The following is a 54289-nucleotide window of genomic DNA, read 5'->3' as shown; positions in this document are numbered from 1 at the left end:
GCCTGCTTCTCTTCGGCGATCTGCATCGCCTTGACCGAGAAGGTCGGCTTCTTGGAACGATCGAAGCCCGTTACCATCGCATCGAACTTCTGCCCGACCTGGAAACGCTCTGGACGCTGCTCATCGCGATCGCGGCCGAGATCGGTCCGCTTGATGAAGCCTGCGGCGCCATCGTCACCCGCCTGCACTTCGAGACCCGCATCGCGAACCTCGAGGACGGTAACGGTGACGACCTGGCTCTTGCCCAGACGGTCGCCCGCAGCCGCAACACCACCGGCCGACGGCCCGCCACGCTCGAGCTGCTTCATGCCGAGCGAGATACGCTCCTTTTCGGCATCGATGTCGAGAACGATGGCCTGCACCGTCTCACCCTTGCGGTGCAGGTTAAGAGCATCCTCACCCGACACGCCCCAGGCGATGTCCGACATGTGGACCATGCCATCGACGTCGTTGTCCAGGCCGATGAATAGACCGAACTCGGTGGCGTTCTTGACTTCGCCTTCGACGGTCGAGCCGATCGGATGGGCGGCGGCGAATGCCTCCCACGGATTGGCCTGTGCCTGCTTTAGGCCCAACGAGATGCGACGCTTGTCCTGGTCGACTTCCAGCACGACGACATCGACTTCCTGCGAGGTCGAGACGATCTTGCCCGGATGGACGTTCTTCTTGGTCCAAGACATTTCCGAGACGTGGACAAGGCCCTCGATCCCAGCTTCCAGCTCGACGAACGCACCATATTCGGTGATGTTCGTGACCCGGCCTGACAGCTTGGCGCCGACCGGATACTTGGCGCTGGCACCATCCCACGGATCAGACTCAAGTTGCTTCATGCCCAGCGAGATACGCTGCGTGTCCTTGTTGATGCGGATGATCTGCACCTTCACCGTGTCGCCGATGTTGATCATCTCGGAGGGGTGATTGACGCGCTTGTAGCTCAGGTCGGTGACGTGAAGCAGGCCATCGATGCCGCCCAAGTCGACGAACGCACCGTAATCGGTGATGTTCTTAACGACGCCGTCAATGATCTGACCCTCGGCCAAGCTCTGGATCAGGCCCGAACGCTGCTCGGCGCGGGTTTCTTCCAGCACGGCGCGGCGCGATACCACGATGTTGCCGCGCTTGCGGTCCATCTTCAGAATCTGGAACGGCTGGGGAATGTCCATCAACGGCGTGACGTCGCGAACGGGACGGATATCGACCTGCGAACCCGGCAGGAACGCCACGGCACCCGACAGGTCGACGGTGAAGCCGCCCTTGACGCGACCGAAGATCGTGCCCTCGACGCGGGCAGACTTGGAGAATTCGAGTTCGAGCTTGTCCCATGCGGCTTCGCGGCGGGCGCGGTCGCGGCTGAGCATCGCTTCGCCATGCATGTTCTCGACGCGGTCGACATAGACCTCAACTTCATCACCGACCTTCAACTCGGCCTTCTGGCCGGGGGCGGGTGCGAATTCGCGCAAGGGCACGCGGCCTTCGGACTTCAGGCCGACGTCGATGACGGCCATGTCGTTTTCAATCGCGGTAACGGTGCCGTGCACCACGCGCCCCTCGAAGCTGTCGGCGCCGCCGAACATATCATCGAGCATCGCCGCAAAGTCGTCGCGGGTGGGCTGAACCTGGGTAGCCATAAAGAGCAGTATTCCTCGGTCGTTGTTTCCGGCCAATCGGTTGGATCCGATGGTCTTGGCCAAAACGCCGCGTCGGCCCCGTGCCGGTCGCAGCATCCCTCAGAAAGGCGGGTGGAAGGACAAGACGCGTATGCGCAAAGGGCGCGTGGAGGATTGCCCTCCCGCGCCTTACCTCCACGGGCGCCTGCCCGTCGGATGGTTCCTCATAGCAACAAAGCCGGCACGCCGCAATTGGGCGCACCGGCTTCGTATGGCGCAATCGTTGGCGCCTGCCGATCGGATTCGTCAGGCGATAATGGCGGTCGTCGAACGACGCCGATAGCGCGCAGCGGCGCCGACCATGGCGAAACCGACGAACATCATGGCCCAGGTCGCCGGCTCCGGCACAGCCGCTACCGCCGTCGTGACGGTAAGGCCGGCCAGCTTGAAGCCATCGGTGATGCCGTCGGCGTTCAATTGCGACGCGCCGATCATCCACAGATTACCCTGCTTGCCGGACAGGTTAAGGGTACGGATGCCACTGGTACCGTTGCCAAGTGATTCCTGCGAACCGGCAAACAGCGCGTTCAGCCCATTGCTGTCCAGGCCGGTCGGATTGATCGGCCCCGCCTTCATGCCCCAGGCGATCAGTGCATCGCTGTCCCTACCGGTACCATCGAGCGCATAGGCATTGAGGTTGATGCTGCCGAGCGTCACCGCCTCGCTGAATTCGAGCAGAAGGAAATCGTCATTGATCTGATTGTCGATCGTATGGGTAGCGTTATCCGTGCTTTCGCCCGCGCCCAGATCACCCAGTCCCACTGTGTAGGCCGCCAGGGTGGTCGCCTTCACCGCGCTTGGCGTGACCACCGTGTAGGTATTGAAGGGATAGAATATATTCCAATAGGATTTCGATGTCTCGGGCGTCAGCGTCCAAGCAGATACCTTCATGGTTAATGCAGCGTTAGTGGTCGCGGTATAGGTTCGCGTACCACCGATACCACTGCCCGACGAACTGGATGGCGTACCGCTGGTATTAAACGCGAAAGTGTTGCTTGGTACGGTGACAGCCGCACTTACAGGAGCGGTGGAAAGAAGCGCGCCGGCAATCGCGGTGCTACGGAGAAATGTCTTGGTCAAGGTTCGTACCCCAGAATGATGCTGAGACCCTTTCCCAACATCGGGGTGTCAGATCAATCAAGGATTTGCGATAATATTCCCGCATTGAAACAAATGAAATCAACAAGTAATCGTTAACCAATATAAGTAACTCTTCGCTGTTCGACCAGTTCGATCGCCCGCTGAACAGAGGCGTCGACGGACAGAAAGCTGGTATCGAGGATGACTGCGTCGGCGGCCTGCACCAGCGGCGCGGCGGACCGACCGGCATCGCGCAGATCGCGGGCGCGGATGTCGGCCAGCACCCTGTCGAAGCTGAGCATCGATCCCCGCGCCTGCAATTCGGCATGGCGACGACGCGCACGGATTTGCGGGGTAGCCCGGACGAACAGCTTGGCTTCGGCATCAGGCGCGATCACCGTGCCGATATCGCGTCCATCCAGAATAGCACCTCCGGGTTGCGCCGCAAAACGCCTCTGTCGCTGGAGCAGCGAAGCCCGGACCAGCGGATGGGCCGACACGATCGAGGCCAACTGCCCGATATCATCCTCCCGCAGCAGGGGATCGGTCAACATATCCTGGTCGAAGTCACAGGCGGCCACCGCATCGGCCTCGATCGTCGGGTCCAGTGCCAACCGCTGCACCGTCGCGGCCACGGCGCGGTAAAGCAGTCCCGTATCCATATTCGGCAAACCATAATGCCGCGCCAGCGCACGTGCGATCGTTCCCTTCCCACTCGCCGCAGGACCATCGACGGCAATGATCACGCATCCGCTCCCGTGATTCCGGCCAGTCGATCAAGCGACATAAAGAATCGGGGATAGCTGGTGGCCACCGGGGCTGCGTCATCGATCGTAACGGCGCGAGCAGCGTGCAGACCGGCAACGACCATGCTCATCGCGATTCGATGATCCAGCTTGGACGCGATCGTCGCTCCGCCCGGTATCGCGTCGCCGCCGGAACCGTCGATCGACAGCCCGTCTTCATGTTCCGTCACCGCGACGCCGCACGCCGACAGCGCTGCGGCCATCGTCGCAATACGATCCGATTCTTTGACGCGCAGTTCGTGGGCACCACGTGCGATCGTCCGGCCCGTCGCAAATGCAGCCGCCACGAAAAGCACCGGATATTCGTCGATCATGCTCGGCGCCAGATCGGGCGGGACCTCGATCGCGGTCAGGGGCGCGTGCCGGACGCGCAGATCGGCCACCGGCTCGCCGCCAACGGTGCGGCCATCCAGTTCGACGATATCGGCACCCATCATCCGCAATGCGGCGATTACGCCGGTACGCGTCGGATTGAGCCCGACGTTGCGCACGATCATGTCCGATCCCGGTACGATCGACGCCGCCACCAGCCAGAAGGCCGCGGACGACGGATCACCGGGAACGGTGATCGCCTGCGGCTTTAATTCCGCTTCGCCATGGATGCTGATGATGCGACCGGCCGGCGAGGATTCGACCGTCAGCGTCGCCCCGAAGCCCGCCAGCATCCGTTCCGAATGATCGCGGGTGGGTATTGGCTCGATCACCCGGGTAATGCCCGGCGTGTTGAGTCCCGCGAGCAGGATTGCGGACTTCACCTGCGCGGAGGCGATCGGCAGCGTATACTCGATGGGAACGGCCGGGGTGATACCGCGCAGCATTAGCGGCAATCGGCCACCGGGCGATGCGGTGATAGCAGCCCCCATCCGTTCCAGCGGTTCGATCACCCGCCCCATCGGCCGGCCCGACAGGGATGCGTCGCCGATGAAGGTCGCGGTGATCAGGTGACTGGCAACAAGGCCCATCAGCAAGCGGGTAGATGTGCCCGAATTGCCCATATCGAGCGCTGTGGCGGGTTGCAGCAGGCCACCCACCCCTACGCCGTCAACCTGCCAGCTGCCATCCGCCTGCCGTTCGATCCGTGCGCCCATCGCGCGCATCGCCGCTGCGGTGGCCAGCACGTCCTCTCCTTCCAGCAGACCGTCAATCCGGCTGGTGCCGACCGCCAAAGCGGACAACATCAACGAACGATGGCTGATCGATTTATCGCCGGGCACCGTGATCGTGCCGGTCAGCGGGCCACGGGCAGTGACCCGATACGGTTGGGATGGAGCATGGGACATGGGAGGCGCGCTTTGACACCGCCCCCCTGCTATGGCAAGGCGCAGCCACGTCACGGACGAGGGGCCACCTTCGGCCGCGTCTACCAATTCCGAAAGGCACGAACGGCATGATTAAGCCGGAATGGGGCACGAAGCGTACGTGTCCGAAATGCGCAACGCGCTTCTACGATCTCGCCAAGGACGATCCCGTCACCTGCATCAATTGCGGGTATGCGTGGGAGCCCGAACCAATTCTGAAATCCAAGCAGCCCCTGCCCTTTGAGCAGGCGAAGCCCGATCAGGCCAAGCCCGACGCGGACTTGGAAGGTGATGACGAGGATATCGAAGCGATCACCGGCGAGGACGAAGAGCCCTCGGCCGACGACGAGGTCGATCTGGGCGGTGACGACGATCTTGGTGTAGAAGCGCCCACCGAAGACGACGATCATTGATCTGAGAAAATAAAAAAGCTGGCAGGCGGTGGAAACGCCGCTTGCCAAGCACTCGGAGGCCCGCTAGTTGGGCCGCCTTCCCGAGACGGATGGGGCCGTAGCTCAGCTGGGAGAGCGCTGCAATGGCATTGCAGAGGTCAGGGGTTCGATCCCCCTCGGCTCCACCATTCGGTTCCGCATAAGTCGTTGTAAACGCTGCGGAATATCGTGTTGGCGATATTGTGTGTCCCACACGGTGTCCCTCACCTTTCCTTACACGTCAGTGTACCTCGGTGATCGTCAGTGATCCGAGGGATAGGTCGTAGGTTTATTTTTACGCCTTCACGGGCATGGCATCCGCTCACGATGCTGTGCTGGGAATCTGCGTGACTGCCTTCCGACCGATCTCGCCCCACGCGGCGATTCAAATCCTTGATGCTGCCGACATAGGCGCTGATCTGCATCGTCTTCTTGCCAACCTCGCCATGGCAGGTCTGGTGAAGGGATATGCACGCCTGATCGAGGGCGAGACCGCCGGTCAGCCACGAACAGAGGTCCGGGACAGTCGAATCGATCGCGGCATCTGGCGACGGATCGTCGCAGAGGACCGAATCGCGGCCGTATATGAAGAGGCTTCGGTCCACCTCGACGATGATGGCGATGGGAATCGTGTTAGCGTCATCGGTATCCGCTTCGATGCCACCTCGGTGAACCGGGCGGCCGCAGAGCATGGCGCGGTGCCGGCAGCAGCACCGGCGCCTATCGTGACGCATATCGTCCCGCCTGCAAAGAAGTCTCGACCGGCCCCCTCCCCGGCCTACGATCAATCTGTGCCGTTCACTGTCGTCGACGCACCGGTTGTCTCGGCCGGGCGCCAGCGTGCGGTACTTGATCCCGGCACGGTCGCCTTATCGATCCAAGAGACCGCCGACGTCCTTGGCGTCTCCAAGGGGACGGTTAACAATCTCATCAACCAAGGGAAACTGACCAGCAAGAAGATCGGTCGGCGCACCTTGGTGCAAGCCGATAGCGTCCGGGCCTTCCTCGCCTAACTATCACTATGCCGCCGATCACCACGCGGGCAATCGCATTGCTGGTAGGATGGAGCTGGCTTAAGTTGCGGCATGGCTGCCTTCGACGATTCCATCGATCCTGAACTTGGCGCAGCGTGCAACCGCCTCGCCGCCTGGGTCGAGCCCCTGCCCGCTGGTGCGGTGATCGACGACCGGAGTGGGCTTACCGAGCGGGATTTGGCGCTAATCCTTCGCCATCTCCATGCGACGCGACAGGACGGCGCGAACCACACATCAGACGCCGGGGATTCTTCGAGATCACCCGGCCGGCCCTCCGTCCCTATCACCGCGCGGGATTGAGCACCGTCAGCGGCCCTCTTCGTGCTATCACGGATAAATCACACTGTTTCAGGCGCGCCGCAGTCACTAGCGATTGGTGGCGCACTCTGGCCATCTGCTGGCCAGGGCATTGCGGACCGCAATCGCAGCGGATTCTTTCCGCATGAGGGGATTAGCCTGAAGCCAAGCGACAACGACCTGTTGCACCTCGCCCTGATTGACCGTCATCGGCACACAAATCGGCCGGTTGCGGCCGGTCCTTGATGCTCGGTACATATCCGTCACGCCGATGATGTAGGCTCGGCACACGGCACCGTTGGGCGACTGCGGCGGCGATGAGCAATGATACTCCAGAAGGTTGTCCCCGGTGTAGAACGACGGAGTAGGGGTCATGACGACCATCGGCGCACTAGCCTGCGTCGCCATCAAAATCACCGATGCCATCCAGCTCGAAATCACGTCGCCTGCTCCCATCAAATCGCCAATAATTCATCTGAGCGGCAAAGTAGTTCACCCACAATTGTTAATGCAAGCGCAACTATCTCGAACGTTCTGACGTAGCTCAGGATGCCGATGATCCCGCAAATTGCGGCTGATCGGCGGGGAGCAAATATGAAAAAGATTGCGCTTGGCATCATGGCACTCGCTGTCGTCGCTTCCGCCCCAGCATCAGCGGCGGTATTCAATTTTACATTCGATACGACGAGTACGCTATTCGGCGGCCCCAATCAGACGATCAGGGGCACCTTCACAACGACAGACACGGCCGTAGATCGTTTTGGATTCACAGGTCTCGCCATCACCGGCATCTCTGGCACTATCAATGGCACTGCAATCAGCGGCCTATTCGATGCGCCCGGTAATCCAACCTATTACTATCTCACGTCAGGGCCTACGTTCCTCGACGGTAGCGGCGTTCGTTTCAACGCGGGCGATGCAACGAACATTGCATTCTTTCATCAGGATGGCGTCGCCTCGGACACGTACCGCGTGAATGGGAACGGCACCATTTCTGCGTTCGGACCAGCCACCTCAAGCCCGGCCGCGGTCGCGGTCGTGCCCGAACCCGCCACTTGGGCGATGATGCTGGTGGGCTTCGGTATGATCGGCGCAACCGCTCGCTATCGTCGTCGGGCCGCTAAGATCGCTTACGCCTGATTCTCCCATGTCCCAGGCGTGAGTGAGGGGGTCGTTGATCGAAAGGTCAGCGGCCCTTTTCGTACCGCCTCACCCGGCTCGCACTGTCGGCACCTCGTTAATGCTGGTCGTCTACGCTGGCGGCCGCATCTCAGACCGCAACTTCCACTCCCGCTTGAACCCCTGCGAGGCGGTTACCGCGGTCCACTTGCCGAACCGCCCGTTGATGTCGTCGAGCGCGTCCATGAGCCGCGCCCGCATCCTGGTATCGTTTCAACGCGGATCAGGCGGCGTAGGCGAGCTTGGCGGGCAGCAATTGCTGAATGGCGGCAATTTCGACCGGGCGGCTGAACAGATAGCCCTGGATATTGTCGCAGCCTTCTCCGCGCAGGCAGGCGAGCTGGGAATCGTCTTCAACCCCTTCCGCGGTGATCTCCATGTGCAGCGCGGCGGCAAGGTCGACGATCGCGCGGACGATCGCCGCGCTGCTGGGATCGGCGGCGACCCCAGTGATGAAGGACCGGTCGATCTTGATCTTGTCGAACGGGAAACTGCGCAGATAGCTCAGCGAGGAATAACCGGTGCCGAAATCGTCGAGCGCCACGCGCACGCCCATCGCCCGCAACTGATGCAGCATATTCAGCACATTATCCTCGCCATCAAGGAACACCGATTCGGTGATCTCGATCTCCAGCCGTGCAGGCGGCAGGCCGCTGCGCGACAGGGCCTGCAACACGATCGCCAGGAACCCTGGACTGCGGAACTGGATCGGCGACACGTTGATCGCGATGCGGACATGATCAGGCCAACCGGCCGCGACGCGGCACGCCTCGTGGAACACCCATTCGCCAATGCCCATGATGAGCCCGGTCTCCTCCGCGACCGGAATGAACTGCACTGGCGACACCTCGCCCCGGATTGGATGATTCCAGCGGAGCAGCGCCTCGAACCCGCCGACGCGGTCTGCCTTGAGGTTGTAGATCGGCTGGAAGTTGAGCCGGAACTGCCCGGTCATCAATGCTTCGCGCAGGTCCAGTTCCAGCTGCCGCCGCTGCCGCGCGGCGATATCGAGCGCTTCCTCGAAGAAACGGAACACGCCGCGGCCGTCGCGCTTGGCGCGGTACAGCGCCAGATCGGCGTTCTTGAGCAACTGGTCGGCCTCGCCCTGGGTGGCGTGCGACTGCGCGATGCCGATACTGAAGCCGGTAGCGATCTGGTGGCCAGCCGCCTCGACCGGCCGGCCAGTGGCGTCCAGCACCGCCTGCGCCAGCTCGCGGGGGCGATCGGGATTGTACTGACCGGCCAGGATGATCGCGAACTCATCGCCGCCCAGCCGAGATACCAGACCGTCTGGCGCGAGGCGCAGCAACAGCTCGCCGAGCGCACAGAGCAGCGCATCACCGACCGGATGGCCGAGCGTGTCGTTAACGCCCTTGAACCCGTCGAGGTCGAGGCACAGCACCGCCAGTTGCTCGCCCGTGCGGCTGGTGCGTGCCAGCCCCTGATCCAGCGCCTCCCGGAACGACGCCCGGTTAGGCAAGCCGGTGAGCGTGTCGTGAAAGGCGAGGTGAGTGATCTGGTTTTCGCGGTCGATGATTCCCTGCGACATGCGGTTGAAGCTGTGTGCCAGCCGCCCGATTTCATCGTCGCCAGTGACCGCCACTTCGGTCCGCGCGCCCTCCTCCAGATGGCGCGCCGCCGCATCGAGCGCGTGCAGGGGCTGGGTGATCGTGCGCGCGAGGCGCAGGCTGCCGAACACCATCAGCGCGATCCCGATCAGCCCCGCCACGCCCAGGCCAATCTGGAGCGGACGATAGGGAGCCAGTGCCGCCCGCAACGGATAACGGATCAACAGCGCCGCGGCGGCCTGGCCGCCCGGCCCCGCCAGCGGCTTCGCGATCGCGAAGGCGTGGCCATCGGGCAGGTTCAGCGTCGCGAGCGGCCGCCCGGTTCGGGATGCCTCGACCAGCTCGCCCAGTTGGCGGCCGGGCGGGATCGATCCGTCCGCGGCGGCCCAAGTCCCCCGATCGCCGCGATAGAGCATCGTTGCGGTAAGCGGAATGGCGGACAGCCGCTCCAGACCGCGCATCTCCGGATCGTCCAGCGGAAGCGCCAGCACCACCGATCCGATCTGCATCGGCGCCATCACCGGCGACACGACGACGCGGTAGATGCGGTTTTGTGACACCAGCACCGCATCGCGACTCCGCCCCTGCATCTGATCGGGCAAGTGCGCGATCGCATCGGCGAGCGGCCCCACTGCGCCGATCACGCGGCCATCCGCCTCAATCAGCATGGCATGGTCGACGCCGGCCCGGTCCCGCAGCGTGGCAAGTGCCGACTCGATTGTTGCCCGGTCGCCGGTGCCGACCGCGGTGCGAAAGCCGAAGTCGTGCGCCAACACGTCGACCGTGCCGGTCAGCGTCTTCGCGCGCAGCGCCCACAGACCGTCGTACACGCTACCGCTGGCGACAAGCTCGGCCGACACCGAGGATTGCGCGTGGGCGCGGATCATGACTTGCGCGGTCACCGCCAGCACCAGCAGCGCGGCGGCGAACATGCCGGTGTAGAGGACCGCCAGCCGCCCCCTCAGCGTCCGGAACCGAATGGCGCCAAGCCGCATCATCGCTGGATCGTCAGTGTCGTGGCATAGCCGGCGGGAGGCACCACCGCCGGTTTCGACAAGGTGTTGCCGCTATTGCGGATCGAGGGCGACCAGAGCCGCAGCGTCACGTTACCAGCCGGCACGTCGGGGATCGACACCCGGCCCTGCGCGTCGGTCTTCGCATAGAGCGGCGTCGCGGTGATGATGACGAAGCCGCTCATCGAATCATGGATATTGCAGCCGAGCGCGACGACGCCGGCGGTGTCGAAGGTGATGCTACGATGATCCTCGCGGCCGTACAGTTTCAGGTCGAACCGCTTGGCCTTGGAGAAGGAATAGACGTGGTGGCGCACCGTATCTCGGTTGGGGAAGGTGACCTGTGCGCCGACCGGCACGACCAGGACGTGCGGCTGGAACGCGATCTGCTTCTGCTCGATCGCGTAGGGGCCATGCGGCACCGCGCGGGGGGCGGCGGCGCTTTCGATCATCACGACGCCGTCGGTCAGCGGGGCGCCATCGGGCTGACGGACGGTGACCGTCACCGTCGCCGCATGGGCAGCGGCGGGAAGCGCCAGCGGGAGGATCGACAGGACGGCGAACAGGGGAAGGGCGCGCATGGATCACCTGATAGGAGACAGGTGCTTGTGAATTGATAAAGGCGGCGATCATCAGGTCTTTACCGCTGGTCGGGCATAATGCCGGGAGATGAGCGATCCCCTACCCTCAAGCCGTTTGACGTGCCACGCTACCCTTGGCCTGATCGCCGCCACGCTGACGATCGCCATACCCGCACACGCGGCGGAGCGCCGGGGCGGCGGCAAGCTGTTGCTGACCAATGGCGTATCATCGATCGACGGCGCGGCTGGCGGCGGGTTGGCGAGCTGGGCGGTGATCGCGGGCAACGAGACCGAGGATGGCATCGGCGGCACCGCGCACGTCACCTATATCACGCTGCCCGACTTCACCGTCAGGAGCGCCGGTGCGGCAATCGGGATATCTGACCGGATTGAACTGTCCTTCGCCGATCAGCGCTTCGGTACCGGCAAGGTGGGGGCCGCGCTGGGGCTCGGGCGTGGGTTCACCTTCGGCCAGCAGATCTGGGGCGCCAAGCTCAGGCTGGCAGGGGATGCGGTGTGGGCGCAGGACACGATCGTCCCCCAGATCGCGGCGGGGGTGCAGTACAAGCAGGCCCGGCGCGCGCCGGTGCTGAATGCGGTCGGCGCGGCGCGGGCGAAGAATCTCGATCTCTATCTGGCCGCTACCAAGCTCTATCTGGCGCAAGGGCTGCTGGTAAACGCGACGGTGCGGCTGACGCGCGCCAATCAACTAGGTCTGCTGGGCTTCGGCGGCCCCCGCCAGAACGGGCGCAGCGCGCAGTTCGAGGGATCGATCGGTAAAATGCTGTCCCGCAGGCTGGTCATCGGGGCGGAGTATCGCACGAAGCCCGACAATCTCGCCTTTGCGCAGGAGGATGACGCATACGACGTTTTCTTTGCTTGGGCCGTGCAACGAAACGTGTCGCTGACCGTCGCCTATGTCGATCTCGGCGATATCGCGACTAGGCGCAACCAGCGCGGTCTGTTCGTCTCCCTGCAAGGGGGCTTCTGATCTTGCAGTTTGAATCAAGGACGACAGGATGATCGCCTTCCTCATGGCCGCATTGCTCCAGATCGCGCCATCGCCCGGCGAGGAGCCGGTGGCACCCTATGTGCAGTCGGACGCCAATGCCGGGGCAACCCCCTTCGGCGACAGGACGACGTGGCAGGCCTTTCACGAAGAGGCGGGTGTTGCACGGATTGTCGATGGACTTGTTACCCGCAACGTCGCCGATCCACGGATCAGCGACATCTTCAAGGGGCAGGATCTGGTTCGTCTTCGCCGGACGCTCAAGGAGCAGTTCTGCTACATTTTGGCAGGAGGGTGCCATTACAGCGGCCGCGACATGCGCAGTGCACACGCCGATATGGGCGTGCAGGATGCCGACATGGCAGCGCTCGTCGAGAACCTTCAGGCCGCGATGCGGGAGGAAGGGGTGAACTTCGCAGCGCAGAACCGCCTGCTTGCCAAGCTCGCGCCGATGCGCCGCGACGTCGTTAAGATACGGAGTAGCCAGGGCATTCGATAGCCGGGCACGTCATGGGACACCCGGTCTCGGTTAACGAAGCTGGCGAGATCGAGGAAGATCTCGTCGATCGAGTAGATCTCGACATCACGAGCGAACGCCTCACAGGCGGCCAGCACCCGGCGCTGCATGTCGCCATAGAGGGTGTAATTCGACGACAGGACGCGGATGCCATGCGCCCGCACCTTGTCGCGCAGGTGGTGGATGGGATCACCCATCTTGATCCCCAGCGCCTTCGCCTCCTGGCTGCGGGCGATCGCGCAGCCATCGTTGTTTGACAGGACGATCACCGGCACGCCAACGAGGCTGGCGTCGAAGGCGCGCTCGCAGCTGACATAGTAGTTGTTGCAGTCGATCAGCGCGATCGGCGCGATCATGCCATCTTGCGGGCGACGCCTACCACCACACCCCAAATCTGGACGTGCTCGTCGACGAGAATATCAGCAAAGCCCTCCGCCTCCGGAACCAGCCAATGCCGGCCATCGACATAGCGGAGCCGCTTCAGGGTGCGGTCACCGTGGACCAGCGCCACCACGATCATCCCCGCCCGCGGCTCCTTGGCCCGGTTGACGACGATCAGGTCACCGTCATTGATCCCCACCCCCGACATCGACCGGCCTTCGACCCGCATGATGTAGCTGGCCGCGGGATGCTCGACGAGCCAGGCACCGAGATCGATCGGCTCCTGCATGTCGTCCTGCGCGGGCGATGGAAAGCCGGCCGGCGTGTCGCACAGGAAAAACGGCACCTCGCGCGGCACCAGTTCGAACGGTACGTCGTGGAGGGTCAGCGCGGACACAGCGCGGCGTGAAGAGACGATGCTGAGGCGGGGCCTGCCGGTGCGGGTCATCATCACAGGATCGCTGGGAGCGGCAGTTGCTGGTTTGGTGCGGTCAGCACGGCGCGGGCGTCCTGCGCGGCCCCGACCGCTTGGCGGTAATGGACCGTGCCGTACCGCTCCGCCTCATCGAACCCGATCGGCGCCCATTCCTCTGACGGATAGACGTTCTGGTAGAGGGCACGGGCAGCCGCGCGCAGTTGCAGGTCATGCTGCATTGGGTCCTCCAGCGATGTCGATCACCGCAGGGCGGCGCGGGCATAGCTAGGCCGATCACGGCTTGATTCGCAAGAACGTTGCTAGAACAAAACCGGGATGCCATGAGTACGGCCTTGGAAACGAAGGGCCTGCCATGACCGATCACGACGACCATCCCGAGACGCAGATGCCGTTCGGACACTGGCTGCTGACCCAGCGCGACCGGGGCGATTGGGTCGATGGCATCGCTGATGCGGCGCGGGCTGACCGGACGTTTCCGAGGAACGGCGATCCTGAAGCGGTGCGTGCCCACCTTCGCAAGCAGCAGGCCGATGGTGATGCCTTTGCCGCAGTCGATGACGCTGAAGGCGACTGTATGGCAGGCTGAAACGCTAGCCCCCAACCTACGGGTAAAACCCCGGTCGAATTAAAGCGCTCTGTTCGGCAGATTGGTACGGTTGTGCCGCCGGTTACAGGTACGGCCGCTCCTCACTTAGTATGGCGGTGAAGATAATTCGCGTTGCTCAGGTGCCTCGTTTATGTGCTAGCCTCCATTGAAACAAGGATCGGGGGATCGATGGGCGCGGATACATCGGCAAAGTTGAAGCTGTCTGTATGGAGAGACTTCAACCCTAGTCGCGCATTAATACAGTGGAGACAGGAGTCATCAGAGGTTCATCTCTTGTCCGCGGACAGAGATCTCCAGCAGGAGGTTTATTCATGGCAGATGAAAGAGGACCCTTTCGGAGGAGTCCCAGATGACGCTATCCGCGCCAACCTCCACGCGTTGCTCATGGAAAGATTTGCCTCTTCGAAATCACCTAGCGATCGTCGGGTCGACCTTCTTCAGGATTTCATAAGTGAAGCTAAGCGTGTGGTTCGCGATGGACAAAGCGAATGGACCGGGAGTCAGGCCGCTCCCGACGACGATGAAGACGCGCCTTACATGCTCAATCCGCTGCTTGCACTGGCGCTTCATCTAGATTGGTTGCGTGCATCATTCTCCGGACAGCCAGGGATATCGGTTTCCATACGATGACATTAAAACTCACGACACCCCGTGAAGCCGAATCCCTCATCGCACGGATGTTTCTTGCCGGCGGACCCTGTTCGGTTGAGGTACGGGAAGATAAGGCATTTGGAGATCGGGGCTGGCTAAATTTAGGACAGATTAATCTCTTCACTGCAAATGGCACAAATGATCAGATGGAATGCGGCGTCCGTCGCGGGTCATTTGATTGGGACGTGCCTGAATTATCCGTAGTAAAGTCTGAACTCGCTATACTATTGAATGTCGCCGTTGACACAAAAAACGAACCGAAACTTCGAAGGGCTCTTGATGCAATTGCAGCGATCTCGGTGCGATCCGGATTGCAACATCCAAAGTTTGATCCCTACGCATTCGAAAACCTGCCTTTTCGAAGGTCAATGACCGTAGTGGCTGACACATCAGGTGCAATCCAAGGTGGCCTCGATTTTGTCGCACGTTATCTTCACCCGGCTGCGCGTGTGAAAGTGCCGGGAATTGTCCAAATGGAGATCGTAAATTTTGCGGACCGTTTCCTTAGCGGTCGTCGCGCAGCAAAAATCCGCCCAGCAGATTTGCTTATTGATCATTTAATGAGTCAAGGCGGACAACGCGTTTTACTTCGCTTAGAACTACAAGCAGAGACAGAGATTGAACGAACTTTTTTATTGGGAGATCCGCTACGGAGCGCCTTTCAGGTTGATGGTGACAATGATCTTCGTGAACTCAATCTAAGCGTGGCAGTGCGGGGCTACGCTGATCGATTGATACTTGAGTCAGCTCGGCAGCATCGCGCGCAAGCGAATCACGGCCATCAAGTACAGCTTCTAACTAGCGATCAAGGTCTAGCGCGAATGGCAATGGCCGAAGGCATAACCCCACTTTTTTTTGGATCTGTGCAAGCTGCCGATTTCTTCGGCCGGCGATTAACAGGGGCAACGCTCAATCCTTTCACGGGCAACTTAGATGAACTTTCGTTGTCATCGCTCTTGTGGGAGGCGGCAACAGCATTTGGATCAGCTAGGTTATGCAGCCAAGATGGTTCGCAATGCTTGAAAATTGCAGCTATTGGCGAGGGCTTGTCTTGGTCGCCATACCAGTCTCACGCTGATCTGCTTTGGTGTGATGATACGACCGTTCCTGAATGGCCTAGCGCTGAACCAAAGCCAAAGCCTGCCAAGGTTGCTCCAGATGCGGTAATTTCAGAGGCACCTAGAACTCGAATAAAAGCCGAACCCAAGGTAAAAGCGAAAGTTGCCGACGCAAAGGTGGCAACGCCAATAAGCGTGCCTGCCGGGGCGAAGCGGCCACCCTCTTCCTCAATGCCACGAATAAATGTTGGGACGGCGTTTCGTCTCATTGACGAGCTAGATAATCGACAAAATTTTACTGGTGATGACGCCGTCATTGTAGCTCAAACAAAAAATAAAATGGCTTTAGAAGATTATCGTCGATTTCTCCTGAATGCCAACCTCATTGCATTTGACTCCAATGGCTGGCGTGCAAATGCGGCGACGCAAGAGTTTGCCATAGCCCTACGACATGAGGATGTGGCGAAAGTGCGTTCAATGCTTTTGGCATCTCCGGCATATTCAATGCTGAGTACTAGGTTGGCGGGCGTTCCGATCGGTCAGACATGGGATCCAGCAGAATATAATCGGGCGCTAACAACCTCTAGAACATTTGCTGAGGTCACAAACATCGCTATGAACATAGCCGGTGAAGGAATCTATCCTACGCCTTCAAATCCGACGGCATTGGATTTTGCATCAATCGCTCTGGCTCGCTACGCGGAACTTGATCGCGGTGATGGTCTCGTAGCAGCCGGTGCTTGGCTCGAGTCACTCGTTCGAATGGACGGGATACATCCAGAGATCGCTCGAACACGCCTGGGGGAGGCGAACGCGGCGGGGATGCTGCGACGCACGACCGAAGGCAGCACGACGGATACACGTTTTGAAGACCACACGTTTCATGCCTTGCGCGTGGTTGACGGAAGCCCGGTCGTGCGCCCAGTTCATTTGTACCGAGGCGACTACCTGATCCCGGGGAAGTCGAGTACGAGCCTGCGAATTGAAGGGCAGCCGGCATGAGCTTGAGGGACAAACTTAAATCCAAGGACGGCAAACCGAAGGATCTCGGCCTCTTTAAGAGGTTCGGCATCCTTACGAATCCGTTCCCGTCTTCTAGTCAAAGTGCGAACAATCCACATCGTCGGTTGCCGGTCGATGATGATGCGGAGGCGCGCATTGTGAGCTTCCTGAGGGATGGCAAGTCCCAAGTCGTCGTGATCGAGGGCACTCAAGGAGTGGGCAAGACAAACTTCCTTAGCCATTTTGAAGCGGAAATTCAGGATGTGCTAAGCGATCAAGAGGGATATTATGTTGTTCGCTATCTGGCGGACCCTGAAGCCTCGTTTGACGGCACTATTCGTCGGCTTTTTCAAGAGCTAGGCACAGAGCATCTCGACCGATTGGCGGCCAAAATCCGTGAAGATTTGTCGCTGATGCGTGCAGCTCGAAATATTGATTTTCGTAGCGCATTGACAAGTTTGGTATCTGACGAATCTGATAGCAGATCAGATTTGATGATGGAGTGGCTGCTAGGGTTGCGTCTACTTAAGGCCCATCGAGAGCAATTAGGTGTTCAATTTAGACTTGACACCGTCGAGTCAAAAACAGCAGCTTTACGTGACTTAGTTTTAGTAAGCAGTGAAGCTGGTATATTGAAAGGAATTTTCCTTCTTTTAGACGAGCTGGAAAAACAGGACGGCGTTTTAGGCCCGACCGCCGTTGTCAGGTATCTATCGGCTATGCGCGCGATCATTGACTCTCTTCCAAATCATTTATTTATGATGCTGGCAGTTACCCCGGATGCCATGCGGCGCTACTCAGTAGCTCTCCCTGCGTTTAGAAGTCGGCTTCAGAACCAAATTACGCTTAGCCCTTTGTCAGATGTTGATGAAGCCCTACAACTTGCTCAATTCTACTTGAATTCCGCAAAGGCTGACGCTGACGCCAAAAAAGTTCGTGGGACAAAAGGTGGTCAGGAAGATATTGTCACTAAAACAGAGGCGCGGGAAGCGTTTGAGCATCTCCGTAAATTAGCTGATCGTCGCGGTGATGTTGGCGTACGCCAGCGAGAGTATCTGCATCAGCTACATCGAATCGCTGAAGACGCAATACAGGATCGGTTGTGACGGGCGGCGTGTGCTATGTACGGTAATCAAGCTAGCATTTATGCACTGTCTTATGAAACAAACATCGCCTCCACGATCGCCTGCATCAGCACGCCCCGCGGCACCGGCACGCTGACCGACGTGTAGCCTGCGTTCTTCGCCCGGCGCTGCCCGTACAGCCCGATCCACTGCCGTCCATGCTGGCGCCACGCCCGCTGAAGCGACGGCACGGGCAACAGTACGCAGGTAGCAGCGGGCGCATAGGCATAGGCGATGAAGTCGCACGCCAGCGGCTTTTGCACCCAGCCCGGTGACCGCGCCCGCTCGTTCGACCACCGCTCCAGCAGAACGTCAGGCCAGTCTTCGGTCCTGATCTTCTCGTCCACAGTATAGGTCCGCCCGCAGGCCAACGTCAGCAGCCGGTCGATGCCGCCACGCTGCGCCCAGCCATCATGCTCGACCGCGACGGCAGACATCAGAGTCGGGAAGGCGCGGCGGTAGATCGGCACCCACCAGTCGGGACCATATTGAGCGGCCACGTCGTGGCTGTCCTGGAAGCGGTGCACGCGTCTGGCCGCCGCCGGCCGACGATCACGGGCAGGCGGCGGCGCATGGGATACCGACCGAGCGGGGGCAGGAAGGTTAGTCGAGGGTGTTCTCCTGATCGTGGGTGTCTTCGTCGTCACCACCGCATTCGTGGTCGGGATCACCGTCGATCTCGTCCATGCGGTCGATCATGCGGGTGGTGAGCCGGGCCAGTTCGGCACGCGGCAGCGACGGGATCGCGGCGAACATGCCGGTCACTGAAGCGAGGTCATCAGGTCGGACCCAGCGGCGGCGGCGCGAACGGGGCCAGGGACCGCGGGCGGGTGCCCATGGTGACGGCGTAACGGATAGCTGACCCATCATGCGTCTCCATTCTGCCGGCGTTCGATCGCGACGCGGATCGCCTCGGCGCGATCGGGATTACCGATGAGGGGCCGCATGACGCTGGCGAGATCGTCATAGTCGCAGTCCTCGACCACGAGCCACAGCTTGCGGCCGGAGGCGAGGGCATAGCCGCCGCCGATCTGGACGAGGGCTGCGAGCCATGCGGCGGCGTCGAAAGTGGGGGCAGCCTGAGCAACCTCGTGCATCTGGGTCGCCATGTCAGCTGCCCCACTTCTGTGGGGTGCGCCCGATCTGGAAGCCGATGTGCAGGCCGAACCATTGCAGCTGCACGAACCGCACAGGCCCCTCCCCGCCCGGCGTCATCGTCACCGCATCACTGCCCTCCATCCGCTCGACGTGGATCGTGCCCCAATCGTACCACGGCTCGACCGCAGCAACCGCGCGGCACAGCGCAGATATGCGGGTCGCGGGGGACTGAACGCTAGCACCGGACGTTCTGCCTGTCCCGACCCGTTTGTGCAGGAGAGCGACATGCCCGACCCGAACCCGAACGAATTCGACGATGCCGCAGACAAGTCCGTGGAAGCCGGTATCGCCGACGAGAGTGCGGCCTACGACAAGGCGATGAAGACCGAGCCGGGAAAGGATGCCCCGCCGTCGATCGACGAGGGTGATCCCCGGACGACCGACGATGGCAGCGGCACCAGCGAAACCGACTGACCCGACACAGCGCCGGGTAGGCTTGCCCCCGGCGCTCATCGGCCCTGCTCCGACAGGTTGATAGCGCCAATGCGGGCCATATCGGTCAGTAGATTGGTTAGTGGGTCCGGCGGCACATGGTCGAACAGGTCGATCATGGCACGCAGCCTCGTCGCTACGTCGTAAAGGCCGCGCAGCGGAAGCTCCGACAGCTTGCAGAACGCGTCCATCTCCCGCGTCGCCAACACGTCGACCTGTTCGTCGGACAGCCCCTTCGTGGTCAGGTCCTGGCGGACGGCCTGCCATTCCGCTTTGGCACGCCCCCATGCGGCGTCTGCCTCCGCAACCGGCGCTGGCACGATCAGCTGTTCGGACCCGATCTGCGCCAGCATCAGATCACACAGATAGCCCAGGCCAAAGTGGCGACGGGCATCGACGAGTGCCCGGATGGCGTCGGTATCAAGAACGTCCGCATTCTCGGCACAGGCCTGCACGAGGACGATCAGCTTGGCGACCGCTTCAGCCGGGGTCGCCGCTGTCCGGGAAATGATGACATTCTCAATGCCATTGAGCGCGTCGCAGTAATCCGACTCCTCCGCCTCGGTGGTGTGGTTGCCGTCCATCCAGGCGGCTACCGCGGCTCGCTGGACCAGCAGATCACCCATGGGAGCCGACGGGTCGAAGGTCAGCGGCGGCGCGACGTCTGCGGGATACCGGCTCGACATGAAGGGAATAGCGATGCTGGTGGTGGCCGGTGGCGTCGCGATCCGCTCGGCATCGGCCAGCAGCGTCGCGTTCCAGTCCATGCCACCGCCCATCTGATGATGCACGATGAAGGCCAGCTTTGCTCGGAGGTCAGCGGCTGTCGTCACCGGATGACGGCATACCACTAGCTGCGCCTCCGACGCCTGCTCGACGAGCCGATCGAAGTGATCGTTGACCGTGTCCCATTCGAGCTTCGCGGCTTCCTTAGCGGCTCCATCGCCTGCCTCGGCGTAGCGTCGGCCTGCCGGATCGAGCACCGTGCGCTGGTAGGCAAAATATGCCGCCTCCTTCTGCCCGGCCACAGTTAGAAGTGCCGCCATTTCGGCGCTGGTTCCATAGAACGACGTTCCGGTGGGGTGCTCAGCATCAGGGGTGCAGTCGAGTGCGGGAATGCTGGCGGCTGCGTCGGTGGGGGCATCGCAGTGGATAAGCGTGGCCATGTTCATGCCTCCCCACGCAACGTGGTGATGGCGGCGAACAGCATCTTCTCGTTCCAATCGAGGGCCGCACGCATCCGGGCCAGGGCAGCATAGTCGCCCTGCGTGACCAGCTTTTCGACCGTGCTGGAGGACGGTTCATAGTGCGACCAGCCGATCCATAGCTGCAACTCGGCCGTTCGGCGGGTGCGGAACGTCGAGGCGAGGATCGCGATCTCGGCGGCGTCGATGCGCCGCCAATAGGGCTCCTGCACCGCGTCATTGTCGAGAAAGCGTTCGTCCGCTTCGAGTTCACGGTAAGCGGCGCAGCGGTCCTGCCAGTGGCGCTCTACCTCGTCACGGGTGGTGGGGATCATCGCGGCAGCGCCACCGGCGGCTATAATGATGCTGGCTGACGCGGCACCGGTCAGCGCGGCGCGGCGGGTCATGGTGGTGTCCATGCTCATGCCTCCTGCGCCATGAGGCAGCCGTTGCCGGGATGCCGGGTGAACAGGCGCTCGCACGCGTCGGCGGCGATCACCGCCTCGATCGCCCGCTGCTGACGGGAATTGGTCGCACGGTGTTCACCAGCGAGGCTGCGGGCATAGCCGCCGGGGTTACCATAGCGGAGGTGGAGGCGAGCCTTCTCGACGGCGCGGGCGGTGGTCTTGCTCAGTGCCACGGTCACGCCTCCATCGCTTCGGCGAGGCTGTCGACGCGCGTCAGGCCAAGGTGCGGCTGAAACTGGTAGAAGCGGTTGGTGGACGGCTGCCACAGCGCCCAGATGTCCGGGCGGCCATCGCCGGGGGTCAGGACCCTCGCCTTGACGACGAGGCCCTTGATGAAGCCGACGTTGACGATCTGGTCGACTGCCCAGCGCTGCTTGGCGCGGGGGGTGGCGTGGCCGTTGTAGAGGTCGCCGCCGGCCGTGCGGGGCGCACGATACATGGGGTTGGCCGGACGCACGTGTGCCGGTAGTGTGTTCATAGCCATTATCGTTCTCCTAGAACGGTGGTGGTCAGACCGGGTTTGGAGGGCTCAATCTCCGCTCCCGGTCGTCACTGGTACTATCAGTACCATCGATTATATTCGTTCGCAAGCGTCCGCTGACGTTCGCCGTTCACCTATTTCCATTTGGTGGTATGTCGCCTCGATGCATCTGACCGCTGCCCAATGTCGCTCGGCCCGAGCGTATCTCGGATGGACTGCTGCTGATGTCGCTGCCGCGGCCGGCGTCGGCATCATGACGGTCAAACGGCTCGAAGGCGGGCAGCCTATGAATGCGGCATCGATCGACAAGATCGTCGCAGCTTTCGCGGCAGGCGGTGTTACCTTCATCACCGCCGGGGAGTCGTCCCCGGACGGTGGCGACGGTTTCCGCGTTACGGTTAGGAACTCCGCTGACGCGCGGTGACGATCGCCTTGATCTGCTGGTGGATCGTCACGTGACAGTCGACGCAGAGTGCCCGCATGAAGCGCCAATCGTATCGATCACGGTGGCGATGGGGCAGATCGTGATGGGCTTCTTGGGCAGGCCGCTGCCCGCACCGCTGGCACGTAGGATGGGCATCGAGGAACAGGCCGTTCCGCTTCTGTCGACTGTTTGGCTTGCTTGTGCGCGGCTTGCCGCGCCAAGGACGTGTGTTGCTCATTTCTATTTTCCTTTCCTGGGTTGATCCCACCCCCAGCTTTCGTCCTCCTGCTCTTCTCAAGGGCCCGCTTGGCCCGATCTCGACATCTCACTATGTCGATGCGCCGACGCGGCACGGGACAACGTAAACTGTCCGTCAAGCATCTAACCGTACCTAGAGCCCCTCCAGACTGGAGGTAGGCGTGGACAGGTTCGCGATCGGGGGCATAGCTGTGCGGCAGGTCCCCAGCGCGTTCCGGAACAAGCGTGTTCGGGAGGTGCATGCGCTGCCCTTGGGTTGGCGGCATCTCACGCAGGTCGACATTCATCAGATCAAGGCGCTGATCCGGCAGCAGGCGGCACCCGGTGCTGATCTTCGGTCGCTCGAATGCTGCCTGCTGCTGTGGTCATCGCTCACGACCGGGCGTCAACCTGCGGATTTGGTTAAGCTGACCTTGCGTCTCGCACCGAAGGGGGAGCGTCTGGCTGATCAATTGCCCGGTCTGATCCGCCGGCGGGGTCTTTGGGGATGGTGGCTGACGGCGGCAGCGCCCAGCGATCAGCGGCGGGACAAGGCCCATGTGCTTCCGCAGGCGGCCTGTCTGTATCTTCCCGCGACCCAGACGATCGCCCGGCTGGTGGAGAGATGCATTGCAGCCCGACGCACGTTGTCTTCGGGTCGCGATCATATGTCAGGCGCACGCCAGCCGCTGTTCACCATCGGCCCTGCGCTGATAGGTGACGTCACCGCCCTATTGGCGTCGCGTCATCCGGTTACCGGAGATCGCGCGCGTCGCGCCACGACCACGCCCGAGGCCCTCGCACGCTGGTTGCCAGCGGAGCTGACCGGAGCTCCCGGCGGCGACATAGTCCCCGCCTCCATCATCACCGGCAGCATTCCAACTATTGGCCGGAGCCAGTCGCACTATGGGGCTGTACCCCACCGAACGCTGGTCGATCGTTACAGGGGCGCTATTGAGGCGGTCGACGCGCTGTCGCACTATGATGTCCCCGGGGAAGCGCTATCTAGCCACCTCGGTGACAAGTTCACGCCCACCGATATCGCGGTAGCGGGCTTGATCCGGCGGTTGACCGAGGGACTGAACGATCCTGACGCAGACGCGGCGGAACGACATCTTGCGATGATGCGGTACACGGTCGCCCTCCTCTCGTTCGCGCTGGCTCACCGAGGCGATGCAGGCACGATGCCAAGCAAGGCACAGGTTCATGGTGAAACACGGCTCTGCTGGATCCGAGACAAGGTCATCCGCGGCAAGTCATCGCGTCGAATGGTCTGGGTATGTGATACGGCGTTCGATCAGCTCCAGCGCTACGATCATCATCTCGACCTGCTGCAGACAATCGTCTCACCGCCAGCTGCCTCGGCCATCAAGGCGCTACGCTGCGGCCGCAATGTAGCGCTATTCGATATGCGCGATGGCCGGGTCGAACATTGGTCTGTTGCCGACGCGGTCAAAGACACCATGCGCCAAGGTGGATTGGATAAGAACGCCGGGCGCCATTGGCTTCGTTCGAAACTGGTGGGACGGTGCAGTACCGAGACGCTACATGCTTTCTATGGTCACGGTCCCGTTGAGGACGGGAGTTGGGACAGCGGAAGCGCACTCGATCCCGCCGCCTATCGAGCGGACCTGGGACGCGTGCTTGATCCTGTGCTCAACGCTATTGACTGGATTCCGCGAAGCGTGGGCGAGCAGGTCCCGGTCGCATGAATATGATGGGGACCATCGTTGCCGAAACCGCGGAGCGAGGCTGCATCGAAGTCGAACGCCGAATGGGCGAAATGCTGTGGTCGGCGGTCCGTCATGGCGGATTGCTTGACCCAACGTGGTGGCATGCTTGGTCGATGGGTGTTCAATCGTCGATATCGATCGAGGGCCAGATCCTTGCCGTTGATATGCAACCGCCGCGTACCGAGGAGAAATCCAGTACATTGGGACGACGGTGGTTCGCTGATCCCCTCACCAAAATCCTGATCGCCAGGTGGCACCGGGACGGATTGATCTACGACGGTCGAACACCGGCTGCCGAATGCATGCTCCTCTCCGTCGGAGGCGACGAGGCCCATGACATTCTGAGCGGCAAGTTTCTACGTTCCGCTCGCAATGCCTGGGCATTCCGCCTGCCGGGGTTGATGCTTGCGTTCGCCAAGGGTGAGATCCCCAGCGAGTCCGTGCCGCGCCCGACATGGGAAAGGGCGCTGTACGGTTGTCACCGGCCTGTGGTTGACATGCCATCGCCCACCGTTGCCGAGACGAAGTATCCGAAACCGCCATTACGTCGATCGCTTGATGGCGAGCTTGCGGCATTGACGGTTCGAGAACGCGATTATCAGGCTGGGCGTGAAGCGAAGGTCGTACGAAAGGCAGCAGCCGTCCTCGCTATTAAACGCCTGCCGCCACAGCATCGCCCACTGGAGCAGTGCCTGCGCGAATGGTGCGTCTATGTCTTGGAGCGCGAAAAGCGGGGGCGCCATTCGATCGGGTACTCCCCCGATACGGTGGCCAGATATCTAAATGCCCTGATCCTGCTCTTTGCAGAGTGGACATCAGTCGCACCAATCGAAGCGCCAGTAGCGGAACTGGAAACAGCGATTATCAGGTATCTCGATCAGACGGAAGGACGCCGCCGCGTGGATGGCGTCAAGGCGGTCATATCATTCTTGCGGTTTCGACGTGCTGTGGGGTCGGCCGAGGCATTAGATATCGACCTGGATGAATACGCGGGAGAGGACCAGACTGCGCCCGATCTGCTCCTTCCCGAGGACTATACGCGCGCATCACGGGCCCTTCGCCAGCAAGGTAAAGCCGATCTCGCGCTGATGCTGACGCTGATGTACCGGGCTGGCCTGAGGGTAGCCGAGGCCGCCGCCCTGCGGGTTGGTGACGTGAACGTATCCGACCACCACATCGAATTGGTCGTCGAGACGAATCCTGCTCGATCGCTGAAGACCAAGACGAGCCGCCGGATACTGCCGCTGGATGTGCTGCTTGAACATGACGAGCGTCAGCTATTGCTCGACCGTGTCCGCGAGCGAAAGGCTGCCAGCCGGTTCGGCGTTGAAGCATGGCTGTTCGGCCGCGCAACGGCGCTATCGCCACCCGCCGAAAAGAATGTCACCAAGGGGATTGGGCAGTGCCTGATCGAGATCATCGGGTCATCCAACATAAAGCCAGGTCACCTACGGCACAGCTTCGCGTCATATTTGCTGGCCACGCTGTTACTGCCGGCCGAGGTTGAGGGCGCGGTCGTTCCGCGGGCCCTCAGAGCAGTGATCTCGCCTCTACGCTTCGAACGCGTTGCAGATCGACTGCTTGGACATGGTCGCCTCGGCGCTGGTGCGCTGCATGCGGTCAGCCAGCTCATGGGGCACACCGGGCCCCGCACCACGTTGCGATCTTACTGTCACCTGCTCGACATGTCCCTCGGCATCCTGTGCAACCGCCACGTATCGCTCGTGCCGATCGAAGAAGCACGCCTGCTCGCTGCGACGGGCGTCAGCGCTGAGGCACGTCGTAAGGCATTGTCGAGGGTGCGGCCCCCCTTCCCCGTGATCGCCGGTGACACCCATGTTCGGCCGACCGGTGCCGATGTCACCCTGTGGTCTCCACATGCCGCCCGAAAGATAGCGGATGCCCGGCTGTACGCCTCGGCGTTCAGCAGGCTGTCACGGCAGCTTGCCCGCGATCTGGCAGCAGATGTGACGAAAGCTGAGCCTCGTGGTTTCCAAGCCTCCGCCCAGAAGGCAGTCGAGGAAAAGCAGCGGAAGGAACGAAAGCGGCAAGTCGTTCACTGCGACCGCAGCTATGGGGTCCCGTGGCGGGCTATCGAAGCTGCCGTCATGACACCAGCGCTGGTCTCGACTGACGAATCTTCGACCAGAATGGTTGAGCGCTGGCGGACGAGTGCAGGACGATTGTTACCGACCACGATCGGGATCGTGACCGTGCTACCCACGTCGAACGAGCTTCGGCAGATGATCGACCGCCGTCTGCACCTGTCCCGCAATTTGCATCGAGCCGAACGGGTCGCACTGAACCAGGTCATCACTCGCTGGCAGCGTGGATATGCCGACATTCGCCTACCTCGGCTGCAGGATGCTCAGGCGTTCGTCAGCCTCCTCGTCGGCGTGATGGGCTTCGCTATGCAGGAAGTCGAGCTATCGCTCACCAGCGTGCATGGCCATGGGATGACGTCGGAGGACATTCATCGTTTTATGATCGATCGCACAGTTCGGCCCCGCCTTGCCGGTCGGTCAGGGTGGCGGGGGTCACTCGTTGTCCGGTTCCGTCCCGTTGGCGTCGAGCGACCCATCCTAGCGGCGCAAGCGTGTCGTATGGCATTGCTGATCCTGGCTATCGATCTCGATGCGCGTCGCCCGCTTACAAGCACCCTTTGAGCGCTAAGTCAGCTGCCAGCTATATTGGTGCGGCGCCGATGGAAGATATACGGTTAACTGTCCGGGGCCGCCGAGATGATAGCTTGCTGATCGGTCAGTGCACCGCCAGCGAAGGCGGGGGCATCGCAACAGCCATGAGGATTGCGAAAGCCCGCTCCATCAGCGAACACTGGCCCTCCACGGTGTCCAGGAGGTGTTCCTGCCCAAGCGGCATGACCAGATCGACCGCGACCCGCGCCGCCTCTTGCTCGCCACCGACGCCAACGATAGCGACGATATTATCCAGGGTGTGTTCCCGGTCGTTGATCGACAGATGGAGCATGCGCCTGAAGAAATCCGAAGTTAGGCCGGGTGGGAGCATATCGATCATACGTACCTCATCGTGGCTGAAGCCGCTGGTTGGCGGTTGCGCCCTCGGAATATTGCCGATCAACTACATTGGCGGGATCACCGGGTTCGTCCGGGGTTTCCTCAGCTGCGATTCGTGCCGGCATCGATCCAGCCGCACCCTGCCCGAACGCATCCAGCAGCCGGCTTTGCAGAGCGAGTACATCATTAGCGATAGCAGGCTCGGCGCGGGCGATCGCCGATAGCGCGGCAACGTGCTGCTTGCGCGCGGGCAGGTTTGGCTTTTTCGGTGCCCGTGCCAACCATTGCGCGACACGGCGGCTCGATAGCAGCTTGCCGACCGCAAGCTGGCCGGCAGGGGATACGATGCCCAGCAGCGGGTTCGTCCAGAACGTCCCAAGCGTCGCGAGGGCATTGTACCCCAGCGAGGTTTTGGAGGTATTGGCGTACTTGGTCGATCCCTTCATGCCGTCGGCAATCCGGACCAGATCATTCACCGCCTCGCGATGCTCCCCCGTGAACAGGGAGGCCTTGGCCCGCTCGCTCAGCTTCGACCACTGCGTCATGAATTCAGCGGGCGAATAGACCTGCTGGGTTACATCCTGCTTTCCGGCGCTGGCGAGCCCGAGCCGGTCCAGAGCGGTGGCGCGGATCATATTGGCGTCGTCATCCGGCAGCGAGCGCATCAGGCGGGCATACTTGATCGTATCGCCGCCACGCTTCGATGCCAGCGCCTCCATGGCCCGATAGGCAGCATCAGGCGACTTGGCGAGGTCGTCACCAAGAACGGCGGCCAGCACGCCTTCGATGCGGTTCTGCCTGCCGCGGTAATAGCTGTTCGCCCGACGGAAGGCTTTCAGGGCGTTCGGCCCCTGCGCCGCCGCCGTGGCTTCCATGTCCGTACTCAGCGATCCGTAGAGCGCCTTCAGCGCATTGCGCGACGTGTCGGATTGAAGCTGAGGGCCGCCCAGCCGCTCGCCGATATAAGTCCGGAAGGCCTTCAGGTCCTGCCACGACAACGAGCCGCCGCGCTGTACCTGCTGCGTGACGGGGGTGCCGGCCGCATCCAGCAGGCCGGTGGGCACCGTCTCGGTCCGACCCGCGAAAGCCGCCTCGAATGCTTTTAGCCGCGGATCGTCCACCAGCGCGGATAATTCCGGATTGCTTTCCAATCCCGCCGTCAGATCGGCCAGCGTGTTACGCGTGTTGGCAATCGTGGCATCCGTCGTGCTGCCGATCGGGATCGCCTCATAGAGGTTGTTCGCCCTCGCTTCGGTGGTGGTGACGAACGACTTGGCGCCCCGCTGAGCTGCCTGCCCCGCCTGCGTCACGTCGCCCACGACGCCGATGCTGTCCGCCACCACGTCTTTGGCGCGCTTCGCGGACGCAAGGGCACGGGTTGCCGCGTCCGACATGGGCAGTCCCGCCAGCGACATATGGGCGACGCCGGACGCCATGCGGGTCGCGTTCGCCCCCGGCACGTCAGCAGGGAGATAGTCGACGCCGCGACGCTGTGCCGCCTCGCCGAATAGCTGCGCCTCCGTTGGGGCCGCTGTTGCCGCGCCGCCGCGACGTGCCGCCATGGCGCGCGCAAACCGGCCACCGCCCAGCGTCACAGCGCCGGCCGTAAGCCCGCCAGCGACAGCGCCGATTGCGCCGGATGCAAGCCGGTCGCCGATGCCGCCATCAGCAGCGCCAGCGCCATAAGCGCCGGACAGCCCCGCCCCCTCGATCGCGTTGCGTGCCGCCAGCACCCGGTTGGCGATCACGCGCGCCTCCGCCCCGGTCGCGCCGCCGCGCATTGCCGCAACCCCAGCAGCCCGCGCGGCCGCCTGACCGTTGGCGAACTGACCGAACCCCAACGGCAGCGACCCCAACACCTCGCCGGCCACGAACGCTGCGCCGTTATCCTCGCGCAGCCCGCCCAGCTTGGCGCGGTTGACCGCCAGCCGACGGCCGTAGCGATCGACAAACGACCCCTCGCCGGACCCAAATGCTGCCTCAGCGGCGGCGCCAGTTTCGTCCAGAAACGATAGCGTCGCGCCATTGGCAACGCCCGCCATACCGGCCCCGGCAGCGTCGGACCCCTCCACGAACTGCGCCACCTCCTGCTTCTCGGCGTCGTTCAGCACCACGGCATTGGAGGGGGCGGGTAGATTGACCGGGCGCGATGCATTCTTCGGATCCCGGTAGAACGCCAGCGCCTTGGCCAGCTCGTCTTCCGTGCCGGTAAACGAACGACCGAATGAGGCCAGCAGCGCCTTGAGATGCTCGCCCGTGCCGGTGCGCGCGACGGCGGCAATGGCGGCGCGCTGTTCAGGGGTATAATCTGCCGCGGGCTGTCCCCCCGCTTGATCGCCGCGCACCAATTCGGTGGTGCTGCCGTCGAAGGTCGGCGGCGCGCCGTTCGGCCCGGCGGGCGGAGTGCCTGCTCCAGGACCAGCCGCCGCCGTGCTGTCGCCGTCTTCCGGCTGGCCAATGCCCAACTGCGCCAGAGTCTTGCGCGCGTCATCATCCAGCAGGTTGATGCCGTTGCTGGTCTTGCCCATGCCGGCGCCGTATTGCTCGCCGAGCGATTTGATCCGGCCCTCCAGCAGGCTCGCCAGCGTCTTGATCGATCCGCGAATCTGCTCAGGCGAACCGTTCTCTGGGATCGCGTCTACGGCTTCTTCGATATCACCGCGGGCACCACCCACACCGCGGAACGCGCGCACCGCCTCACCGACCACTGCCAGCTTGGCCTGCCGGAAATTGGTCGGACGAGCACTGCCGCCGCTTTCCAGCAGGTAGTTCGACGGCGCGTTGAGGGGGGTGGCGATACCACCGAAATTGTCGAGATCGTCGGCCGCCTTCTGAAGCGTGCCGATGTGATGGAGCAGCGTGTTGAACGACGTGATGTTCTGCACCGACTTGCCCGATGTGAAATCCTGCCGGGTGCGGGCACGGGCCTTGTAGTCGATGGTGTCGAAGGTCGGATCGCGTTCGGACACCTTCGTCAGCAGGTTCTGCCAGTAGGGCTTATTCAGCGCGCGGCTGTCGGTGGGGAACGACATGCGCCCGTCGACCAGCGCCTTGACGATGGTGTCGGTGCTGGTGTTGTCGGCGGCGGTGGCGTTGTGCCAGCCACCGCCGCGATAGACCAGCTTGGCGCCGGTGGCGGGGTTCGTGGCCGTCTGGCCTTCTGCGAAATCGGACATGGCTTAATCCAACACGAAGCCGGAGGGGAGTTTGGTGCCAGCGGCCTTGCCGCCGGACCGGGCCTTGCGTTCGGCGCGGGCACCGGCGGCGGCGCTCAGGCCCTCTTGCCGTCGGTTGTGCCGCTCGCTTTCATCCAGCCGCCGCTCCGCAACGACTGCCTGCCGGTCCGCAAGGTCGAGGCGGCGATCGTCGTTTTCGGCGCGCTTGCCGATGCCCAACTCGCCCATGATCCGGGCGGCATCGTCCGCACCGACCAGTCCCGACATGGCATAGGACAGATAGGTGCGGGCGCCGTCCACGTTGCCCGCGCGGATCATGTCCAACGCGGCCTTGGTATGCGAGTTATCGATGCGCGCGCGGGTCAGGGCTTCCGACCGTTCGGAAAGTGTCCGGACCGCAAGCTCGATGTTGCCAGCCGCCAAGGCCCCCAGCGTCCCGAACCCTGTTTGGATCATGGCGTTTTTCTGGCCCGAGGTGTAGCTGTCACCAGCCTTTAGCAGGCGTTCGGATTGCTCCGGATGGCGTAGGGCCAGGTCACGCAATCCATCGGGTTGACCGCCGCCGGCCTTCCATGCCTCCACGTCGCGCAGGTATTCAGCATCCTTTTCATGATCGGCCTCGAATTTGTCGCGGGCCAGTTGTGCCACTAGGTCGCGCTGCTGCACTTCTGCCTGCTGGAGCCGGTTGTTGTTCCGCATCTGCAAACCCTGCCGCAGCGGGGTCAGGTCAAGCTGCGACTGAAGCGCGACATAGTTGTTGGGTCCCATATCGATCTCCACTCCTCAAAATCCGATGGTTGGGGCCGGCGCCGCACCGCGCCCGCCCGTTGCGCCGATCACGGTACCGGCGATCTGGGCGATGTTGCTCAGGTTCTGGGTGACCATGTTGCCCTTGGCGATCTGGCCCCCGGCAAGTGCCGCACCCTGCTGGCTCAGCAGCCCGCCGATATTTGACGCCACCTGGAGGCCATTGTTGCCGACGCCGGCAGCCGCATTCTGACCGAGCGAGGTGACGCCACCGAGGCGGGCATATTGCTGGCTCAGCAGGTTGCTGAAGATGTCGGCGCGGTTGTTCGCGAGGCTGTTCTGGACGTTGCCACCCCTGAGGCCGCCAGTCGCGGCGGCGTTCTGCAGGATCGCCTCTTCGCTCTGCCGTACTGTCGTTGAGTATTCGGGGCTGGTCAGGAGCGCATTAAGCGCCTGCTGCTGGCCAGCCGAACCATTCAATCCAATGAGGCTCATCTGCTGCGCAAGCGAGGACTGCCCGGCCTGAACGTACGGGTTCTGAAGCTGCTCGGCGCTGAGCCGCGCGTCACGCTGTTCCGCTATTGCGCGATCGGCGGCTGTAGCTTGGGTCTGGGCGGCCTGTTGCGCGCCTTTGGCAGATTGCTTCGCGCCAGTGATGCCACCGACGATGCTGCCAATTGCGTTGCCGATAAAGCTCACAGCTAGGCTCCAGACAAATCTTGGAGCGTTGCCGGAGGCGCGATACGCGGACCCCGATTACTTATTATAGCATATTATATAAGGCAACAGATTTCTGCGTCGGTACCCGCGCACTTAATGCCCGCCGAAACATTCCGTCTTATGCTATTGGTCTTAGTCAATAGTGCGCAAATCTTCTTATTTATTGCGGCGACTCGGAAGCGGCATCACGATTCAATACGCATTTAAAATCAGAATTGGGCTTAATTGATGAAGCCTTTTCAGAAATGTTAGACGTTCTTTGTGGACTAATGATAATGTTATCTAACGGTACCCGAGTTAACCCAGGCCCTATTGTTCCAATGAGTAGAGATTTGTTATCTGCAAATACCGCAATTCCACGAATATTTTTATTACCAAATAATTGGCATTTTGGGCACCCAGGAGTTTGCAAATCTCTTAAATAACCATCACTGACAAATTCACCAAACTGGTAGGCGCACTTGGGTGCCTGATAAAACAATACGTGTGCCAGCTTGGCGCCTGCAATGATTGAGAGTATGGCAGTGACAGAAATAAATATTACAACTATCTTGTAGGTAAATCCAGAAAAATGGTCAGGTATATATTTATATGAAAAAGTTATTTCCCGTTGCTTCGATGAACCTCCTAAAAACAAATTAGTAAGATATAGAATTGAGCATATAGAAAACAGAGATAGTAGCGAAATAATAACAACTGCCGTAGCCTCTCCTAACGTGGCGGCGACTCTTGAATATCCTGTTTGCAGAAGCCTACCCTCACTCGGTAGAAAAACACCTCTTGGTAGATTAAATTTGATACTCATACCGTCATAGTATCGCATACCAATATCTATAAGCCACCCTCTTAATAAGGCTGCGGTGCCGATAATATTTATAACACCAGCAAATATGGCTGCTAAAGCTGCCATACGAGGCAAAAAAGCGCCTTGCTTTGTTACGTCCGGGGTGTCCACAATATGTGCCATTCTTCGCGTATTTTCACAGATCAATCGGCTAGGAACATGCCAGACGCTGGCCGCACTTAGCAATCGTTTCAGACACGCAGTATCTGGCCTGCGCTGACAAAATTCACGGCGATCAGCATCTCATTCGGTCGGAGCGGCGGCACGACGTCAGGCATCTGACTGCCGTTGTTCGTGAACACGACCCTGGCGGATACGGCATGCTCAGGCTTGGCGGCTTCCAGGCGGTTAACGCGGCGTTCGATATTCATGGTAATCTCCTAGATGTCGTCGTCGCCGGGCAGCATGCAGGCGAGGAGCCGCTGCTGGCCCGGATTGCGGGTGGTTTCGATGGCATAGCGATATCGGTCAGGATTGATCGCGGCTGGGAAAGCGCCGGCCGCCGCATGGTAGGTGTCGGCATAGCGCTCGGTCGCGGCTTCACGTTCGTGATCGCTCAGCAAATCCGGTATGCCATTTTGCTCAAGACGGGTGAGGCGAGACTGCAAGGTCATGTGGTCGCTCCGCGTTCTGCCAGCCACGCGCTCATCGCAGGAGTGAGCCGAGACAGATCAGGGAAGCTGGCCTGGGCATGCTGCCACTCGGCATCTGCCTGCACCTGCTCGTCGGCGGTCAGTGGTTCGCCCAGCCACCGGCGCAGGTACAGCGGGATGGTACCACCAGCGGCGTCTTCCAGCCGGCCGAGCCGCTGCGTCATTGCTGCGCGGGTCATGCTGCGTACCTCGTTTCGAGGAAGTGGCGTGTGCTCCATGCATCCCACCGGGCACGGTCACCGGCGTCGAGACGATGCCCGCTAGCAGCCAGCGAGGTGATTTTCGCCATCACGAAGGCGGCGTCTTCCTCGATCTGGCTGCGGCGCTGGTCGTGACTTCCGCGCCGTTCCTCCAGTCGGTTCAGTCTGTTCGAGATCGTGCGCATCAGTTCTGTTCCTCCAGTGCGGCGATCCGGCGTTCCAAATCCCCGGTTTCGACGATGTTCTTGTGGGCGGTCAGCAGCGCCATGACCCGGCCCGCCTCGTCCGGGCTGATCTCTCCTGCCGCGACGGCAGTCAGCACCGCAGCGGAGGCGCCGACGACATCCGCGGCGGACGTGATCGGCGGCAAGTCGATGGTGATCGGGGAATCCTTGCGGGGCGGGACCAGACGTTCGAGGCAGAGGCGCAACGCTACCGTGTCGCCCTCCAATGCCATCTCGACCGCCTTGCGGGTCAGGCCCTCAGCTTCCCCGTTCAACAACGCCTCTGCCGCGATCGTCGCACGACTCCGGGCACCGCGGGGCTTGCCGGGGTTCCCAAGCTCGAATGGCTTGCCGCGCGTATTTGCGCGGGGGTTACGTGGTGTCGTCATGTCGATCTCGCTGTTCAGATGTCATCGAAGTCGCTGGGAAGGGGCTCGTCGCCGGTCTCGCCTGGGGCAAGGATCGGACAAAATGCGGGGTTGCCGGCGGGGAAGGCCGTCCGGCGGGTTGAAGCAGTCGCTTCCCCACCCTGATTTTCCCCACCTGCGTTTCTAGCCTTCGAGCCACCCTTCCCCACCCCTTCCCCTATAGGGGGGAAGGTGGGGTGGGGAATTGTAGGCTCCCCACCTTCCACACCCGTCCTCACCCCACCTGTAGAGGTGGGGGCGACACCCTGAAGCGCCCATTCGCCCACCTCGACGAAGGTCCGCGGGTTGCTCTTCTTGTCCTTGCCTTCGACCTTGATCAGGGCGCCGTTGGCGAACCAGGTGCGCAGCAGGGCGTTGATCTTGGCGCGGTCACCCTTGGCATCGCTGTCGGGGTTCAGGTTCAGGACGTTGGCGACAATCTTGCCCACCCATTCCTTGGCCTGGGCATCGAAGCGCACGTCGATCGCCTGATCCACGGCGCACTGTACCCGGTACAGATGATCAGCGGTGACGTTCTCGAAGGCGTCCGGCGGCGACCACGGAATGACGACGCCCATGTTGTCGCCATCGTCGTCCACGCCATTGCCGAGGCTGATGCTGACCATCTGAAACCAGTCGGAGGCATCGGACGGCGGGGCACGGTTGTTCTTGTCGTCATAGGTACGGAAATACCGGCGTCGGCGTTCCTCCTCGATGCCGTACCGCTTCGCCTCATCCTCACCCATGCGGTTGAGCACGAGCACCGACCGGCATGCGTTGATCAGCGCCACCGCACCACGAGCAGAAAGCGCAGTCGCTTCAGCGGCGCCGGCCTTGCTGACGTGGTGGGCCAGCCCGATCCCGGCGTTGGCGTTCTTGCCGACCAAGGCCCATTCCTTGGCGATCGCGTCGACTTCCATGTTGTCGCTCTCGTTCGCGGCATGGGACGATACGAACGGGTCGACATGCAGGTAATCGATCCCCCGCCCCTTCATCTCGTCTGTCAGGGCATCGACCAGCGGCCGGTTGATCATGAACCCCTGGGCAGCGGTCGAGGTCGCCAGTTTCAGGATGGCGCCATCCAGTGCGCTATCGACGAACAGCCGGCCGCCAATGTCAGCCGCACTGATCCCCCAGTGCTTGCAGGCGGCCTGAATGATCCGGGACAGCTCCTCCGCGTCGTCCTCCAGATTCCACAGCCACACCCGCTTCGGGCCATCCGGGACTTCCTGCCCCAGCAGGTTGCGGCCGGTCGTCATCGCGAGCGCCTCACCCACGCTCAGAATGGTCTTGCCGGCCGCCCCCTGCGCAACGACGGCACGCAGATGGCCGCGCTGGATCGACCGGCCGTAAACCCATTCACGCGGCTTGATGGTCGTCGGGTCCCTCCAGACGTAGGGTGTGGCGACGACGGTTACCGGCTCAGGGGCTGGATTGCCTTGTACCGGCTGCACCGGCGAGAACGGGCGCGCATCGTTGTAGCGGGCCTGGAATGCCGGCGCCGTCATGACTGCCTGTCCATCAACTCGGCGTTGAAATCTTTATGCGGCGGCGTCGGGCGCATGATCCGGACAGCCCGGCCAGTGGCAGCGAATGCAGCCGCCGCCTTCCGCGCCGCCGTCTCACCGGGCGCATCGCCATCAGCGCCGATGACGATCTCGCTCACGGTGTCGGGGAACACCATCGCCGGCAGCATCGACGTGCCCGCCGCAACCCATACCGATCGGCCAAGAGCCTGCATCAGGGTGAGGCCGTCCTCCAGCCCCTCGGTGACGATCATGCTGGCGGCTGCAGGACCAAGGTGGATCGCACCGCCGCGGACTCGGCCAAGCGACAGCTTCACCTTGTTGAACCCCGCCTTGCCGCCGTCCTGGGTCAGGTAGGTGCGCTGAATGCCGACGAGGTCACCGCCCGGCCCCGTGATCGCGCAGATCAGCGTCGGGTGCAGGACACCGCGCGATCCATAGCGGATACGGGAGAAGCGCAGGCAAGGCGGCAGCTCCATGACGATACCGCGGCGGCGTAGATATGCTTCAGCGGGTGTGCCGACCACGGCGATGCCGCCGTCCCAGATGGACCGGGCTTCACCGATGGTGTCGCGATCGCTGTCGGTGTCCTGCCGGACCCGCACCACCGGCGGACCGGTCATAACGGGCAGGTTGCCGCCAGTGATCATGTCAGCCGCCTCACGCAGGCCGACACGGTGCATCGCCATCACGAGGTCGAGGACGTCACCGCCAGCGCCGCAGCCGAAGCAGTGAAAGCGCTGCCCATTGGCGTACACATAGAAGGAAGGGCCTTTTTCCTGATGGAGCGGGCAAAGGCCTGCCAGTTCGTTGCCCGACCGCTTCAGGGCCACTGCCGACGTCACGACTGACGGGATCGGGTGATTGGCGCGGATGACATCGAGATCGATCTTCATCAGAAGCCCTCCTGCTGGTGTATGAAATGAGTCAGGTCACGGTCGCGCAGGGCTGGCTCGCAGATCGACACGTCACACCCGCCGAAATAGACATCACGGTTGAGTGCGAACGCTGCGGCGATCGCGTCCTGGCCGCGCCGGAATGGTCCAACGAAGCTGCCCCAGCTGTTGCCTGAGGCGCTTTCGTGACCAACTTCGAAACCGGTTGCCTTGTCGCCCATGATACAGACCGTGCCGGCGTACGGCCGCGACGGCAGCGGGAACGATAGAACGACACCGCTCATGATTGCACCGCCACCGGTTCACTGTGCCCGAAGTGGAAGGGGCGCATGCGCTTCTCGCCCCGGTACGCCCACCCGATAGGTAGCGGGCATTGCCGCCACGCATCCGCTACGACGCGCCTCGCCTGCAGATAAGGTACGGGACCAGTAAGCCACTCTGGTTTCCCCCAGACACCATGCCGCTTCACGTGCACCGCGACGGTCCAGCGTTCGGCGTCGATCTGACGGAGAAGCATCACGCGGGCGATGGACAGTCGCGGCGCCTTGCCCACCGATGCCCGGTGGTACCGCGCCTGCATCCACGCGGCAGCGGGATAGATACGAGCGCCCATCACGCCGTCTCCAGCTGATTGGCCGTGACCATGACGAAGCCTTCGGTCCTGCCGATCGCCTCGCAGGCTCCAGCAGTGACGATCAGTTCCTTGCGGGCTTCGGGACTAGAGCAACGGTTCACCAGCATCTGAAGCGCGGCCAAATGCGGAGGCAATGGGAAGATCGTCGACCAGTTGCGGGGATCAGCCATGCGACGTCTCCCAGGCCAACGCCGCCAGTATTTCGGCACGTAATCCGATGATGCCGATTAGGCGCAGGCGTTGCAGCCGGAGGGCCTTGGTGCTATCTGGAGTAGTGTTGCTGCGGATGTAATTCGTGGTGCCCCGCCGGTCTGCCAGGACCGCGCGGGGTGCTTCACATTTGGGCCGAAGCGCGCCCTTTATTGGAGCCATGGTCGATCACGCAGCTTCGTCGACGAGCGCACGAATGCTATCCGTCTTGATCAATGTCCGGCGACCAATTTTTACGGTCTTCAACGCGCCTTCGTTGATCAACCGGTAGATTGTGGTGTGTCCGATGCCGAGCGCGCTTTTCGCATTCTCGATGGTGACGGTAATCGGGTCCATTGTTGCCTCCCGAATGCCGGGGAATGCCGGCGGGCAACACTTCAAATATCGATCTTACGCTTGAGCGGTACAGACAAGAGTAGTAACTTTTGTCGGATGGCGTTCACCGATTGCCCTTGTTGTGCGCGAGGATCTCTAGGTACCGCCGTCCGTCGGATATCAATGCGGCCTCCCAATCAGTGTTTCCCAGCAGCTTCCACCGGGGCACTTTACGCCAGCCCTCGCTTCGCGCTAAATCGATTACATACTTGATGTTAACAGCGCTCATTGCAGCCCAAACGTCTCGCTGCCTCCACTTCTCAATGGTGGACCAGTCCGTACCGAACGCCTTCCCGATACGCGCGTGCCGATCGCCGGGCGCCAGCCCTAGCCCTTCGAGATAGGCATCCCATGCTAAGGCTTCCAACTTAGCTTTCAGTACGCGATGTTTCACCTTCTGGCCGGTGATCCGTGCGAACATGAGCGGGGCATCGCCGTGTGCAACCGCCCATGCCTCTTCTGCGATTGCGAACGGTCCTGCGGCATCCACGGGCATCATCCCAAAAACGCTCGACAAGACATGCAGCCGACGCGCAGCCGTCTCCAGCAACGCTATCCGATCCGTTTCGTCCACGTCTCCGAGCGCTGCTGTCAGGAGATCTTTGCCCAGCAGCTTATGCATGGCCATCAGAGCTTCCTGCACCACGTCCAATGCTAGCTGCTGACGTTCGCCTTGATCCTCCGTCGCCAAAGCGGCGTCACGATGCAGGATAACATTGGCAAGCAGGTCGCCGATGGTCGTGGTCATGCCGGCTTCACCGGTCGGGTATCGCTCTTGGCCCCCTCCAAATAATCCGCCCATGACGCCATTAGGACGCGGCGTCGTTCGAAGAAGTCGGTCCGGCGGTACGCCGCTTCGACCTTGTCGGGCAGCTTATGGGCCAGCGCCTTGTCGACCACCTCTTTCGGCGTGCTGGTCGTTTCCGCCGCCCAGTCCGTGAACGTGCTGCGAAATCCGTGCACGTGTGCCTCCTTGTAGCCCAGCGTGCGCAGTGCCTTCGTCATTGTCATGTCGGACATCGGCTTCTTCGGTGACGAGAAGAACACCAGTCCGTCGTTCTCCGTGCGGCCTTCCCATCGCCGCTCGAGAATGGCGATTGCCGCCGATGCCAGGGGGACGATGTGCGTGACGCCCGTCTTCATGCGCTCCCCAGGGATGGTCCACGTCGCAGTTCGCATGTCGATCTCCGGCCACCTGGCGAACCGGGTTTCGTTCGATCGCACAGCGGTGAGGATGGTGAAGGCCAATGCCTCACGGCCTGCGGTTTCCGTCTCGGCCCGCAGCTTGGCGAGGAAGGCCGGCACGTTCTGATACGGCATCGCATTGAAATGACTGTCATCACGCTTGTGGCGCGGCAGCCCCTTCCTCACCGATTTCAGGGTCGTCTCGGTCGGCCGCCATCCTTTGATGTGGGCGAAGTCGAGGACCACCCCAATCCGCTGAAGGATGCGCCGGGACGTTTCCTGCTTCTCCAGCCAGATAGGGGCGAGCAGATCGCGTACGGTTACGCTGTCCACCGCGTCGACGGCCTTGTCACCGATCACGGGGAAGACGTGGGTTTCCATGCAGGCCAGCCACACCTTGGTGTGCTTGTCGTTGCGCCAACCCGCCTTCATTTCCTCGTGGCAGGCGCGCGTCGCGATCTCGAACGTCGGCGTAGAGGGTGCCGCCTTCTTCCGCTCCTCGACCGGATCGATGCCGGCCTTGATCATGCGGCGGTACGCGTCCGCCTTCTCGCGGGCTTCCGCCAGCGTCAGCGACTTGCGATCGACGGCTGCGATCTTGGCAGATGCGGCTCTCGTCTCTGGAGATCGGTCGGCTGTCTCAGCGGTGCCGAGACCGAGGTCCCGTCGCTTGCCATCAGACTGGATACGCAGCAGCCACTGGCGTGAGCCTGTATCCCGGACGATCAGGTACAGGCCATCGCCGTCCGGATGCCGTCCTGGTGATGCAGACTTTACCTTGGCCACCGAGAGCTTGCCCATGCGCTACACGTCCCGCAATGTGTCCCACACACTATCGCGGTTGTCAGCGATGTTCAACGAACGTCAGCGGAATGAAACTGGCGGAAAATGGCGGTTTCTGACGGTGGCGCGGTCGCCAGCGAACGTCAGCGGTGCGGAGTTAGGTATCCCTCGGCTCCACCATTCGGGAAGAATTCGCTCCACGGCGAATAGGTATTGGCATTTCGCCGAGCAAACGCGATCGTTGACAGGGCCGAATTGGTCTTGCGTTATCGCAGAAATAGTCAGAAATTTTAGCAGCACACCTACCCGTCCGGCAAATAACATTGCCGGACAGTGGGTATATGAAGTGTGGATCGTTTAGCTAAACGACGACGCGGGCGGCTTCGCGACTTTCACGCAGAGCAACGGTACGTTCGGCGCGGTCAGCCATTTCACCCCAGGCCTTGGCGGAGCGTTCGGCACGATCGCGAACGTTGCTCAGCGTCGCAGTGGCAGCGTTGGCGAGTTCCTGCTCAGCGCGAGCACGAAAGATGGCGGCTTCGGACAAGGGCAACTCCTGGACGATAGAGACGATACGAAAACGGCGGCTCCGTCAGGAGCCGCCGCAACGTCGAATCAATCGGCGGGCTGCAGATTGACCGCGGCCATCTTGCCGCGACGATCCTCTTCCAGCTCGTAACCGACCCGCTGGTTCTGGTTCAGCGTGATCATGCCGGCGCGTTCGACGGCCGAGATGTGGACGAAGGCGTCGGTGCCGCCATTGTCCGGTGCGATGAAGCCATAGCCCTTGTCGGCATTGAAGAACTTGACGGTGCCGGTCTGGCTCATGGAAACTTCCTTCTTGTCGGCCCGCATCCGACTGCCGGACGCGGGGTCGCGTGGGAGGCAGGGAAAGAAGGAAGAAGGTGCCGCATGGCGCCGTAGACCGTCGATATGCGACTGTAGCATCACCCATATAGGCCAAGTGCCCCGGAATTGTAAGCCATCGTGACCACGGACGATCGCGGGCCGCGCGGTTGCCATCGTCGATGATGTGCGGGCAAGACGATATCATGACTGATCCTATCGCCCCTGCCCGTCCGCCACTCGCCCGGCTGCTTGCAATCATGGCGCGTCTACGCGATCCCTTGAGTGGTTGTGACTGGGACCTGGCGCAGCGTTGGGAGACGATCGCTCCCTATACGATCGAAGAAGCGTACGAGGTCGCGGACGCGATCGAACACGGCGATCCAGACTCGGTTCGCGACGAACTCGGCGACCTGCTGTTCCAGGTGGTGTTCCAGAGCCGCATAGCGGAAGAGGCAGGCCTGTTCGGCTTCGACGATGTCGCCACGTCGATCGCCGATAAGATGGAGCGTCGACATCCTCACATATTCGGGGCTGCGGCCGAACGTCCCAACTGGGAAGCGATCAAGGCAGCTGAGCGATCACGGAAAAAGGAAACCGCTGGTGCGCTGGCAGGTGTCGCGCTTGGCCTGCCTGCCCTGCAACGGGCAGAGAAGCTTCAGAAGCGCGCCGCACGCGTCGGGTTCGATTGGCCCGACGCCACCGGCCCTCGCATGAAGATCGACGAGGAACTGATCGAAGTGGCCGAGGCAAACGATGCGGAGCGTGCCGACGAGATCGGCGACCTGCTGTTCAGCATCGTCAACTGGTCGCGTCATCTGGGGATCGATGCGGAGGCCGCGTTACGCCGCGCGAACGCCAAATTCGAGCGGCGCTTCGCAGAAATGGAACGTCAGGCCGGACCCGGTTTTGCCGGACTGGACCTGACGACCAAAGAGGAACGATGGCAGGAGGCTAAACGAAGCGTCGGATGAAGCGACCGTAATCACCCTCGTCCAGGCGCACGTCATAAACCTCGTCATCGCCATCCTGATGATGACCGATCACCTCGCCATGTGCGTGCAGCCATGCCGCACCCGCGCCGTCGCCGGCGGGAAGAGCGATGGTGTACCGACGATGGCCCTGGGTCAGCCGGCCCGCGACGGAGGCGATCAGATCGTCAATCCCCTCCCCCGTCAGTGCCGAGATCAGTTTTACCCCGTCACGCCGGTCCGCCTCGGCCAGCATTGCTTCACGGTGCCCGTCTTGGAGCAGATCAAGCTTGTTCCACACCTCGAACCGGGGTGTGGCCTCTGACACCCCGATTTCGGCCAGCACCGTCTCGACATCGGCACGCTGTGCCTCGGTATCGGGATGGGCGATATCGCGAACATGGATCAGCAGATCTGCAGACACCACCTCCTCCAACGTCGCCTTGAACGCGGCAACCAATTGGGTCGGCAGATCGGACACGAAACCGACCGTGTCGGACAGGATCGCCTTGTCCAGTCCCGGCAGCGAAATCTGCCGCAGCGTCGGGTCCAGTGTCGCGAACAGCAAATCTTCGGCCATCACGGTTGCGCCGGTCAACCGGTTGAACAGCGTCGATTTACCGGCATTGGTGTAACCGACCAGCGCGATCACGGGCCAGGGTGCCCGCTGGCGTCGCTCGCGATGGAGGCCGCGGGTACGCGACACCTGCTCCAGTTCACGGCGCAATCGTGCCATGCGATCACGGATCAGTCGACGATCCGCCTCAATCTGGGTTTCACCGGGGCCGCCGAGAAAGCCGAAGCCACCGCGCTGACGCTCGAGATGGGTCCAGCTGCGCACCAGCCGTCCCGCCTGATAGTCGAGGTGAGCTAGTTCGACCTGCAACCGCCCCTCGGCCGTTGCGGCCCGTTCCCCAAAGATTTCGAGGATCAGACCGGTACGGTCGATCACCTTGGCTTCCAGCCCGGTTTCCAGATTGCGCTGCTGGATCGGCGACAGCGCAGCATCGACGACGACCAGGGTCGCCTCTTCCATCCGCACCCGCGTCGCCAGTTCTTCCATCTGACCACTGCCGATCAGGGTCGCCGCACGTGGCTGGCGGACGCGCAAGGCCACGCGGTCGACCACGTCCACGCCGATCGCTGCTGCCAGCCCGGCGCTCTCCTCTAGACGGGCGTCCGCGTCGCGGGACGAATCGCCCCGATCGGGCAGCACGACGATTGCCCGTGCGCCACGGGCAAATTCGTCACGATCGCGTTCAAATCCGGTGCTCAATCTTCAATTGATCCCTGTTCCTCGGCCAGATTCAGTGGTCGCGCCGGCTGGATGGTAGAAACGGCATGCTTGTAGACGAGCTGCACCATACCCTCGCGCTGCAACAACATGCAGAACAGGTCGAAACCCGCGATCTGGCCCTGCAGCATCACACCGTTGATGAGGAACATCGTCACGCTGTCCTCGGACTTGCGAACCGCGTTCAGGAATAGCTCCTGCAACAGCGGCGTTTTACGCTGCTGTTCGCCGACCGCGTCGATCACCGCATTGGCGTCGAACGTGCCACCGGGCATGATGGTCGAGATAGCGTGCTTGTATATCAACTGCGATTGACCATCGCGGCGCAATAGTACGGAAAAATTATCAAACCACGTCACGATGCCCTGTAGCTTCACGCCCTTGACCAGGAACATGGTCACCGGTGTCTTCGAGCGCCGCAGCGCGTTCAGGAAAAGATCCTGCAAGGATGTCTGCTTTTCGGCCATTGCTACAGCCCTTTTATTGGCGGATGGTAATCCACGATGCGCCGTTTCCCGGCGTCGGAGCGCCGCCCGGCAGGGCGACCGTCACAATCTAGGGTGCCGTGCCCCGGGCGTCCACCCGCGCGACGATCATTCGTCGCGGGTTTCGGTAATCCCCAGCAGCTTCAGCTTACGGTGCAAGGCCGATCGCTCCATGCCGATGAAGCTGGCGGTACGCGAGATATTGCCGGAAAAGCGCCTGATCTGGACCCGCAGATAATCGCGCTCGAAACTTTCACGTGCCTCGCGCAACGGCGTTCCCATGATCGCCGTAGTACCGCGATCGCCGCCTACGTTTCCGCCCAGCACTTCGGCGGGCAGGAGATCGAGCTCGATCCGCCCCACCCGGTCACCCGGCGCCATGATGATTGTCCGTTCCACCACGTTGCGCAACTGACGGACGTTACCCGGCCATTCATAGCTTTGCAGTGCCACCATCGCATCAGGCGCGATTTCTGGTGTGGGCACACGCCGTTCGCCGGCATAATAAGCAAGGAAATGCTGGACCAGCGGTGGGATATCCTCACGCCGGTCCGCCAGCTTCGGGATTACCACCGGCACCACGTTAAGCCTGTAATACAGGTCCTCGCGGAACCGGCCCGCCGCGATTTCCTCGGCCAAATCGCGCGCGGTGGCGGAGACGACGCGGACATCCACCTTTACCACCCGCGATCCACCGACACGGCTGAAACTCTGGTCAGTCAGCACGCGCAGGATGCGCGCCTGCGTGGCCATCGGCATGTCCGCGATCTCGTCGAGGAAGAGCGTCCCGCCATGTGCCTGTTCGAGCAGGCCGGGCCGAACCAGATCGCCGCCTTCCTCGACACCGAACAGCTCCTCCTCGACGCGTTCGGGGGTCATGTTGGCAGCGCTGACGATGACGAACGGGGCGGCCGCGCGCGAACTCCAGCCGTGAAGCAGGCGCGCCGCCACCTCTTTGCCGTTACCGGCCGCGCCGACGATCAATACGCGGCTGCCGGTGGCAGCGACGCGTTTCAGAGTGGCACGGACGCCATTGATCGCGCCCGAACTGCCGGTCAGGTCGGCATCGCGTCCCGCCACCGCACGCAACGCAGCGACTTCGCGCCGTAATCGCTCGGTTTCCGTCGCCCGCTCGACCATCAGCAACAGGCGTTCGGCCTCGAATGGCTTTTCGATGAAATCGACCGCACCCTTGCGGATCGCGGCGACCGCGGTGTCGAGACTGCCATGGCCGGAGATGACGAGGACCGGAATCGATGGGTCGCGCCGCTTGATCTCATCAAGCAACTCCAGCCCGTCCAGCCGCGATCCCTGCAACCACACGTCAAGCAGCGCCAGCGACGGGCGGCGAGTGGCGATCGCCTCCAGCGCCGCATCGGCATCGGCGGCACCGCGGGTTTCATAGCCCTCGTCTTCCAGAACCCCCGCAACGAGTTCGCGGATGTCCTGTTCGTCATCGACCACCAGAATATCGAGAGGCATCAGTTCATGTCCGATTCGATGTGAGTGCGGCGAGTTGGTCCTCTCCGACCGACTCGCTCGTGTCGTCGCCCTGCTCCAGCGTTTCCAGCCGGGCGGCGTCGAATGTCATCGTCACCACCGTGCCGCCGCCGAGCCGGTCGGTAAAGGCGATCGTCCCGCCATGTTCTTCCACGATTTTCTTGACGATCGCGAGGCCAAGGCCGGTGCCTCGCGCCCGCGTCGTCATGTAAGGTTCCACGATGCGTTCGCGCGCAGCGGGCAGGCCGACGCCATTGTCGGTGACGACGATGCACGTCTGCCCAGGTTCGCTGCCCGAGGCCAGAGTCAGGGTGACGATCCCGTCTTCAGCCGCGCCACGCGCCTCGATCGCCTCCACCGCGTTCTTGATAATATTGGTCAGCGCCTGCCCGATTTGGCGACGGTCGCATACCAGGCTGGGGCCGGGATCGTCGCCATGGATATCAAAGCGGATGGAGGGGTGCGCTACTTCATGGAGGAACATCACCTGTCGCGCCGTGTCCGCCAATGCTTCCCTCTGGAAAACGGGCTTGGGCATCCGAGCGAAAGAGGAGAACTCATCAACCATCCGGCGCAGGTCGCCGACCTGACGGATGATCGTTTCGGTCAGCCGGGCGAAAGTGCCATCGTCTGCCTCGATCTTGCTACCGTAGCGACGCTGAAGCCGTTCCGCGGCAAGCTGGATCGGGGTCAGCGGATTCTTGATTTCATGCGCGATGCGGCGGGCGACATCGGCCCATGCCGCACGGCGCTGATCAGACAATTGCTGCGTTACGTCGTCGAAGGTCAGAATCGGGCCGCGATCCGTATTCGCGAGCCGTACCGCCAGCGTGCGCGCCTGCGTCCCCTCACCCACGTGAACCACCGCCTCGCGTTTGGCTGGCGTGACAAGGGCATCGAGTTCGGGCGCGACGTCGGCCAGCCGGCGACCGACCATGCCCTCGCCATCGACGCCGAGCAGCCGGATCGCCGAGGCATTGGCGATGCTGATGACGCGATCCGGCCCGGTTGCGATCACCCCGGCCGATACACCCGCCATCACCGCCTCGATCAACGCTCGCCGGCTTTCGAGCTGGTCGTTGGCAGTGACCAGCGCGGTATTCTGTTCCTGTAACCGTTCGGTCATGAGGTTGAAGGCGTTGGCCAGCGTGCCGACCTCGTCGCGTTCGCGCGTATTCGCCACCCGCGCCGACAGATCGCCGCTCGCCACCCGGCGTGCGGCATCGACCAGTTCGCCGACCGGCCTCACCAGCCGGTCAGCCACCGCCAGCGCAATCCACACGGCCACTCCGACGATCAACAGCGAGATGATGAGCAACGCTGCGTTGAAGCGTATCTGAAGCGACCGCGCGCGAACCAGCAGAGCCCGATAATCCGCCTGGGCGGCCATGGCTCGCTTTGTTTGTGCAGTCATTTCACCTGGGTTGCTGCTGACCCGTGCCGCGTAAAGGAAAAGGTCCGGCGATCCCGGCACCTGCGTGAATATCTGAATGCGATCACCCGTGACGATCACTGGACTGCGCTGCCCCCGTCGCAGTTTGGCGATCGACGCCGGGGTAATCTGGCTATCGAAATCGGTCGCGTAAGGATTGACGATCGCCAGCGTCTGGACATCACCATTCGATGCGACCGTGAACAAGGCACCTTCGGACAGACTGCGATAATAGACCTGACGCGCGAAATATGCCTTGAACCCCGGGCTGTCGATCGGATCGGTCCTAAGCGTGAAGGCCAGATCGTCCGCCATCGTGACGGTCGCATCCTCCCATCGCCCCAGGATCATGTTGTAGGACGCCATGGTCAGCTGCGTCGCGTTCTCGAACACGCCGCGTGCCCGGTCTGAATACCAGAACTGGACACCGTATTGGAACAGCAGCGAGGCGAAGATCGTAACGAGCAGCATCGGCACCGCTGCCACGACCGAGAACAATGCAACCAGCCGGACGTGCAGCCGCCCCTCGCCTCCCACTGGCGACCGTGCGGCACGACGCCGTGCCACCCGCCTGCCGAACAACATGAGCAGGAGGATGCCGGGCACCAGATTGGCAACCAGCAGCAGCGCCACGAAAGGTGGCGCAATCAGTCGCTGCGGATCGTCCGCCCCGGCCAGAAGCATATAGCTGCCGGTGGCTACCCCGATCGCAACCACCAGCACCAATGCCTCGATCGCCGGCGTGACGGTGAAGCGCCTGACCGGGGCAGTGTCGGATTGGAAAGGTGCCAGAGCGGCGGTCATTGCCGCCACCCCTACAACCTGTGCTGTTGCATTAAAACCACATAATCACGTCGATCAGCCACGACCCGTCCCAATCCCGAGCAGATCGATCCTTTTCTTCAATGTATTGCGATTGATACCGAGTGCGCGAGCAGCGCGCAGCTGGTTCTGGCCGTGTCGGGCGAGCATCGCTTCGATCAGCGGACGCTCCACTTCACCGATGACGCGATCGTACAGCGTCCCGTCATCGATAGCCTCGGGCCGTTCGCGTGCGATACGGTCGACCAGTGCGCGAACCGCTGCGGCCATCTCGATATCCGGCGTGCTGACCGTTGGTGCGGCGGGCGCACCCAGCATCGCCTCGACGACATCGACTGCGATCACCTCGTCACGCGTCAGCGCAGCCAGCCGGCGCATCAGGTTTTCCAGTTCGCGAACGTTGCCCGGCCAATGATAGGCTTCTAGCGCCGCCACCGTATCCGCAGCCAGACGCCGACGTGGCAGCCCTTGGTCGGCAGCACGCCCCAGGAAATGCTGCGCCAGCAATGCCACGTCCTGTTGTCGCTCCCGTAACGCCGGCAGAGCGATTGGCACGACATTAAGCCGGTAGAACAAATCTTCGCGGAACAATCCCGCCGCCACCTGCGCGGTCAGATCGCGGTTGGTGGCCGCGACGATTCTGACGTCGGCGCGGATGGTCCGCGTACCGCCGACGGTGGTGAATTCACCGGTCTGGAGAACGCGGAGCAGGCGAGTCTGCGCCTCGATTGGCATATCCCCGATCTCGTCGAGGAACAGGGTGCCCCCCCCGGCCTGTTCGAACCGGCCGGCGGTGCGCGCCGCCGCGCCGGTGAAGGCCCCGCGCTCATGCCCAAACAATTCGGCCTCGATCAGGTCGCGGGGAATCGCAGCCATGTTGATCGCCACGAAGGGCGCCGCTCGGCGCGGTCCAAGATCGTGGATCGCGCGTGCAACGAGTTCCTTTCCCGTGCCCGATTCGCCCGACACCAGCACAGTCAGGTCGTTCGACACCACCCGCGCGATCACACGATATACGTCCTGCATTGCGGGCGAACGCCCGATCAGTGGCAGTGCCGCATCATCTGTCGGTGCCTCTGCTTCGGTGACACCGCCACCGCGCGCCAATGCGCCGGCGACAGCACGAGTAAGTACGTCGAGGTCGAACGGCTTGGGCAGATATTCATATGCACCGACATCCGCCGCACGCACCGCTGTGGTCAGCGTATTGCGCGCGGACAGGATGATGATCGGCAGGTCGGGAAAACGGCTCGTCACCTCGCGCATCCGCTCGATCCCGTCACCATCAGGCAGCACTACGTCACTGATGAGAACGTCGGGCGTACTGGTCGCGAGCAATTGATCAAGGCGGGTCAGGCTGTCGGCCGTGACGACGCCGTGTCCAGCCCGACGTAGTGCCTGCGCCACCACGGTGCGGATCGCGGCATCGTCGTCGCAGACGAGAATTGTACTCATGTTCCCGCCCTCGGCAGCAGCAGTCGCAGAACCGTCGCCGTCGGCGTGCCCTCACGGCCATATTGAACGATACCATCCATGTCGCGGACCAGCTTGTCGACGAGCGCTAGGCCCAGCCCCTGCCCCTCAGGACGGCTGGAGACAAACGGATCGAACAGATGGTCGGCGATGTCGGCTGGCGCGCCGGGGCCATTATCGATCACGCAGATTTCGATCGGCAACGGCACCCGGGCATGCCCCTGTCCGGCGGATCGGGTAAAGCCATGCCGATAGGCGGTGGTGATCGCAATGCGCGGTGTACGTTCGTCCTGCACCGCCTCACACGCATTCTTCAGCAGGTTGATGATTACCTGGGTAAGCGCATCACGGTTGATCCGGGCGGGGGGCAGCGAGGGATCGTATCGTTCATCGATGCGAATTCCGCGCGCGAACCCCGCCAGCGCTACGCCCCGGGCATGCCCAAGAAGCGGATAGATGTTCTCGGCAGCGACCGGCAGGGGCCGCGTGTCGCCGAACTCCTGCATCCGGTCGATCAGGCCGGCGATCCGATCAACCTCCGTGATGATGAGCTGGGTCAGTTCGCCTGCACCCAGCAATTGCGCTGCACCGCGGATGCCAGACAGGGGATTGCGGATCTCATGGGCCAGCATCGCGGCCGCCCCTACTGCGGCGCGAGCGGCCGAGCGATCCGGTGCCTGACCCAGCCGGCGCGAATTGGCGGCATGATGCAGCGTCACCGCCCGCCAGCCGTCATGGTCGGCAATTTTCGCCTCGACGAAATCGACCCGCATCCGCACCCCCCGCGCCGTGGAGATTTCGGTATCATAGACCGCGAAACCATAGCCGTCCCGGGCCTCCACCCCCTCCGGCGGCGGCAGGATCGCGACCAGCGGCTGTCCGGTCATCACCCGCTCCGACAGGTTGAGCATCTGCTCGGCCAATGCATTGGCATGGGCGATGCGGTCATCGGGACCGATGACGAGCACCGCGACAGGCAACGCGGCGAACAGTTCGGCGAAACCGGGCCGCCGGTTCAAGCCGCCGCGCGCCGGAGGTATGGAGCGTAGAATTCCGCCAGCATTACCTTGACCCGATCGGCATCGGGAATCTGGTTCACGGCGTTACGGAATTCCGCCGAGCCGTTCAGTCCCTTGGTGTACCAGCCGATATGCTTGCGGGCCATGTTCACGCCCGTAATATTGCCATAATGCTCCAGCATCGCCTCGTAATGATCCACGATCGTGCGATATTGTTCGTCGAGATCAGGATCGGGAATACGGCGTCCCTCATCCAGCCACGTCATTATCTGGCCGAGCAGCCATGGTCGGCCATACGCACCGCGACCGATCATCAGCCCGTCCGCCCCCGACTGTTCGAGCGCGGCATCGGCATCCTCGATCGAACAGATGTCGCCGTTGACGATCACCGGGATCGATACCGCCTGCTTGACCCCGGCGACGAAGCGCCAGTCCGCTTCGCCCTTATACATCTGATTGCGGGTACGCCCGTGAACCGTCACCATGCGAATACCCAGATCTTCCGCGATGCGCGCAAGTTCGGGGGCATTCAGGCTGTCATGGCACCAGCCCATCCGCATCTTGAGCGTGACGGGCGCCTTGACCGCCTTCACGACCGCGTCGATCAGGGTCGCGGCCAGCTTCAGATCGCGCATCAGCGCCGATCCGGCATCGCCGTTCGTCACCTTGCGAACCGGGCAGCCCATGTTGATGTCGATGATCGCCGCGCCGCGTTCCTCAGCCAGCTTCGCCGCCTCGCCCATCTCGTATGGCGTGCAGCCGACGAGCTGCATCGACACCGGTTCCTCTGACAGATGCCACGCCGCCTTCTGGATCGATTGCCGCGTCTCACGGATCGCGGCCTGACTGGCGATCATCTCGGTCACATTAAGACCGGAACCGTAGCGGCGGACGACGGTACGGAACGGCATGTCGGTGACACCCGTCATCGGGGCGAGCACGACGGGGCAGTCGATCCGGACGGGGCCGATCTGAATGGGAGCAAGCTTGCGCATGAATGTGCCTGAAATTTAGGCATCTACTTACGCGGAACCACGCCGGCTGGCAAGCATGACGCCATCGCGCTAGGCCCCGCCGCGATGACCCGTCCCCGTACCGCCGCCCTGATCGTCGCCGCCGGCCGTGGCCTGCGTGCCGGCACTACCGTAGCCAAGCAATATACCCCGATCGCCGGGCGGGCGATGCTGGCGCACGCTCACGCCGCCTTCGTCGCGCATCCGCTGATCGACGAGGTGGTGACCGTAATCGCAGACGGCCAGCAGGAACTCGCGGAGGCTGCGCTGGGGCCGGCCGCACGACTCGTGATCGGTGGTGCGCTGCGTCGCGACTCGGTGGCGATCGGCATGGCTGCGCTGGATCTCGCGGTCGAGCGGGTGCTGGTTCATGATGCCGCCCGGCCATTCGTTCCTGTCGAGGTGATTAACCGGGTGTTGGGTGCGCTCGACGGGGCAGATGGTGCTGTGCCGACGCTGCCCGTCGCAGATACGTTGGCCCGTGGCGATGGCACACTTGTACCTCGTGACGATCTGCACCGTATCCAGACGCCGCAAGGATTTTGCAGGACGATGCTCGCCAGCGCTCATGCGGCATGGCCAATCGGTGAGGATGCCAGTGACGATGCGCAGATGGTGCGGCGGCTTGGCGGACGCGTCGCATTGGTGCAGGGCGACATCATGCTCGACAAGGTCACTTACCCGCAGGACTTCGCCGCGGCCGAAGCCCGCCTGACATGGGAAACCCGCTCCGCGATGGGTTTCGACGTCCACCGGCTGGAGTTGGGTGAAGAACTGTGGCTCGGCGGCATCCTGATCCCCCATGACAAGGGACTCTCCGGTCACAGCGACGCGGATGTCGCGCTGCATGCGATCACCGACGCGCTGCTCGGCACGATCGCCGCCGGGGATATTGGTACGCATTTCCCGCCCAGTGATCCGCAATGGCGCGGCGCCTCGTCCGATCGCTTCCTGGCGCATGCCGCGTCGCTGATCGCCGATCGTGGCGGCTGGATCGATTTCGTCGACCTCACGCTGATGTGCGAGGAACCCAAGATCGGCCCGCATCGCGCAGCGATGACGGCACGCATCGCCGAGATCCTCCGTCTTCATCCCGATCGCGTCAGCCTGAAAGCGACCACGACCGAACGGCTGGGCTTCACCGGCCGTGGCGAAGGGATCGCGGCGCAGGCGATCGCGACGGTCAGCCTGCCCGGACAGGCGCGATGAGAATTCCTGCCCTGATAGCAGCCATCGCCGTGCTCGCCAGCCCGGCCACAGCACAGCGACTATGTTTGTCGGATGACGAGGCCCTGGCGCTGGCATTGGTCGCGCTCCCCGAGATCATTCGTGAAACAGGCCGCGTCTGTGCCGACCGCCTGCCGACCGCCAGCCTGATCCGGCGCGAGGGCGGGCCGGTGATTGCTAAGTATCAGGCGGCGGCAGACCGGGCATGGCCCGCGGCCCGCACGGCGATCGTCAAACTCAGCGATCCTGCGGTCGATCTGCTGTTGCAATCTGACTATGCCCGTCCGGTTCTGACCAGTCTGATCGCTCCGCAGATTGTGGGGCGGATCGACCTGACCGACTGTGCTACCATCGACCGGCTGGTCACCGACCTCGAACCGCTGCCAGCGCGCAACACCGCGGACGCGATCGTGACGGTGCTGCGCTATTTCAAAGAAAGTAAAGCACGCGGCGGCAAAGTCGCGGTGCCGGAATTACCGCTATGCCCGACCCCGCGATGATCGACACGTTGCTTCCCCCCGAACTGATCGCGGCAGCGACCCGCGTAGTCGAGGCCTATCGTGCCGCAAATCGCCGTATCGCCTTAGCGGAAAGCTGTACCGGCGGGCTCGTTGCGGCGGCATTGACCGAGATACCGGGATCTTCCGATGTCCTGGAAGCATCGATCGTCACCTATTCCAATGAGGCGAAGGCGGCGCTGCTGCGCGTCAGCACCGATGTGCTGGAGACGTTCGGCGCCGTATCAGTGGCAGTGGCGTGGAGCATGGCGCGCGGTGCGCTGGAAAAGACGGGGGCGGATACCGCCGTCGCGATCACGGGTGTCGCTGGCCCCGGCGGCGGATCGGAAAAGAAACCGGTCGGCACCGTCGTCTTCGCCCGGGCGGACCGGGGTGGTGAGGCGACCGACATCCACGCCGATCGGCGCCAGTTCGACGATAACGGTCGTGGCGGGATCAGGCTTCAGGCGGCGCTGTGTGCGCTCGAGTTATTGCTGCCGCCCCCGCCGCCCGCCGGGCTGGAGCCGTAAAGAGCGGCCGCCCGCGTCTCGAACGCGCCGATCATCCGGCGCAACGCTTGCCCGAATACCTGCCCGGCCAGCATCTCGAACACCCGGTTCTTGAAGGCAAAGTCGACCGAGAAATCGACCGCGCAACCACCATCGCCCTCAGGCAGAAACCGCCAGTCGTTGCGCAGATGCTTGAGCGGCCCGTCGACATAATCGACCGCGATCCGACTCGATCGTTCTTTCTCGACCCGACTGGTAAAGGTTTCGCGCAGCCCCTTGAAGCCGACGATCATGTCCGCCAGCGTCTCCGTCTCACTATCCTTGCGAACGCGCATCGCACTGACCCATGGCAGAAACTCCGGGTAGCGCTTCACGTCGGCGACGAGGTCGAACATCTGCTCCGGCGTATAGGGCAGATGGCGGGTTTCCTGATGCTTGGGCATCAGACCGCGACGGGCGCCCGCCCCAGCTTGACGTCGCGTGCCGCACGCATCCGCTGGAAATCGTCACCGGCGTGGTAGCTGGACCGGGTCAACGGCGACGAGGCGACAAGCAGAAAGCCCTTGGCCCGCGCAATGCTGGCATAGGCGTCGAACGCCTTGGGCGTCACGAACTCGGCAACCTTGGCGTGCTTCGGCGTCGGCTGCAGATACTGACCCATCGTCAGGAAATCGATGTCGGCGGAGCGCATGTCATCCATCACCTGATGGATTTCCAGCCGCTGTTCCCCCAGCCCCAGCATCACACCGGACTTGGTGAAGATCGACGGATCGAGCTTCTTGACGCTCTCCAGCAGCCGGATCGACGCATAGTAACGCGCGCCCGGCCGAATCGTCGGGTACAGCCGCGGCACCGTTTCGAGATTGTGATTGTAGACATCCGGCCGCGCAGCGACGATCGCCTCGACCGCGGCTTCGTGCTTGTTCCGAAAATCAGGGGTCAGGATTTCGATCGTGGTGGTCGGATTCGACCGCCGGATCGCCTCGATCACCTTCACGAACTGCTTCGCCCCGCCATCGGGCAGATCGTCGCGATCGACCGAAGTGACGACGATGTGCTGCAGTCCCATCTGCGCGGCGGCGTCGGCGACGTTGTTGGGTTCCATCGGGTCCACCGCGCGAGGCATCCCGGTCTTCACATTGCAGAACGCGCAGGCGCGGGTGCAGGTATCACCCAGAATCATCACGGTTGCGTGCTTTTTGCTCCAGCACTCACCAATGTTCGGGCAGGCCGCTTCCTCGCACACCGTTGTCAGGCTTTTCGACCGCATAAGTTCACGGGTTGCCGCAAATCCGGCCGAAGTGGGCGCTTTTACGCGGATCCAGTCGGGTTTACGCTGGCGGACGGGAGCCGAAACAGATGACAGATCGTTCATGTGGTCTAAGATAGCGTGTCACGAGGCACGAAACAACGAAGGGCTGATATCGAATGCGAAAGTTCAAGGACCTGATCGACGGCTACTATCGCTTCCGCGGCAACGAATGGATCGACGAGCGGGAGAAGTGGACCGAACTGGCCGGCGGGCAGACGCCCAAGGTGATGGTCATCGCCTGCTCCGACAGTCGCGTCGACCCCGCCACCATCTTCGGCACGCGTCCAGGTGAGGTGTTCGTGGTGCGCAACGTCGCCAATCTGGTACCTCCGTTCGATCCCAGCGGCGGCCTTCACGGTGTATCCGCTGCGATCGAATTTGCCGTCACGGTCCTGAAGGTCGAGGAGATCCTCGTGCTG

Annotated in this window: 64 protein-coding genes, 1 tRNA gene and 1 pseudogene (2 of these 66 cut by a window edge); 18 read left to right on the top strand and 48 right to left on the bottom strand. The window is 62.4% G+C overall.

Annotation, left to right across the window (positions count from 1 at the left end; genetic code table 11):
• The 4 genes from rpsA to aroA form a co-directional block, all read right to left on the bottom strand.
• Positions 1-1628, bottom strand: partial view of a 30S ribosomal protein S1 gene (rpsA, locus tag ABD719_RS12265; protein ID WP_192127049.1) — the 5' portion only. It extends 88 nt beyond the left edge of the window; the window shows 1628 of its 1716 coding nt (coding positions 1-1628); it begins with the start codon at positions 1626-1628; its stop codon lies off the left edge, out of view.
• Positions 1629-1913: 285 nt separating this feature from the next.
• A complete protein-coding gene (locus ABD719_RS12260; protein WP_344693670.1) occupies positions 1914-2747 on the bottom strand; it encodes a PEPxxWA-CTERM sorting domain-containing protein in 834 nt (277 codons plus the stop codon).
• A gap of 113 nt (positions 2748-2860) precedes the next feature.
• On the bottom strand, positions 2861-3493 hold the full coding sequence (cmk, locus tag ABD719_RS12255) for a (d)CMP kinase (RefSeq protein ID WP_344693669.1): 633 nt from the start codon (positions 3491-3493) through the stop codon (positions 2861-2863).
• The gene (gene aroA, locus ABD719_RS12250) at positions 3490-4833 is read right to left on the bottom strand and encodes a 3-phosphoshikimate 1-carboxyvinyltransferase (protein ID WP_344693668.1); all 1344 of its coding nucleotides are present in this window, start codon (positions 4831-4833) and stop codon (positions 3490-3492) included. The genes cmk and aroA overlap by 4 nt, the downstream gene beginning before the upstream one ends.
• 107 nt (positions 4834-4940) lie before the next feature.
• On the opposite strand from aroA, the gene ABD719_RS12245 reads away from it, so the two are divergent.
• The 3 genes from ABD719_RS12245 (at position 4941) to ABD719_RS12235 (ending at position 6295) form a co-directional block, all read left to right on the top strand.
• Positions 4941-5264 (top strand): TIGR02300 family protein, encoded by a 324-nt coding sequence (locus tag ABD719_RS12245; protein ID WP_192126856.1) that lies wholly within the window; start codon positions 4941-4943, stop codon positions 5262-5264.
• Between the two features lie 91 nt (positions 5265-5355).
• A tRNA-Ala gene (locus ABD719_RS12240) sits at positions 5356-5431 on the top strand.
• A 198-nt stretch (positions 5432-5629) separates the two neighbouring features.
• Positions 5630-6295 carry a helix-turn-helix domain-containing protein gene (locus ABD719_RS12235; protein WP_344693666.1) on the top strand — a complete coding sequence of 222 codons (666 nt, stop codon included), beginning with the start codon at positions 5630-5632 and terminating at the stop codon, positions 6293-6295.
• A gap of 387 nt (positions 6296-6682) precedes the next feature.
• On the opposite strand, the gene ABD719_RS12230 is transcribed toward ABD719_RS12235, so the two are convergent.
• Positions 6683-7069: a Rap1a/Tai family immunity protein gene (locus tag ABD719_RS12230; RefSeq protein WP_344693665.1), complete on the bottom strand. Its 387-nt coding sequence runs from the start codon at positions 7067-7069 to the stop codon at positions 6683-6685.
• Between the two features lie 93 nt (positions 7070-7162).
• On the opposite strand from ABD719_RS12230, the gene ABD719_RS12225 reads away from it, so the two are divergent.
• Positions 7163-7753, top strand: coding sequence for an FxDxF family PEP-CTERM protein (locus ABD719_RS12225; RefSeq protein WP_425567167.1), 591 nt, complete (start codon positions 7163-7165; stop codon positions 7751-7753).
• A 111-nt stretch (positions 7754-7864) separates the two neighbouring features.
• On the opposite strand, the gene ABD719_RS12220 is transcribed toward ABD719_RS12225, so the two are convergent.
• From ABD719_RS12220 to ABD719_RS12210, 3 genes are read right to left on the bottom strand one after another with little or no spacing between them, the layout of a single operon-like run.
• On the bottom strand, positions 7865-7993 hold the full coding sequence (locus ABD719_RS12220; protein WP_344693663.1) for a DUF4113 domain-containing protein: 129 nt from the start codon (positions 7991-7993) through the stop codon (positions 7865-7867).
• Positions 7994-8015: 22 nt separating this feature from the next.
• The gene (locus tag ABD719_RS12215; protein ID WP_344693662.1) at positions 8016-10358 is read right to left on the bottom strand and encodes a putative bifunctional diguanylate cyclase/phosphodiesterase; all 2343 of its coding nucleotides are present in this window, start codon (positions 10356-10358) and stop codon (positions 8016-8018) included.
• The gene (locus ABD719_RS12210) at positions 10355-10954 is read right to left on the bottom strand and encodes a cupredoxin domain-containing protein (protein ID WP_344693661.1); all 600 of its coding nucleotides are present in this window, start codon (positions 10952-10954) and stop codon (positions 10355-10357) included. The genes ABD719_RS12215 and ABD719_RS12210 overlap by 4 nt, the downstream gene beginning before the upstream one ends.
• An 88-nt stretch (positions 10955-11042) precedes the next feature.
• On the opposite strand from ABD719_RS12210, the gene ABD719_RS12205 reads away from it, so the two are divergent.
• Positions 11043-11945, top strand: a complete 903-nt coding sequence (locus ABD719_RS12205) for a DUF3034 family protein (protein WP_344693660.1) — start codon at positions 11043-11045, stop codon at positions 11943-11945.
• Between the two features lie 28 nt (positions 11946-11973).
• Positions 11974-12462 carry a group I truncated hemoglobin gene (locus ABD719_RS12200; RefSeq protein WP_344693659.1) on the top strand — a complete coding sequence of 163 codons (489 nt, stop codon included), beginning with the start codon at positions 11974-11976 and terminating at the stop codon, positions 12460-12462.
• On the opposite strand, the gene ABD719_RS12195 is transcribed toward ABD719_RS12200, so the two are convergent.
• From ABD719_RS12195 to ABD719_RS12185, 3 genes are read right to left on the bottom strand one after another with little or no spacing between them, the layout of a single operon-like run.
• Positions 12345-12836, bottom strand: a complete 492-nt coding sequence (locus ABD719_RS12195; RefSeq protein WP_344693658.1) for a Y-family DNA polymerase — start codon at positions 12834-12836, stop codon at positions 12345-12347. The two genes, ABD719_RS12200 and ABD719_RS12195, sit on opposite strands and share 118 nt — an antisense overlap.
• A complete protein-coding gene (locus ABD719_RS12190; protein WP_344693657.1) occupies positions 12833-13312 on the bottom strand; it encodes a LexA family protein in 480 nt (159 codons plus the stop codon). The genes ABD719_RS12195 and ABD719_RS12190 overlap by 4 nt, the downstream gene beginning before the upstream one ends.
• A complete protein-coding gene (locus ABD719_RS12185) occupies positions 13312-13515 on the bottom strand; it encodes a hypothetical protein (protein WP_344693656.1) in 204 nt (67 codons plus the stop codon). Before ABD719_RS12185 ends, ABD719_RS12190 begins: the two co-directional genes overlap by 1 nt.
• Positions 13516-13649: 134 nt before the next feature.
• Here ABD719_RS12185 and ABD719_RS12180 point away from each other — a divergent pair, with 134 nt between their 5' ends.
• The 3 genes from ABD719_RS12180 (at position 13650) to ABD719_RS12170 (ending at position 17721) form a co-directional block, all read left to right on the top strand.
• A complete protein-coding gene (locus ABD719_RS12180) occupies positions 13650-13883 on the top strand; it encodes a hypothetical protein (protein ID WP_344693655.1) in 234 nt (77 codons plus the stop codon).
• 647 nt (positions 13884-14530) lie between these two features.
• Positions 14531-16615, top strand: coding sequence for a hypothetical protein (locus ABD719_RS12175; protein WP_344693654.1), 2085 nt, complete (start codon positions 14531-14533; stop codon positions 16613-16615).
• The gene (locus ABD719_RS12170; RefSeq protein ID WP_344693653.1) at positions 16612-17721 is read left to right on the top strand and encodes a BREX system ATP-binding domain-containing protein; all 1110 of its coding nucleotides are present in this window, start codon (positions 16612-16614) and stop codon (positions 17719-17721) included. The genes ABD719_RS12175 and ABD719_RS12170 overlap by 4 nt, the downstream gene beginning before the upstream one ends.
• Positions 17722-17771: 50 nt before the next feature.
• On the opposite strand, the gene ABD719_RS12165 is transcribed toward ABD719_RS12170, so the two are convergent.
• From ABD719_RS12165 to ABD719_RS12150, 4 genes are all read right to left on the bottom strand, one after another.
• The gene (locus tag ABD719_RS12165) at positions 17772-18266 is read right to left on the bottom strand and encodes a hypothetical protein (protein WP_344693652.1); all 495 of its coding nucleotides are present in this window, start codon (positions 18264-18266) and stop codon (positions 17772-17774) included.
• A 76-nt stretch (positions 18267-18342) separates the two neighbouring features.
• Positions 18343-18495, bottom strand: coding sequence for a hypothetical protein (locus ABD719_RS12160; RefSeq protein WP_344693651.1), 153 nt, complete (start codon positions 18493-18495; stop codon positions 18343-18345).
• 110 nt (positions 18496-18605) lie between these two features.
• Positions 18606-18848 (bottom strand): hypothetical protein, encoded by a 243-nt coding sequence (locus ABD719_RS12155; RefSeq protein WP_344693649.1) that lies wholly within the window; start codon positions 18846-18848, stop codon positions 18606-18608.
• A 1-nt stretch (position 18849) separates the two neighbouring features.
• On the bottom strand, positions 18850-18978 hold the full coding sequence (locus ABD719_RS12150) for a hypothetical protein (protein ID WP_344693647.1): 129 nt from the start codon (positions 18976-18978) through the stop codon (positions 18850-18852).
• A 144-nt stretch (positions 18979-19122) separates the two neighbouring features.
• On the opposite strand from ABD719_RS12150, the gene ABD719_RS12145 reads away from it, so the two are divergent.
• Entirely contained in the window at positions 19123-19311 is a 189-nt protein-coding gene (locus tag ABD719_RS12145; RefSeq protein WP_344693646.1) for a hypothetical protein, read from the top strand.
• A 35-nt stretch (positions 19312-19346) separates the two neighbouring features.
• On the opposite strand, the gene ABD719_RS12140 is transcribed toward ABD719_RS12145, so the two are convergent.
• The 4 genes from ABD719_RS12140 to ABD719_RS12125 are packed head-to-tail and all read right to left on the bottom strand — an operon-like array spanning position 19347 to position 21458.
• Positions 19347-20495, bottom strand: a complete 1149-nt coding sequence (locus ABD719_RS12140; RefSeq protein ID WP_344693644.1) for a hypothetical protein — start codon at positions 20493-20495, stop codon at positions 19347-19349.
• Between the two features lie 2 nt (positions 20496-20497).
• Positions 20498-20932 (bottom strand): hypothetical protein, encoded by a 435-nt coding sequence (locus ABD719_RS12135; protein WP_344693643.1) that lies wholly within the window; start codon positions 20930-20932, stop codon positions 20498-20500.
• A 2-nt stretch (positions 20933-20934) separates the two neighbouring features.
• Positions 20935-21159 carry a hypothetical protein gene (locus ABD719_RS12130; RefSeq protein ID WP_344693641.1) on the bottom strand — a complete coding sequence of 75 codons (225 nt, stop codon included), beginning with the start codon at positions 21157-21159 and terminating at the stop codon, positions 20935-20937.
• Positions 21156-21458 carry a hypothetical protein gene (locus tag ABD719_RS12125; protein ID WP_344693640.1) on the bottom strand — a complete coding sequence of 101 codons (303 nt, stop codon included), beginning with the start codon at positions 21456-21458 and terminating at the stop codon, positions 21156-21158. The genes ABD719_RS12130 and ABD719_RS12125 overlap by 4 nt, the downstream gene beginning before the upstream one ends.
• Positions 21459-21624: 166 nt before the next feature.
• Between ABD719_RS12125 and ABD719_RS12120 the strand changes: the two genes are divergently transcribed.
• Positions 21625-21885: an XRE family transcriptional regulator gene (locus tag ABD719_RS12120; protein ID WP_344693639.1), complete on the top strand. Its 261-nt coding sequence runs from the start codon at positions 21625-21627 to the stop codon at positions 21883-21885.
• Here ABD719_RS12120 and ABD719_RS18710 read toward each other — a convergent pair.
• Complete coding sequence (locus ABD719_RS18710; protein ID WP_425567166.1) at positions 21860-22123, bottom strand: HNH endonuclease; 264 nt, start codon at positions 22121-22123, stop codon at positions 21860-21862. The two genes, ABD719_RS12120 and ABD719_RS18710, sit on opposite strands and share 26 nt — an antisense overlap.
• Before the next feature lie 181 nt (positions 22124-22304).
• On the opposite strand from ABD719_RS18710, the gene ABD719_RS12115 reads away from it, so the two are divergent.
• Together ABD719_RS12115 and ABD719_RS12110 are read left to right on the top strand one after the other, a co-directional pair.
• The gene (locus tag ABD719_RS12115) at positions 22305-23834 is read left to right on the top strand and encodes a hypothetical protein (protein WP_344693638.1); all 1530 of its coding nucleotides are present in this window, start codon (positions 22305-22307) and stop codon (positions 23832-23834) included.
• Positions 23835-23836: 2 nt separating this feature from the next.
• Entirely contained in the window at positions 23837-26521 is a 2685-nt protein-coding gene (locus tag ABD719_RS12110) for a tyrosine-type recombinase/integrase (RefSeq protein WP_344693637.1), read from the top strand.
• 94 nt (positions 26522-26615) lie between these two features.
• Here the strand turns inward: ABD719_RS12110 and ABD719_RS12105 are convergent, their stop codons facing one another.
• From ABD719_RS12105 to ABD719_RS12015, 19 genes are all read right to left on the bottom strand, one after another.
• Entirely contained in the window at positions 26616-26891 is a 276-nt protein-coding gene (locus ABD719_RS12105; RefSeq protein WP_344693636.1) for a hypothetical protein, read from the bottom strand.
• Positions 26892-26898: 7 nt separating this feature from the next.
• Entirely contained in the window at positions 26899-30066 is a 3168-nt protein-coding gene (locus ABD719_RS12100) for a hypothetical protein (protein WP_344693635.1), read from the bottom strand.
• Positions 30067-30069: 3 nt separating this feature from the next.
• Entirely contained in the window at positions 30070-30846 is a 777-nt protein-coding gene (locus tag ABD719_RS12095; protein ID WP_344693634.1) for a hypothetical protein, read from the bottom strand.
• Between the two features lie 3 nt (positions 30847-30849).
• The gene (locus ABD719_RS12090; protein ID WP_344693633.1) at positions 30850-31512 is read right to left on the bottom strand and encodes a hypothetical protein; all 663 of its coding nucleotides are present in this window, start codon (positions 31510-31512) and stop codon (positions 30850-30852) included.
• A gap of 181 nt (positions 31513-31693) precedes the next feature.
• Entirely contained in the window at positions 31694-32500 is an 807-nt protein-coding gene (locus ABD719_RS12085; protein ID WP_344693632.1) for a hypothetical protein, read from the bottom strand.
• A 68-nt stretch (positions 32501-32568) separates the two neighbouring features.
• Positions 32569-32748, bottom strand: coding sequence for a hypothetical protein (locus tag ABD719_RS12080; protein WP_344693631.1), 180 nt, complete (start codon positions 32746-32748; stop codon positions 32569-32571).
• A gap of 9 nt (positions 32749-32757) precedes the next feature.
• Positions 32758-32991 carry a hypothetical protein gene (locus ABD719_RS12075; protein WP_344693629.1) on the bottom strand — a complete coding sequence of 78 codons (234 nt, stop codon included), beginning with the start codon at positions 32989-32991 and terminating at the stop codon, positions 32758-32760.
• The gene (locus ABD719_RS12070; protein WP_344693628.1) at positions 32988-33209 is read right to left on the bottom strand and encodes a hypothetical protein; all 222 of its coding nucleotides are present in this window, start codon (positions 33207-33209) and stop codon (positions 32988-32990) included. Before ABD719_RS12070 ends, ABD719_RS12075 begins: the two co-directional genes overlap by 4 nt.
• Positions 33206-33415, bottom strand: a complete 210-nt coding sequence (locus ABD719_RS12065) for a hypothetical protein (protein ID WP_344693627.1) — start codon at positions 33413-33415, stop codon at positions 33206-33208. The genes ABD719_RS12070 and ABD719_RS12065 overlap by 4 nt, the downstream gene beginning before the upstream one ends.
• Positions 33415-33843: a hypothetical protein gene (locus ABD719_RS12060; RefSeq protein WP_344693626.1), complete on the bottom strand. Its 429-nt coding sequence runs from the start codon at positions 33841-33843 to the stop codon at positions 33415-33417. Before ABD719_RS12060 ends, ABD719_RS12065 begins: the two co-directional genes overlap by 1 nt.
• Positions 33844-33857: 14 nt before the next feature.
• Positions 33858-35369: an AAA family ATPase gene (locus ABD719_RS12055; RefSeq protein ID WP_344693624.1), complete on the bottom strand. Its 1512-nt coding sequence runs from the start codon at positions 35367-35369 to the stop codon at positions 33858-33860.
• Positions 35366-36283 carry a DUF7146 domain-containing protein gene (locus tag ABD719_RS12050; RefSeq protein WP_344693623.1) on the bottom strand — a complete coding sequence of 306 codons (918 nt, stop codon included), beginning with the start codon at positions 36281-36283 and terminating at the stop codon, positions 35366-35368. Before ABD719_RS12050 ends, ABD719_RS12055 begins: the two co-directional genes overlap by 4 nt.
• Positions 36283-36567, bottom strand: a complete 285-nt coding sequence (locus ABD719_RS12045; protein ID WP_344693622.1) for a hypothetical protein — start codon at positions 36565-36567, stop codon at positions 36283-36285. Before ABD719_RS12045 ends, ABD719_RS12050 begins: the two co-directional genes overlap by 1 nt.
• 328 nt (positions 36568-36895) lie before the next feature.
• Positions 36896-37087, bottom strand: a complete 192-nt coding sequence (locus ABD719_RS12040) for a hypothetical protein (protein ID WP_344693621.1) — start codon at positions 37085-37087, stop codon at positions 36896-36898.
• Positions 37088-37295: 208 nt separating this feature from the next.
• Complete coding sequence (locus ABD719_RS12035) at positions 37296-37463, bottom strand: helix-turn-helix domain-containing protein (RefSeq protein ID WP_344693620.1); 168 nt, start codon at positions 37461-37463, stop codon at positions 37296-37298.
• Between the two features lie 103 nt (positions 37464-37566).
• The gene (locus ABD719_RS12030) at positions 37567-38250 is read right to left on the bottom strand and encodes a hypothetical protein (protein WP_344693619.1); all 684 of its coding nucleotides are present in this window, start codon (positions 38248-38250) and stop codon (positions 37567-37569) included.
• Positions 38247-39488 carry a tyrosine-type recombinase/integrase gene (locus ABD719_RS12025; RefSeq protein ID WP_344693618.1) on the bottom strand — a complete coding sequence of 414 codons (1242 nt, stop codon included), beginning with the start codon at positions 39486-39488 and terminating at the stop codon, positions 38247-38249. The genes ABD719_RS12030 and ABD719_RS12025 overlap by 4 nt, the downstream gene beginning before the upstream one ends.
• A gap of 343 nt (positions 39489-39831) precedes the next feature.
• Positions 39832-40017: a hypothetical protein gene (locus ABD719_RS12020; RefSeq protein WP_192127079.1), complete on the bottom strand. Its 186-nt coding sequence runs from the start codon at positions 40015-40017 to the stop codon at positions 39832-39834.
• Between the two features lie 68 nt (positions 40018-40085).
• Entirely contained in the window at positions 40086-40298 is a 213-nt protein-coding gene (locus ABD719_RS12015) for a cold-shock protein (protein ID WP_192126854.1), read from the bottom strand.
• 224 nt (positions 40299-40522) lie between these two features.
• Between ABD719_RS12015 and mazG the strand changes: the two genes are divergently transcribed.
• Entirely contained in the window at positions 40523-41290 is a 768-nt protein-coding gene (gene mazG / locus ABD719_RS12010; protein WP_344693616.1) for a nucleoside triphosphate pyrophosphohydrolase, read from the top strand.
• Here mazG and hflX read toward each other — a convergent pair.
• From hflX to dusB, 7 genes and pseudogenes are all read right to left on the bottom strand, one after another.
• On the bottom strand, positions 41271-42563 hold the full coding sequence (hflX, locus tag ABD719_RS12005; protein ID WP_344693615.1) for a GTPase HflX: 1293 nt from the start codon (positions 42561-42563) through the stop codon (positions 41271-41273). The two genes, mazG and hflX, sit on opposite strands and share 20 nt — an antisense overlap.
• A pseudogene (gene hfq / locus ABD719_RS12000) lies at positions 42560-43117 on the bottom strand (RNA chaperone Hfq); the annotation flags it as partial. The pseudogene hfq and the gene hflX, both read right to left, overlap by 4 nt.
• Positions 43118-43174: 57 nt before the next feature.
• The gene (gene ntrX / locus ABD719_RS11995) at positions 43175-44548 is read right to left on the bottom strand and encodes a nitrogen assimilation response regulator NtrX (protein ID WP_344693614.1); all 1374 of its coding nucleotides are present in this window, start codon (positions 44546-44548) and stop codon (positions 43175-43177) included.
• A 4-nt stretch (positions 44549-44552) separates the two neighbouring features.
• Entirely contained in the window at positions 44553-46802 is a 2250-nt protein-coding gene (locus ABD719_RS11990; protein WP_344693613.1) for a sensor histidine kinase, read from the bottom strand.
• Between the two features lie 54 nt (positions 46803-46856).
• Positions 46857-48275 (bottom strand): nitrogen regulation protein NR(I), encoded by a 1419-nt coding sequence (gene ntrC, locus ABD719_RS11985; RefSeq protein ID WP_344693612.1) that lies wholly within the window; start codon positions 48273-48275, stop codon positions 46857-46859.
• Entirely contained in the window at positions 48272-49312 is a 1041-nt protein-coding gene (locus ABD719_RS11980) for a two-component system sensor histidine kinase NtrB (RefSeq protein WP_344693611.1), read from the bottom strand. The genes ntrC and ABD719_RS11980 overlap by 4 nt, the downstream gene beginning before the upstream one ends.
• Complete coding sequence (dusB, locus tag ABD719_RS11975; protein ID WP_344693610.1) at positions 49309-50307, bottom strand: tRNA dihydrouridine synthase DusB; 999 nt, start codon at positions 50305-50307, stop codon at positions 49309-49311. The genes ABD719_RS11980 and dusB overlap by 4 nt, the downstream gene beginning before the upstream one ends.
• An 84-nt stretch (positions 50308-50391) precedes the next feature.
• Between dusB and ABD719_RS11970 the strand changes: the two genes are divergently transcribed.
• Genes ABD719_RS11970 through ABD719_RS11960 form a run of 3 tightly spaced genes read left to right on the top strand, consistent with a single transcriptional unit; the run spans position 50392 to position 52579 of the window.
• Complete coding sequence (locus ABD719_RS11970) at positions 50392-51534, top strand: bifunctional 2-C-methyl-D-erythritol 4-phosphate cytidylyltransferase/2-C-methyl-D-erythritol 2,4-cyclodiphosphate synthase (RefSeq protein WP_344693608.1); 1143 nt, start codon at positions 50392-50394, stop codon at positions 51532-51534.
• Positions 51531-52052: a hypothetical protein gene (locus tag ABD719_RS11965; protein ID WP_344693607.1), complete on the top strand. Its 522-nt coding sequence runs from the start codon at positions 51531-51533 to the stop codon at positions 52050-52052. The genes ABD719_RS11970 and ABD719_RS11965 overlap by 4 nt, the downstream gene beginning before the upstream one ends.
• Entirely contained in the window at positions 52034-52579 is a 546-nt protein-coding gene (locus tag ABD719_RS11960; protein WP_344693606.1) for a CinA family protein, read from the top strand. The genes ABD719_RS11965 and ABD719_RS11960 overlap by 19 nt, the downstream gene beginning before the upstream one ends.
• On the opposite strand, the gene ABD719_RS11955 is transcribed toward ABD719_RS11960, so the two are convergent.
• Both ABD719_RS11955 and lipA read right to left on the bottom strand, forming a co-directional pair.
• Entirely contained in the window at positions 52513-53001 is a 489-nt protein-coding gene (locus ABD719_RS11955) for a type II toxin-antitoxin system RatA family toxin (protein WP_344693605.1), read from the bottom strand. The genes ABD719_RS11960 and ABD719_RS11955 overlap by 67 nt on opposite strands.
• Positions 53001-53933, bottom strand: coding sequence for a lipoyl synthase (lipA, locus tag ABD719_RS11950; protein ID WP_344693603.1), 933 nt, complete (start codon positions 53931-53933; stop codon positions 53001-53003). The genes ABD719_RS11955 and lipA overlap by 1 nt, the downstream gene beginning before the upstream one ends.
• Positions 53934-53986: 53 nt before the next feature.
• Between lipA and ABD719_RS11945 the strand changes: the two genes are divergently transcribed.
• A protein-coding gene (locus tag ABD719_RS11945) for a carbonic anhydrase (RefSeq protein WP_192126831.1) crosses the window boundary here: on the top strand, positions 53987-54289 show its beginning. It continues 330 nt past the right edge of the window; only the first 303 of its 633 coding nucleotides appear in the window; the start codon lies at positions 53987-53989; its stop codon lies off the right edge, out of view.

This window comes from Sphingomonas cynarae (assembly GCF_039537815.1).
In the GTDB taxonomy this organism is placed as follows: Bacteria; Pseudomonadota; Alphaproteobacteria; order Sphingomonadales; family Sphingomonadaceae; genus Sphingomonas; species Sphingomonas cynarae.
This window is presented reverse-complemented; position numbering and strand designations above follow the sequence as displayed.

Excerpts from the sequence above, each read along its gene's own strand:
- ABD719_RS12080 (WP_344693631.1), bottom strand. The coding sequence starts at position 32,748 with ATGAATATCGAACGCCGCGTTAACCGCCTGGAAGCCGCCAAGCCTGAG.
- ABD719_RS12120 (WP_344693639.1), top strand. The coding sequence starts at position 21,625 with ATGCATCTGACCGCTGCCCAATGTCGCTCGGCCCGAGCGTATCTCGGA.
- mazG (WP_344693616.1), top strand. The coding sequence starts at position 40,523 with ATGACTGATCCTATCGCCCCTGCCCGTCCGCCACTCGCCCGGCTGCTT.
- ABD719_RS11960 (WP_344693606.1), top strand. The coding sequence starts at position 52,034 with ATGCCCGACCCCGCGATGATCGACACGTTGCTTCCCCCCGAACTGATC.
- ABD719_RS12210 (WP_344693661.1), bottom strand. The coding sequence starts at position 10,954 with ATGCGCGCCCTTCCCCTGTTCGCCGTCCTGTCGATCCTCCCGCTGGCG.
- ABD719_RS12140 (WP_344693644.1), bottom strand. The coding sequence starts at position 20,495 with ATGGCCACGCTTATCCACTGCGATGCCCCCACCGACGCAGCCGCCAGC.
- dusB (WP_344693610.1), bottom strand. The coding sequence starts at position 50,307 with ATGCGCAAGCTTGCTCCCATTCAGATCGGCCCCGTCCGGATCGACTGC.
- ABD719_RS12045 (WP_344693622.1), bottom strand. The coding sequence starts at position 36,567 with ATGAGCGGTGTCGTTCTATCGTTCCCGCTGCCGTCGCGGCCGTACGCC.
- ABD719_RS12055 (WP_344693624.1), bottom strand. The coding sequence starts at position 35,369 with ATGACGGCGCCGGCATTCCAGGCCCGCTACAACGATGCGCGCCCGTTC.
- ABD719_RS12040 (WP_344693621.1), bottom strand. The coding sequence starts at position 37,087 with ATGGCTGATCCCCGCAACTGGTCGACGATCTTCCCATTGCCTCCGCAT.
- ABD719_RS12050 (WP_344693623.1), bottom strand. The coding sequence starts at position 36,283 with ATGAAGATCGATCTCGATGTCATCCGCGCCAATCACCCGATCCCGTCA.
- ABD719_RS12205 (WP_344693660.1), top strand. The coding sequence starts at position 11,043 with ATGAGCGATCCCCTACCCTCAAGCCGTTTGACGTGCCACGCTACCCTT.
- ABD719_RS12150 (WP_344693647.1), bottom strand. The coding sequence starts at position 18,978 with ATGGAGGGCAGTGATGCGGTGACGATGACGCCGGGCGGGGAGGGGCCT.
- ABD719_RS12060 (WP_344693626.1), bottom strand. The coding sequence starts at position 33,843 with ATGACGACACCACGTAACCCCCGCGCAAATACGCGCGGCAAGCCATTC.
- ABD719_RS12185 (WP_344693656.1), bottom strand. The coding sequence starts at position 13,515 with ATGCAGCATGACCTGCAACTGCGCGCGGCTGCCCGTGCCCTCTACCAG.
- ABD719_RS12230 (WP_344693665.1), bottom strand. The coding sequence starts at position 7,069 with ATGGGAGCAGGCGACGTGATTTCGAGCTGGATGGCATCGGTGATTTTG.
- ntrX (WP_344693614.1), bottom strand. The coding sequence starts at position 44,548 with ATGCCTCTCGATATTCTGGTGGTCGATGACGAACAGGACATCCGCGAA.
- ABD719_RS12190 (WP_344693657.1), bottom strand. The coding sequence starts at position 13,312 with ATGATGACCCGCACCGGCAGGCCCCGCCTCAGCATCGTCTCTTCACGC.
- ABD719_RS12110 (WP_344693637.1), top strand. The coding sequence starts at position 23,837 with ATGATGGGGACCATCGTTGCCGAAACCGCGGAGCGAGGCTGCATCGAA.
- ABD719_RS12195 (WP_344693658.1), bottom strand. The coding sequence starts at position 12,836 with ATGATCGCGCCGATCGCGCTGATCGACTGCAACAACTACTATGTCAGC.
- ABD719_RS12100 (WP_344693635.1), bottom strand. The coding sequence starts at position 30,066 with ATGTCCGATTTCGCAGAAGGCCAGACGGCCACGAACCCCGCCACCGGC.
- ABD719_RS12215 (WP_344693662.1), bottom strand. The coding sequence starts at position 10,358 with ATGATGCGGCTTGGCGCCATTCGGTTCCGGACGCTGAGGGGGCGGCTG.
- ABD719_RS12145 (WP_344693646.1), top strand. The coding sequence starts at position 19,123 with ATGCCCGACCCGAACCCGAACGAATTCGACGATGCCGCAGACAAGTCC.
- ABD719_RS12225 (WP_425567167.1), top strand. The coding sequence starts at position 7,163 with ATGCCGATGATCCCGCAAATTGCGGCTGATCGGCGGGGAGCAAATATG.
- ABD719_RS11990 (WP_344693613.1), bottom strand. The coding sequence starts at position 46,802 with ATGACCGCCGCTCTGGCACCTTTCCAATCCGACACTGCCCCGGTCAGG.
- ABD719_RS12105 (WP_344693636.1), bottom strand. The coding sequence starts at position 26,891 with ATGATCGATATGCTCCCACCCGGCCTAACTTCGGATTTCTTCAGGCGC.
- ABD719_RS12025 (WP_344693618.1), bottom strand. The coding sequence starts at position 39,488 with ATGGGCAAGCTCTCGGTGGCCAAGGTAAAGTCTGCATCACCAGGACGG.
- ABD719_RS12200 (WP_344693659.1), top strand. The coding sequence starts at position 11,974 with ATGATCGCCTTCCTCATGGCCGCATTGCTCCAGATCGCGCCATCGCCC.
- ABD719_RS12175 (WP_344693654.1), top strand. The coding sequence starts at position 14,531 with ATGACATTAAAACTCACGACACCCCGTGAAGCCGAATCCCTCATCGCA.
- ABD719_RS12075 (WP_344693629.1), bottom strand. The coding sequence starts at position 32,991 with ATGACCTTGCAGTCTCGCCTCACCCGTCTTGAGCAAAATGGCATACCG.
- ABD719_RS12070 (WP_344693628.1), bottom strand. The coding sequence starts at position 33,209 with ATGACCCGCGCAGCAATGACGCAGCGGCTCGGCCGGCTGGAAGACGCC.
- ABD719_RS12135 (WP_344693643.1), bottom strand. The coding sequence starts at position 20,932 with ATGGACACCACCATGACCCGCCGCGCCGCGCTGACCGGTGCCGCGTCA.
- ABD719_RS11965 (WP_344693607.1), top strand. The coding sequence starts at position 51,531 with ATGAGAATTCCTGCCCTGATAGCAGCCATCGCCGTGCTCGCCAGCCCG.
- ABD719_RS12030 (WP_344693619.1), bottom strand. The coding sequence starts at position 38,250 with ATGACCACGACCATCGGCGACCTGCTTGCCAATGTTATCCTGCATCGT.
- ABD719_RS18710 (WP_425567166.1), bottom strand. The coding sequence starts at position 22,123 with ATGAGCAACACACGTCCTTGGCGCGGCAAGCCGCGCACAAGCAAGCCA.
- ABD719_RS12160 (WP_344693651.1), bottom strand. The coding sequence starts at position 18,495 with ATGTTCGCCGCGATCCCGTCGCTGCCGCGTGCCGAACTGGCCCGGCTC.
- ABD719_RS12245 (WP_192126856.1), top strand. The coding sequence starts at position 4,941 with ATGATTAAGCCGGAATGGGGCACGAAGCGTACGTGTCCGAAATGCGCA.
- ABD719_RS12180 (WP_344693655.1), top strand. The coding sequence starts at position 13,650 with ATGACCGATCACGACGACCATCCCGAGACGCAGATGCCGTTCGGACAC.
- ABD719_RS12015 (WP_192126854.1), bottom strand. The coding sequence starts at position 40,298 with ATGAGCCAGACCGGCACCGTCAAGTTCTTCAATGCCGACAAGGGCTAT.
- lipA (WP_344693603.1), bottom strand. The coding sequence starts at position 53,933 with ATGAACGATCTGTCATCTGTTTCGGCTCCCGTCCGCCAGCGTAAACCC.
- ntrC (WP_344693612.1), bottom strand. The coding sequence starts at position 48,275 with ATGAGTACAATTCTCGTCTGCGACGACGATGCCGCGATCCGCACCGTG.
- ABD719_RS11955 (WP_344693605.1), bottom strand. The coding sequence starts at position 53,001 with ATGCCCAAGCATCAGGAAACCCGCCATCTGCCCTATACGCCGGAGCAG.
- ABD719_RS12035 (WP_344693620.1), bottom strand. The coding sequence starts at position 37,463 with ATGGACCCGATTACCGTCACCATCGAGAATGCGAAAAGCGCGCTCGGC.
- ABD719_RS11970 (WP_344693608.1), top strand. The coding sequence starts at position 50,392 with ATGACCCGTCCCCGTACCGCCGCCCTGATCGTCGCCGCCGGCCGTGGC.
- aroA (WP_344693668.1), bottom strand. The coding sequence starts at position 4,833 with ATGTCCCATGCTCCATCCCAACCGTATCGGGTCACTGCCCGTGGCCCG.
- ABD719_RS12155 (WP_344693649.1), bottom strand. The coding sequence starts at position 18,848 with ATGGCGACCCAGATGCACGAGGTTGCTCAGGCTGCCCCCACTTTCGAC.
- ABD719_RS12125 (WP_344693640.1), bottom strand. The coding sequence starts at position 21,458 with ATGAACACACTACCGGCACACGTGCGTCCGGCCAACCCCATGTATCGT.
- ABD719_RS12170 (WP_344693653.1), top strand. The coding sequence starts at position 16,612 with ATGAGCTTGAGGGACAAACTTAAATCCAAGGACGGCAAACCGAAGGAT.
- ABD719_RS12085 (WP_344693632.1), bottom strand. The coding sequence starts at position 32,500 with ATGGCACATATTGTGGACACCCCGGACGTAACAAAGCAAGGCGCTTTT.
- ABD719_RS12220 (WP_344693663.1), bottom strand. The coding sequence starts at position 7,993 with ATGCGGGCGCGGCTCATGGACGCGCTCGACGACATCAACGGGCGGTTC.
- ABD719_RS12065 (WP_344693627.1), bottom strand. The coding sequence starts at position 33,415 with ATGCGCACGATCTCGAACAGACTGAACCGACTGGAGGAACGGCGCGGA.